The sequence below is a fragment of the Streptomyces sp. NPDC017529 genome, from assembly GCF_044329785.1.
GTDB lineage: Bacteria > Actinomycetota > Actinomycetes > Streptomycetales > Streptomycetaceae > Streptomyces.
In genome coordinates this window covers 1-57,671 of record NZ_JBIRJY010000005.1, presented here as the reverse complement: position 1 = coordinate 57,671, position 57,671 = coordinate 1, and the positions used below count along the sequence as shown (strand labels likewise).

The window sequence follows — 57,671 nt, the reverse complement described above, 5'->3', positions numbered from 1 at the left end:
CCAGTCCGTCGGTGTGCAGCACCAGCAGGTCGCCCGGTGCCAACTGCTCTGTGCGCTGGGTGTAATGGGCGCCGGTGGTGGCGCCGAGCAGTACGCCCTCCGGGGGGCGCAACGGGCTTCCCGTGCCGTCGCGGAACAGCAGCGGTGCGGGATGCCCGGCCTGGGCCCAGACCAGCCGACGGGTGGCGGGGTCGAAGCGGCAGCACACCGCGCTGCCGAGCGCGGGCTGCGCGGAGACGTCGAGCAGCTGGTTGAGGTGGCCCATCAGCGGGCCCGGATCCTGCCCGGACACCGCCATGCCGCGCAGCGCGCCGAGCACCATGGCCATGGCCGAGGTGGCGGTGGCGCCGTGGCCGGTGAGGTCGCCGACGCTCAGCAGCGTTCTGCCGTCCGGAAGTTGCAGGGCGTCGTACCAGTCGCCGCCGATCAGGGCGCTGGTGCCGGAAGGGAGATAACGCGCGGCGAGGTCGAGTGCGACGGGCCCGCCTTGCGGGAACCGCAGGGAGCCGCGCCACGGCGGCAGCACGGCTTCCTGCAGTTCGACCGCAAGCCGGTGCTCGGTCCGCGCCTGATGCCGTTGGCGCTGCAGCGAGTCACGGGTCTCGCGCACCGCCCGCTGGCTGCGGCGCAGCTCGCTGACGTCCCGCAGCACGGCCCACATGCATGCGGTGCTTCCGTCGGCTTCGAGCACCGGCTCGCCCACCATGTGCACCGTGCGCACGCTCTGGTCGGTGCGCACGATGCGGAATTCGCCGTCGATCGGACGGCCGTCGACCAGGCAGTCGGTGACCATCGTGGTCAGCAGCTGCTGGTCCTCGCTGAAGACCAGGGAGGGCAGCTCGTCCAGGGTCAGCGGCCCGTCCGCCGGCTCCCGGCCGAAGATCCCGAACAGCTCCTCCGACCAGCTCACCTCGTCGGTGAGCAGGTTCCACTCGGCGCTGCCGACCCGGCTGAGCAGCGAGCCGGCCGGGGGCCCGTCCTCGGGCGGCGCCACGGGCAGCTCGTCACGCGGGTAGCCGTCGTCCGGCGCGTCCGCGGCCGCCTCCGGGTCGGCGGGCAGGCCCTCCCGGAGCTGGTCCAGGTGTCCGCCGAGGTCGTCGAGGTGGTGGACGGCGAGGTCGCACAGCGCGCGCTGCCAGCGCAGCCGGGCGTCGGCGGGTTCGTCGTCGGCGGCCGAGGTCTCCCGGCGTACGGCGTCGAGGCCGCCCCGCAGCCGGCGGGCCTGCGTGATCAGCGCCTCGACCACATCGCGCTCGGGGGGCTGGGCGGCTGGTCGGTCCGCGAAGAGAGGGGACGACATGACGTACTCCGTTATCAGGCGGCGCCAAGGCCAGGTCTGATGGAAGGGCCGGTAACGACTGTTGCACAGGCTGCGACCGCCCGTAAGGGATTTGGCATTACCCGATACGGTGGTGCATTCGGCATATGCCCCTGGCCTCCCTGGCGCAACCCTCGGCCGAATCGGCGGAAGGGAGCGTTCCAGGCTAGGCTGCGGCCGCCGTAGCGCGCACGCCCCCACCGATCCATGGTGGGAACGACGCATACGACCCGTGGACACCGGCAAGAATGCCGGTCAGCGGAAATCCCGTTGCCAGCCTGTCCCCCGCACCGGATGCTGACCTCATGTTCGATCCAGACATAGCGCCCAGTGGCACCCTGCTCGGCCTCCTGCAGCGAGGCCGCGGCGACGGGACCCTGCATGCCCTCGCGGCGCCGCGGGCCGAGGCGCTCGCGGCACTCAACGACAGCGTGCTGCGCGACCCCCGCCGCGACTGGCAGGTCGAGAACCGCTCCCTGTACTACGCGCGGCTCTACATGCAGCTCGACGGCGGACTCGAAGAGATCGAACGGCACCTCTTCCACCCCGACGACCTCACCGACCCCGGCGAGGAGCGCACGGGCCTGGCCCTCGCCGTGCTCGGCCACCTCGCCGCGTACGGCAGGGACGCCGCCCTCCTGCTGCTGCGCAGCTACGCCGCCGCCGGCAGCAACTGGCGCTGGGCCCTCGACGAGCTGGCGCTGCGCGACGACGACGCGGGCCTGGCCACCCTCGCCCCCGCCGTCCTGGCCCGCTTCCCCCGTACCCGCGAGGGCGACGCCGAGCTGGCCGCCGCCGTCCGGGACGCCTTCGAGCCCCGCCCGTGGCGGCTGTGGGCCGAGGACCCCCGCTACGGCGAGCGCATCCGCGCCGCCCGGGAACAGGGCTGCTTCGACCGCTGGCAGCGCCAGCTGCGGCCCAGCGGGCCGCGCCCCGGCTGGAGCGTCGCCGAGGTGCTGGCCTGGGCCCAGCAGGGCCTGGAACTTCACCCGGAAGAGTGGCGGCAGGTTCCGGCCGCGCGCTGCCTGGCGGCCGTCGCGGGCCCGGAGGACCGCCCCGAGCTGCTGCGCGCCGCGCGCACCGGACCGGACGCGGCCCGCGCCGCCGCACTGCGCCACCTCGCCGAGCGCGGCGACCCGGACGCCCTCGACCTCATCGAGGCCGCGGCCGCCGACCCCTTCTCCAGCCGGCCGCTCGCCGAGGCCGCGCTCGCCGCCTTCGAACGCATGCGCAATGTGGCCGCGATCGAGCGGGCCCGGCAGTGGGCCCTGCGCCCGGACGGCCTGGGCGCGGCCGGCGCCACGATGCTGGCCCGCCGCGGCAGCCGCGCCGACGCCGACCTGGTGCTGGCCGCGCTGCGCCGCACGGTACGGACCGAGGGCCCGGACGCGGGCGGGCTGTGGGAGCTGGTCGACGGGGCCGGCCGCCTCGGCGTGGCCTGCGCGGCGCCCGTTCTGCGCCACATCTACCGGGAGACCTCCTCGTCCCACCTCAGAGGCCGCGCCGCGGGAGCGCTGGCCGTCACCGACCCCGGCTTCCCGGCGGGCTTCGCCGTCGAGTGCCTGTGGGACTGCGAGGAGACCACCAGGGAACTGGCCGCCCGGCACGCGGCCACGGGCGACGCGCGCGTCGTGGAGCAGCTGCGCCGGCTGGCCGCCGACCCGGCCGAGGAGGCCGAGGTGCAGACGGCGGTACGCAGCCGCTTCGGGCCGGACGCCTCGGCCGTCTGATCCGTGGCGGGCGGCGCCGGGCCGGGTTCCCGGCGCCGCCAACGCTCACGGGACGTTTCCCGGCCGGAAAGATCCACGTGGCCGGGGCCACGTCCGGCGGGCCGACAACAGCCGTATGCGTGTTGTCATCGTCACCGAGTCCTTCCCGCCCGACGTCAACGGCGTCGCCCACTGCGCCCTCGAAACCGCCCGGCACCTGGTACGCCGCGGTCACGACGCGCTCGTCGTCGCTCCGCTCGGTGCCGACGGGGGGCCGGACGGCGGGCGCGCCGGGCCCTGCCCCGTCGTCCGCGTGCCCTCCGTGCCGCTGCCGGGCTACCCGCAGGTCCGGCTGGCCCTGCCGGGCCGCAGGCTGGCCGCGGCACTGGACGGCCACCGCCCCGACGTCGTACATCTGGCCAGCCCTTTCGTCCTCGGCGCGCGCGGCATGACGGCCGCCGCGCGGCGCCGCGTACCCGTCGTCGCGGTCTACCAGACCGACCTGGGCCGCTATGCCCGCGCCTACCTGGGAGCCGGCGGCGGCACGGCCTGGCGGCGCATCCGGGCGGTGCACGCCGCGGCCGACCGCACCCTCGCGCCGTCCCGTTCCGCCCTGCGGGACCTGGCCGCGCACGGCGTGCCCCGGCTGCGCCTGTGGCCGCGCGGCGTCGACTCCGTACGGTTCCACCCCGCCCGGCGTGACGAGGTGCTGCGCAGCTCGCTCGCGGCGGGCCGGGAGCTGCTGGTGGGGTACGTCGGGCGGCTCGCGCCCGACAAGGACGTGCGGCTGCTCGCCGCGGCCTCGCGGCTGCCCGGCGTACGGACCGTGGTGATCGGGGACGGCCCGAGCGCCCCCGGCCTGCGCGCGGCGCTTCCCGGAGTGCGCTTCCTGGGACGGCGTACGGGCGACGAACTGGCGCGCCTGGTGGCGTCCTTGGACGTGTTCGTGCACACGGGCCGCTACGACACCTTCTGCCAGGCCGTCCAGGAGGCGATGGCGGGCGGCGTGCCGGTCGTGGCTCCGGCGGCGGGCGGCCCGCCGGACCTCGTGGCACACGGCCGTACGGGGCTGCTGGTGCCGCCGGGGGACGGGGCGGCGCTGCGCGACGCGGTAGGGCTGCTGGCCGGGGACCGGGCCCTGCGGGCCCGGCTGGGCGCGGCAGGCCGTACGGCGGTCGAACACCGGACCTGGGAGGTCGTCGGCGACGAACTGCTGGGCCATTACGAGGACGTGCTCACGGACCGGACGGCGGTGGCGGCATGACGACGGAAACCTACGCTTCGGGGCGGTACGTCCTCGACGAGGCCCGGTACGAGGGCGCCGGACTGCGCATCGTACGGCTCGCGAACTTCGTCACCCCTCAGTCGGGCGGACTGCGCACCGCGCTGCGCGCGCTCGGCGCCGGCTACCGGGCCGCGGGTCACGAGCCGGTCCTGATCGTGCCCGGACCCGCCCCGCGGGACGAGGCCACCGACCAGGGGCGGGTGATCACCCTGCCGGGACCTGTCCTGCCGGGCACGGGCGGCTACCGGGTGCTGGCCGACCGGCGCCGCGTCCGCCGCCTCCTGGAGGCGCTGGCCCCCGACCGGCTGGAGGTCTCGGACCGTACGACGCTGCGGTGGACGGGCGAGTGGGCGCGGCGGGCCCGCGTCCCGGCGGTGATGGTGTCGCACGAGAGCGTGGACGGAGTGCTGCGGACCTGGGGCGTACCGCGCGGCCTGGCACGCGGCGCGGCCGACCGGGCCAACGCGCGGACCGCGCACGCGTACAGCAGGGTGGTCTGCACGACGGAATGGGCGGCGGCCGAGTTCCTGCGGACCGGAGCGCGCAATGTCGTGCGCGCTCCGCTGGGCGTCGACCTCACGGCGCGGCACCCGGCCGTGCGCAGTGCGGAGCTGCGGCGGCGGTGCGCGGGCGGTGCCGACGTGCTTCTGCTCCTCTGCTCGCGGCTGTCGCCGGAGAAGCGGCCGGGACGCGCGCTGGACGCGCTGGCGGAGCTGCGGTGGCGGGGGACGGGCCGCTGCGGGCCCGTCTGACGGTCCGCGCGCGGGCCGAACGGCTGCCCGTGGCCTTCCTGGGGCACGTCGCCGACCAGGTCGAACTGGCCGCCATCCAGGCCGCCGCGGACGTGGCCGTGGCCCCCGGACCCGCGGAAACGTTCGGTCTGGCGGCCGTCGAAGCCCTCGCCTGCGGTACCCCGGTCGTCGCCGCCGCAGCCTCGGCCCTCGCCGGCCTGGTCGGCACCGGGGGCGACACCGCCCTGGACGACGGCGCCTCCTACGCCGACGCGGTCCTGCGCGTCCTCGCCCGCCCCGAAGCCCACCGCCGCTCCGCTGCCCGGCGCCGCGCGGAACGCTACGGATGGCAGCCGGCCATCGCCGCGTTCCTGGCAGCCCACGACGCCGTCGCCACGCCTCTGCCCACCACCCGGACCACGGGCCGGCCGTACGGGGTGGCGCAGGCCGGGAGTTGAAGGGGACGGCCGGGCTCTCGCGTCACGCGCCGCTCGGCTCCGGCTCCCGTTCGTGCCGTGGCGTGTGGGCGTGCCGGGGGAGCAGGAGCGGGGTGGCCAGCAGGAGGACACCGGCCACCGCGATCGCGGTGCGCAACCCCGTGAGGCCGGCCAGCAGACCCCACAGGGCGGTCACGGCGGCGGTGGTGACCTTGCCGGTGACCGACCACGCGGCCAGGGTACGGGCGACCAGGCCCGTGTCGGCCAGGTCGAGCCGGCAGGTGGCGAGCACCGGGGTGAACACGCCCGTACACGTGATCAGCCCGAATTCGACGACCATGACGAGCACCAGCCCGGCGGTGCCGGAAGGGACGAAGGCCAGCCCCACCGACCAGCACGCGCGCAGCGTCCCCGCGGTGCGCAGGACCGTGTGCCGGCCGAACCGCGCCACGAGCGGGCGGGCCAGCCGCGACCCGACGAGGCCGCCGAGGCAGGGCACCGCGAAGGCGAGGCCGTACTGCCAGGGCGCGAACCCGAGCCGGCCGACCATCAAGACGACGAGCAGCGGCGAGGCCGCCATGATCAGGCCGTTGACCAGGACGCTGTTCAGCAACAGCCGGCGCAGCGCCGGGTGGGCCAGGACGTACCGCCAGCCGGCGAGCAGGTCACGGGCCCGCAGCCGCGGTGCGCCGGTGCCTGCCGGGCGCGGCTCACCGCCGCCGATCGCGCGGATCACCGCCGCCGAGAGCAGATAGCTGACCGCGTCGGCCGCCACGGTCAGCACCGGGCCGAACAGCCCGACCGCGGCCCCGCCGAGCGGTGGCCCGAGGATGGTGGCGGTCCATGTGGTCGACTCGAAGCGCCCGTTGGCGGCGAGCAGGTCCTCCGGTGGTACGAGCGCCTTGAGATGCGCGCCGCTGGCCGCGGTGAAGGCGATGTCGGCCGCGGCCACGACGACGGACACCACCAGGAGCTGGGCGAAGCCGAGCCGGCCGAGCGCGAACGCGGCGGGAACGGTCAGCAGGGCGGCGCACCGGACCAGGTCCGTGGCAATCATCACCGGCCGCTTGCGGCGGAACTCCACCCACGGGCCGAGCGGCACCGCCACCACCGCGCCGACCGCCGTCCCCGCCGCCGCCAGCAGCGCCACCTCGGTCGTCCCGGTGTGCAGCACGAGGACCGCGATCAAGGGAAACGCGTCGAACGCGAGCCGGGTACCGAACGCGCTGACCGCGTACGCCGCCCACAGCCACCCGAACCGCCGCCCCAGCGACCGCCCCGCCACCATGCGCAGCGCACCCCCGCTTCCCTGCCGGACATTCCCTGGTCGACCGGCGAGATCAAAGCGGGCAGCTCCCCGGCAGGTCAAACAACCGCCGGGCGTGCAGACACAACGACTCGTTGTGCGGGGAAGGCTAGAGTCGGCCGACGTGAATCTCGATGCCGTGCGTACCTTCGTCACCGCCGCCGACGCGGGCCGGTTCCAAGACGCCGCCGCCGAGCTGTCGGTCACCCAGCAGGCGGTCTCCAAGCGCATCGCCGGGCTGGAGCAGGACCTCGGCGTGCGGCTGTTCGCCCGTACGGCGCGTGGCGCCCGGCTCACCGTGGACGGGCAGGCGTTCCTGCCGCACGCCCGCGCCCTCCTCCAGGCCGAGGAGCGGGCCGCCGCCTCCGTGCGGCCCGGCAGCCGCGCCCTGCGCGTCGACGTGATCGGCCGGCAGCTCGCACCGGCGGGCCTGCTGCGCGACTTCCACCGCGCGCACCCGCACACCGAGCTGGACGTCGTGACGCTCTTCGACGCCGACGAGGCCATCGCCGCAGTACGGTCCGGCGCGGTCGACGCGTCCTTCCGCGCCCTCACCCAGCCCGCCCGGCAGCTCCCCGACGGCGTCGAGGCCGCCCGGGTGTTCGACGAGCCCCTCCAGCTCCTCACCGGGCCGGGCCACGCGTTCGCCAACGCCCGCGCGGTCACCCTCGGCCGGCTCGCCGGGCACCGCATCTGGATGCCCGGTGTCGTCACCGGAACCGAGTGGGGCGCGTACTACGACGACCTCGCCGAGGCGTTCGGGCTCACCATCGACACGATCGGCCCCGACTTCGGCATCGAACCCCTGCTGGACGCGATCGCCGACTCGGCGGAGCCGGCGACGCTGGTCGGCGAGCAGACCCGGCTCGTCTGGCCCGCAGGGCACGACCTGCGGCGCATCCCCCTGCACGGACCGACCCCGGTCTACCCGCACTCGCTGGTCTGGCACGCCGGCAACCCGCACCCGGCGCTCACCGCACTCCGCGCCCATCTCGGCACCGCGCGGGCCGGCGGTCCGGATTCCGGGGCGTGGGTACCGCGGTGGGCGGCCGGCGAGACCAGCGGGCCGCGATGACCGCGCAGACCATGAGCTGGAGTTGGTGGTAGAGCATCAGCGGCAGGATGACCAGGCCGGCCGAGCCGCCGAAGAGGACCGACGCCATGGGCAGGCCCGTGGCGAGGCTCTTGTTGGAGCCGCAGAAGACGATGGTGATGCGGTCCTCCTCGCCGAACCCGAGCCGCCGCGCGGCCAGTGAGGTCGTGACGAGGGCCAGGGCCAGCAGGGCCGCGGTCAGGGACAGCAGGGCGAGCAGCCGGGCCGGGGTGGCCTGGTGCCAGATCCCTTCGGTCATGCCCTTGCTGAAGGCGGTGTAGACGACGAGGAGGATGGAGGCGCGGTCCAGGAGACCGAGCGGTTTCTTGTGGCGGGTGAGGAAGGCGCCGATCCAGCGGCGCAGGAGCTGGCCGGCGGCGAAGGGCAGCAGCAGGTGGGTGGCGATGGACAGCAGACCGGCCGCCGAGAAGCCGGGCGCGGAGCCGATCAGCCAGGCCGCGAGCAGCGGGGTGGCCGCCATGCCGACCAGGCTGGAGTACGTGCCGGCACAGATCGCTGCCGGTACGTTGCCGCGGGCCGTGGAGGTCAGGGCGATGGACGACTGGACGGTCGAGGGGACGACGCACAGGAACAGGAGGCCGGTGTAGAGCCGGTCGATGAGCAGGAGCGGGGCGAGGCAGCCGGCGGCCAGGCCCAGGAGCGGGAAGAGGACGAACGTGCTCGCGCCGGTCAGCAGGTGCAGCTTCCACTGCCGTAGCCCGTGCACCGCCTCGCGGGTGGACAGCCGGGCGCCGTACAGGAGGAACAGCAGGCCGATGGCGAGGTCGGCGGCGTGGCCGGCGGCCGCGGCTCCCCGTCCGGTGGCGGGCAGCAGGGTGGCGAGCAGGACCGTGCCGAGGAGGGCGGCGACGTAGGGGTCGGCCGCCCGCCTCAGCCGGTACGGCCGGCTCGCCGGCCGGGAGCCCGGCGCCGTGTCACTCATCGTCGCCGGTCTGCCAGGGCGGGTGTCCGACCCGGGACGGATCGGCCCCGGGACCGTTGGCGTCCCGCGTGTGGACGTCGATGGCGCCGCCGCCCCCGTCGTGGTCGCTGCCCGCCGTACCCTTGCCGCCGAGCAGGGTGTTGAGCGTGCGGTCGACCTCCAGCCAGGAGTCCGCCCCGGAGTTGTCGACCACGAGCAGGCCGACGGACGTGCCCGCGCGGGGCGGTGGTGGCGGCTCCGGCTCGTCGTCGGGGGTCTCGCACGGCGGGGTCGGAGGCGGCGGTACGGGTGGCGCGGCCTGCGCGGCGCCGCCGCCCCACAGGACGCCCACGAAGGCCGCGAGGGCCACGGAGACGGCGGAGGCGCGCGCGGACCGGGACCGCTTGCGGTCCCGGAACCGCCCGGCGCCGCCCCGGAAGGGGTTCGGTGCCATCAAGACAGCCTCACCTCACACCGAGGCCGGTTCGCGCGGTGTGCGGTGCCTGCTGATGTTCCTCTCCAGCAGTTCGGTGGCTGCTTTCAGCTCGATGCTCCCGGTCTGGCCGGTGTCCGGCAGGCGGCCGTCGGCCGTTTTGAGGTCGACCAGCGCGCCTTCGATCGCGCCGTGCGCGGCGAACAGGCACGGGGTGCTGTAGATCGCCACGTCCACGCCGAGCTCGGTGAGTTCGGTCAGGGACAGGCGGGGGGATTTGCCGCCCGCGATCTGGTTGAACAGCAGGGGCTTGCCGCCCACCACGGTGCGGATCCGCTCGATCCACTCCACGCTGCGCACCCCGTCGACGAGGACGACGTCCGCGTCCGTCTCGGCGAGCGCCGCCGCCCGCCGTACGATCTCGGCCTCCTCCGTGGCGTCCGTACGCGCCACCACGACCAGGTCCTTCCTGCTGCTGAGGACCAGGTTCAGCTTGTCGAGGTACTCCTCCAGGGGGAGGATCAGCTTGCCGTCCGCGTGTCCGCACCGGCGTGGTCTTTTCTGGTCCTCCAGGATCACGCCGGAGGCCCCGGCCCGCTCCAGGCGCTGGACGACGTGGCAGGCGACCTCCGGGTCCACGTAGCCGTCGTCGATGTCGACGAGCAGATGCTGTTCGGGGAAGGCCAGGCGCAGTCGTTCCACGAATTGCACCATGTCGGGCCAGGCGATGAATCCGATGTCGGGAAGGCCGTAATGGGACGCGGCGAACCCGTAGCCGGAGACGAACATTCCGTTGTAGTGCTGTGCCGCGATGGAAGCCGAATACATGTCGTAGATACCGATGAGCGGAGTGGTACGAGGCGACCGGACCGCCTCGCGCAGGGCGCTGCCGTACTGCATGCTTCTCCCGCCTCCCGGGCCCGCCGGTCGCGGGCCCCCTTGGGATGTCGTGGATCCGACGGTCCCAGGAAACCAAGAGCTAGTAAAAGGGTTCCGGGAATCAACACTCGTTTGATGAAGAGCCGCAGGTCGGAGGGGTAATTCGGAAAGAAGGAACAAATGATGGGCAGATCGGGAAGTTACGTTTCTTCGATGAGTAAAGGGCGCGCCAAGGGGGCGTAAAGTCGATGAGCTGACATGCGCCCGCCGACGAGCGGCCGGGTCCGCTGCCACAATGGCGGCATGACGGGACGGTGGGAGTTCTGGATCGACCGGGGCGGCACGTTCACGGACGTGGTCGGCCGGCGGCCCGACGGGCGGCTGGTCACCGGCAAGCTGCTGTCGCACCGCCCCGGGTGCCGCGAGGACGCCGCCGTAGCCGGGATCCGGGCGATGCTCGGGCTCGCGCCCGGCGAACCGGTGCCCGCCGAACGGATCGCCGTCGTCAAGATGGGCACGACCGTGGCGACCAACGCCCTGCTGGAGCGCAAGGGCGAACCGACCGTGCTGGTCACCACCGAGGGGTTCCGGGACGCGCTGCGCATCGCGTACCAGAACCGGCCGCGGATCTTCGACCGGCGGATCGTGCTGCCCGAGGCGCTGTACGAGCGCGTGATCGAGGTGCCCGAGCGGGTGGACGCGCGGGGCGCGGTCGTGCGGCCCCTTCAGGCGGACGCGGTGCGGGCGGAGCTGGCGCGGGCGTACGAGGACGGGCTGCGCAGCGCGGCGGTCGTGCTGCTGCACGGCTACCGCCACGCCGCGCACGAGAAGGCGGTGGCCGCCCTGGCGAAGGAGGCGGGCTTCGCGCAGGTCAGCTGTTCGCACGAGGTCAGTCCGCTGATGAAGCTGGTGCCGCGCGGCGACACCACGGTCGTGGACGCGTACCTCTCGCCGATCCTCGGCCGGTACGTCGACGAGGTGGCGGCCCGACTGCCGGGCGTACGGCTGATGTTCATGCAGTCCAACGGCGGGCTGCGGGAGGCCGCGCACTTCCGCGGCAAGGACGCGGTGCTCTCGGGACCGGCGGGCGGCGTCGTCGGGATGGCCCGCTCCTCGGCCGAGGCGGGCGACGGCTACGACCGGGTGATCGGCTTCGACATGGGCGGCACCTCCACGGACGTGTCGCACTACGCGGGCTCCTTCGAGCGGAACTTCGGCAGCGAGGTCGCGGGCGTGCGGATGCGGGCGCCCATGATGAACATCCACACCGTCGCGGCAGGCGGCGGATCGATTCTGCACTTCGATGGGCGGCGCTACCGCGTCGGCCCCGACTCGGCCGGCGCCGTCCCGGGCCCCGCCTGCTACCGGCGCGGCGGCCCGCTGACCGTCACGGACGCCAACGTGATGCTGGGCCGCGTCCAGCCGGCGCACTTCCCCGCGGTGTTCGGGCCCGACGGCGACCAGCCGCTGGACGACGCGACGGTACGGGAGCGTTTCGTCCGGCTGGCCGAGGAGGCGGCCGAGGCCACCGGCGACCGGCGCGGTCCCGAGGAGGTGGCGGCCGGGTTCCTGGACATCGCCGTGCTCAACATGGCCAACGCCGTCAAGAAGATCTCCGTCCAGCGCGGTTACGACGTCACGCGCTACGCGCTCACCAGCTTCGGCGGCGCGGGCGGTCAGCACGCCTGCGCGGTCGCCGACGCGCTGGGCATCGGCACGGTCGTCGTACCGCCGCTGGCCGGTGTGCTGTCCGCGTACGGCATCGGGGTCGCCGACGCGACGGCCATGCGCGAACAGGCCGTCGAGGTGGAGATCGACCCGGAGTCGGACGCGACCGACCTCGCCGAGGTGCACGGCGTCTGTGACCGGCTGGCCGGCCGAACCCGCCGTGAACTGCTCGACGACGGCGTTCCCGAAGGGAGCGTCAGCACCCGGGCGCGCGTGATGCTGCGCTACGCCGGAACGGACTCCGCCATCGCCGTGGCGCTGGACACGCCGCGCGCGATGGCCGCGGAATTCGTCGAGGCGCACCGCGCGCGCTACGCCTTCACGATGGACAAGCCGCTGATCGCCGAGGCGGTCTCGGTCGAGGCGGTCGGCGCCGCGGGCGGCACGGCCGGGCACGAGGTGCCCGCGGGGGAGCGGGCGGGCGAGCTGAAGCCGGTCGCGGCGGTGCGGATGTTCGCGCAGGGGCGCTGGCAGGACACCGACCTGTACGCACGGGGCGACCTGCGCCCCGGCGATCTCCTCACCGGGCCGGCGATCATCGCCGAGGACGACGCGACGACGGTCCTGGACCCGGGCTGGCAGGCGCGCGCGGGGGAGCGCGGCCATCTGCTGCTGACCCGGGCGCGGCCCAGGGCGGGCGGGGCCGCGGTCGGCACGGACGCCGACCCGGTCATGCTGGAGGTCTTCAACAGCCTCTTCATGGCCATCGCCGAGCAGATGGGCGTCCGCCTGGAGAACACCGCCCACTCGGTCAACATCAAGGAGCGGCTGGACTTTTCCTGTGCCCTCTTCGATCACGAGGGCAACCTCATCGCCAACGCCCCGCACATTCCCGTGCACCTGGGGTCGATGGGGGAGTCCATCAAGGAAGTCCTGAAGCGGCGGCGCGGCGCGGGCGACATGCGCCCCGGCGACGTGTACGCGATCAACGACCCGTACCACGGCGGTACGCACCTGCCCGACGTCACCGTCGTCACCCCCGTCTTCGACGACACCGGCGAGGCACTGCTGTTCCTGGTGGCCTCGCGCGGCCACCACGCCGAGATCGGCGGCATCACCCCGGGCTCGATGCCCGCCTTCAGCCGCACCATCCAGGAAGAGGGCATCCTCTTCGACAACTGGCTGCTGGTGCGGGACGGCAGGCTGCGCGAGGACGAGACGCGCAGGCTGCTCGCCGCCGGGCCGTACCCCTCGCGGGCCCCGGACGCCAACATCGCGGACCTGCGGGCCCAGATCGCCGCCAACGAGAAGGGCATCCGCGAACTGCGCAAGATGATCGGGCAGTTCGGCCTGGACGTGGTGCGCGCCTACATGGGACACGTCCAGGACAACGCGGAAGAATCGGTACGCCGGATCATCGCGCACCTGGAGGACGGCTCGTACCGCTACGAGACCGACAGCGGCGCGGTGATCCAGGTCGCGCTGACCGTGGACCGCGCCGCACGCGGCGCGGTGCTGGACTTCGCCGGGACCTCGCCACAGCTGCCGGGCAACGCCAACGCGCCGACCTCGGTGGTGATGGCGGCGGTGCTCTACGTCTTCCGCACGCTCGTCGCCGAGGACATCCCGCTCAACAGCGGCTGCCTGAAGCCGGTCGAGGTGCGTGTCCCGCCGGGCTCGATGCTCGCGCCCGAGTTCCCCGCGGCCACGGTCGCGGGCAACGTGGAGACCTCGCAGGCCGTCACCGGCGCGCTCTACGCCGCGCTCGGCGTGCAGGCCGAGGGCTCGGGCACGATGAACAACCTCACCTTCGGCAACGATCGCGTGCAGTACTACGAGACGGTCGCCAGCGGCTCGGGCGCGGGCGACGGCTTCGACGGCGCGGACGCCGTGCAGACCCACATGACCAACTCGCGGCTGACCGACCCCGAGGTGCTGGAATGGCGCTATCCCGTACGGGTGGAGAGCTTCGCCGTACGGGAGGGCAGCGGCGGCGACGGCCGCTGGCGGGGCGGCCGGGGCGCCGAACGCCGGTTGCGCTTCCTGGAACCGGTGACCGTGGCCCTGCTCACCGGGCACCGCCGGGTGCCGCCGTACGGCATGGCGGGCGGCGAGCCGGGGGCGACCGGCGCCAACCTGATCCGGCGCGCCGACGGTACGGAAGAGGCGCTCGAAGGGTGCGACGCGGCGGAGATCGGCGCGGGCGACGTGCTGGTGATCCGGACGCCGGGGGGCGGGGGGTACGGGACGCCCGGCTCAGCCGGCGGAGCGTGACCGCCGGGGAGCGAAGCGGACCGGAGTCCCCGGGGCCGCCTGGGCCGCAGCGGCGAGGAACCGTTCCGGGACGACGCCGACGACCGGGTAGCCGCCCGTCGTCGGATGGTCGTTGAGGAACAGCACCGGCAGGCCGTCCGGCGGTACCTGGAGCGCGCCCAGCGGCATGCCCTCGCTGGGCAGTTCCCCGTCCTGGCGCCGCTCCAGGGCCGGGCCCTCCGTGCGCAGGCCGATGCGGTTGCTCGCCGAGGACACCCGGAAGCGGCCGGTGGCCAGGGTGCGCAGGCCCGCCTCGGTGAACCAGTCGTCGCGCGGCCCGAGAACGCACGGCAGCACCAGCTCGGCGGCCGGCAGCCCCGCGCGCGGCACGGCGTCCACGGCGGCGGGCGGGCCGTGCGGGGTGCCGAGCGGCAGGACGGTGCCGTCGGACAGCGGCGCGGGCCCGAGACCGGACAGCAGGTCGGCGGCGCGGCTGCCGAGCACCGGCTCCGCGTCGACGCCGCCGGCGAAGGCGAGGTAGGAGCGGAGCCCGGCGGTGGCGGGCCCGGCGTCCAGTACGGAGCCCGCCGGTACGCGCACCGGCGCGCCCCAGGGGGCGGGGCGGCCGTCGACCGTGACCGGGCAGGGCGCGCCGGTCACCGCGGCCACGGTGGCGGTCCGGACCCGTACGGCACAGCCGGTCAGGGTCGTCTCCAGGGCCGCGGCGCCCTCCGGGTTGCCCACGAGCCGGTTGGCGAGGCGGTGGGCCGGTTCGTCCAGGGCGCCCGCGCGCGGCACACCCAGGTGGGCGTGGCCGGCGCGGCCCAGGTCCTGGACGGTGGTCAGGGCCCCGGCTCGTACGGTGCAGAAGGCGCGGTCGGTCATCGGGCTTCCTGGGTGTCGGTCGAAACCGGTATGAAGCGGACGCGTGTGCCGGGGGAGAACAGTGCCGCCGGTTCGCGGTCCGGGTCCCACAGGGTGACGTCGCTGGTGCCGATGAGCTGCCAGCCGCCCGGCGACGAACGCGGGTAGACGCCGGTGTACGGCCCCGCCAGGGCGACCGAGCCGACCGGGACCTTGGTGCGCGGCGTGGCCCGGCGCGGTACGTGGTGCCGCTCCGGGAGCCCCGTCAGGTAGCCGAAGCCGGGCGCGAACCCGCAGAAGGCCACGTGGAATTCGGTACCGGAGTGGATGCGGACGACGTCTTCGGGCGTGGTGTCCCACAGGGCCGCCACGTCCGCGAGGTCCGGGCCGTCGTAGCGCACCGGGATCTCGACGGCGGGCCGGTCGTCCGCGGCGACCGGCGGGACGTCCCAGCCGGGCAGTTCGGCGGCCAGCCGCCCCGGGTCGGCCAGGCCGTCGAGCAGGACCGTACGGGCGGCCGGCACGATCTCGCGGACCGCGGGGAGGGTGCCGGCGGCGGCGCGGCGCAGCAGTTCGGCGTGGAACGCCCCGACGGCCGCGGCGTCTTCCAGTTCGACGAGCAGTCCGTGGTCGCCGACCGGAAGGGGGCGCAGGGGCAGCCGGGACCGGCCGGCCGGGGGGCGGCCGCCGCGGGGCGCCGTGCTCACGCGAAGCTGCCGATGCGTACGCCGGCCGCGGTCAGCTCGTCGCGCACCCGCCGGGCGAGGTCCGCGGCGCCGGGGGTGTCGCCGTGCAGGCACAGCGAGCGCGCTTCGATCCGTACGGTGCTGCCGTCGACGGCGGTGACGATGCCTTCGGTGGCCATGCCCAGGGCGCGCTTGACGACCTGGTCAGGGTCGTGGATGACGGCGCCCGGCTCGCGGCGGGAGACCAGCGTGCCCTCGGGGGTGTAGGCGCGGTCGGCGAACGCCTCGCCGACGACGGGCAGGCCGACCCGGCGGGCCGCCTCGTGCAGCCGGGAGCCGGGCAGGCCGAGGATGGGCAGCGGGGTGCCGGCGGTCCGTACGCCCTCCAGGACGGCGGCGGACTGTGCCTCGTCGTGGACGCAGCGGTTGTAGAGCGCGCCGTGCGGTTTGACGTAGCCGACCCGGGTCCCGGCGGCGCGGGCGAAGACCTCCAGCGCGCCGATCTGGTACGCGATCTCGTCGGCCAGTTCGCGTGGCGGTACGTCCATGGCCCGGCGCCCGAAGCCCGCGAGGTCGCGGTAGGAGACCTGGGCGCCGATGACGACCCCGCGTTCGGCGGCCAGCTCGCAGACCCGGCGCATGGTGCTCGGGTCGCCGGCGTGGAAGCCGCAGGCCACGTTGGCGCTGGTGACGACGGACAGCAGGGCCTCGTCGTCGGTGAGCTGCCAGCGTCCGAAGCCTTCCCCGAGGTCGGCGTTGAGGTCGACGAGGGGGGCGGTCACCGGGTCGCTCATGTAAGTCGTACGTCCGTTCCGGGAGTGGCCGCGCGGCTGGCGCACGGGCGGCGGGTCACTGGCTGCGGGACCGGTCGGCCCGTATCCGTAGTGGCTCTCCCCCTGAGGGCACTCGGGCCGACCGGTGATGGGGCCAACGTAGGCGATCGTTCAACGATCCGACAAGAGGTGTGTTGTCTCGTTCTGCCATCTGGGATTGACTGCCGTCCACGGCACACGGGATGCACGCACGGGGCGGAAGCGGGGACGGCGATGGCGGGCGGAGTGACACGAGGCGATCGGCACCGGCTGGCCGAGGTCTCGGAGCTGGCGGGCGACCGGGTGCTGCTGGGGCGCTCCAGCACCGCTGAGCGGGTCGCCGACATTCTGCGGGACCGCATCACCGAGGGCTACTTCCCGCCCGGCGCGCGGCTGTCCGAGGAGAGCATCGGCGGGGCCCTGGGGGTCTCGCGCAACACCCTCCGGGAGGCGTTCCGCCTGCTCACGCACGAACGCCTGCTGGTGCACCAGCTCAACCGCGGGGTTTTCGTGCGCATCGTGACGGTGGCGGACCTGGACGACATCTACCGGGTCCGTACGCTCGTGGAGTGCGCCGCCGTCCGGAGCCTGGGCGAGCCGCCGCACCCGGTGGGGGCGATGGAGGCCGCCGTGGTGGCCGGCGAGACGGCTTTCGCCGAGCGCGCCTGGCGCGACATGGGCACCGCCAACCTCCGCTTCCACCAGGCGGTGGCCGGCATGGCGGGCAGCCCGCGCACCGACGAACTGATGCGCGGGGTGCTCGCGGAACTGCGCCTGGTCTTCCACGTGATGGACGATCCGCGGCGCTTCCACGCGCCGTACCTGACCCGCAACCGGCAGATACTCGAAGCGCTGCAGGCCGGGGAAGCGGCCGAGGCGGAGCGGCTGCTGGAGGCCTACCTGGAGGACTCGCGGGCGCAGCTTTCGGGGGCGTACGCCCAGCGCATTTCGGCGCAATAGGGCACGCGCGGCGGATTGCGGTTCGCTCCCGCCGACCCCTTGTCTGATCGTTGAACAATCGCCTAGCCTCCTCGCATCCTCCTCACGGTCCGCGTGGGGTCCCGTATGCGGAAGGCGGACCCATGATCGTGCTTCTCGGCGTGCTCGTGGTCGTGGTCGGCTTCGCCACCAAACGCAATGCCCTGCTGGTCGTGGGCGTTGCGGGCATCGTCACCGGCCTGCTCGGCGGCCTGTCGCCGCAGGAGGTCCTGGCGGCCTTCGGCTCCGGCTTCGCGAGCAGCCGGGCGGTGACGATCTTCGCGATCACTCTCCCGGTGATCGGCCTCCTGGAGCGCTACGGCCTCCAGGAGCAGGCCCGGCGCCTGATCGCCCGCTTCGCCAAGCTGACCACCGGCCGCTTCCTCGCCCTGTACCTGGGCATGCGGCAGATCGGCGCGGCCGTCGGCCTGACGCACGTCTTCGGGCACGCGCAGACCGTCCGCCCGCTGGCCGTGCCGATGGCCGAGGGCGCCGCCGAGCGCAAGCACGGGCGGCTGACCGGGAAGTCGCGGGAGAAGGTCCGCTCGTTCTCCGCCAGCGCCGACAACGTGGGGCTGTTCTTCGGCGAGGACGTCTTCCTCGCCGTCGGCTCGATCCTGCTGATCACCAGCTTCGTCAACACCACGTACAACACCCACCTGGAGCCGCTCCACCTGGCGCTGTGGGCCATCCCGTCCGCGCTGTGCGCCTTCGCCGTGCACGGCTGGCGGCTGCTGCGCCTGGACCGGTACCTGGAACGCGAGCTGGTCGCCGCCAACATCGAGCCCGTCGCCCAGGGAGCAGCCAAGTGATCAAGGCAGAGTGGTTCTACTGGCTCGTCGGCCTGAGCTTCCTGGTGATGGCCTCCCAGATGCTCACCGACCGCAGCAACCCCAAGCGGCTGGGCACCACCGCCTTCTGGGGCCTGCTCGGCGCCGGGTTCGTCTACAGCAGCTGGGTGGTCGAGAAGAAGGCGCCGGCCGAACCGCTGGGCGCGGCCGTCCTGGCCATGGTCGTCCTGGCCGGCTTCGGGTTCACCGGGCGCGGTACGCCGCGCACCACCACCCCCGAACAGCGCGAGGCCAGCGCCCTGAAGCTGGGCAACAAGCTGTTCGTGCCCGCGCTGGCCATCCCGGCCGTCGCCCTGGTGTGCGCCGTCGGCGTCAAGAAGCTCTCCATCGGTGGCGAACCGGTCCTCCAGGAGGGCAGCGAAACCATCCTGGGGCTCGGCATCGGCGCCGTCGTCGCCCTCGTCGTCGGCATGGTCATGCTGCGCGAGAAGCGGATATCGGTCCCCGTGCAGGCCGGGCGCTCCATGCTGGAGGCGATGGGCTGGGCGATGCTGCTGCCGCAGCTGCTCGCCACCCTGGGCACCATCTTCCAGCTCTCCGGCGTCGGCACCCAGGTCGGCAAGCTGGCCACCTCGGTCCTGCCGGAGGACTCCCTGTACGTCGCGGTGGTCGTCTACTGCGCCGGCATGGCCCTGTTCACCGTGATCATGGGCAACGCGTTCGCCGCCTTCCCCGTGATGACCGCGGCCGTCGGCTGGCCGGTGCTCATCGAGCACTTCCACGGCGACGCGCCCGCCGTCCTGGCCATCGGCATGCTCGCCGGGTTCTGCGGCACGCTGGTGACCCCGATGGCGGCCAACTTCAACATCGTCCCGGCGGCGCTGCTGGAGCTGAAGGACCAGTACGGCCCGATCAAGGCCCAACTGCCCACCGCCGGCGTGCTGCTCGGCTGCAACATCGTGGTCATGGCCCTGTTCGCCTTCTGACCACCCCACCACCGCACGACACGAACCGCACACGGACCGGGGGGCACCGCGCGGCTCACGAACCACAGGGAACGCCATGACGCGGACGACACGCATCCTGCTCACCGGATTCGAGCCCTTCGACGGCGAGAGCTCCAACCCCTCCTGGGAGGCGGTGCGGGAGGCCGCCGCCGCGCCGCCCGCCGGGCTGGAGATGACCGCCGTCGAACTGCCCTGCGTCTACGGGCGCTCGCGCACCGTGCTGCGCGAGGCCGTCGCCGCACACGACCCCGACGTCGTCCTGTGCGTCGGACAGGCGGGCGGCCGCCCGGACCTGACCGTGGAACGCGTCGCCGTCAACATCGACGACGCCCGCATCCCCGACGTCGCGGGCGCCCAGCCCATCGACGAGACCATCGTGCCCGGCGGCCCCGCCGCTTACTTCGCCGCGCTGCCCGTCAAGGCGTGCGTGGCCGCCGTACGCGAGGCCGGGGTGCCCGCCTCCGTCTCCAACACCGCGGGCACCTTCGTCTGCAACCACGTCTTCTACGACCTGATGCACCTGATCGCCACCGAGCGGCCCGCGCTGCGCGGCGGCTTCGTGCACGTGCCGTACGCTCCGCATCAGGTCGCCGGCCGGTCGCTGCCCTCACTCGCGGTGAGCGCCGTCGCCGAGGGACTGCGTGTGATCGCCGCCACCGCCGCACGTACAAATACGGACATCAAGGCCGTGGGAGGCGCCACTCACTGACCTCGGCCCCGTGCCGTTTCGTCCGTTGTCAGTGCGAGCGCCTACGCTGTGCGACGTGACTTTTCCTGCCCCGGGGACCGCTGCGTCCCAGCTCAACGGGCCGGCCCGCCCCGAAGGGCCGGCCAGGCCCGCGCCGGGCCCGGCCGCCGACGAGGGCCTGGCCCGCCGGCTGCGCGCCCTCGCGTGCACCGCGCCGCTGCACGACCTCGACGTGCGCAAGGCCAACCTCGCCGGCGAGTACGGGGTGTACGCGATGGCGGAGGTGGCGCTCGCCGCCATCGACCTCGTCACCCTCAACATGGACTTCGACACCGGCGCCGACCACGAGCAGATAGTGGCCAGGCTGCTGCCGCGGATCGCCGCGCAGACGCCCCGGCGCCCCGCCGCCGAGCACGAGCGCGTCGCCCGCTGGGTGCTGGAGAACCTGATCAACGTCGGCAGCGTCGACCGCGGCTTCCGCGCCGTGTACGGCACGTTCGGCCCCGAGGGCGAGTACGTCCGCCGCGACTACGACTTCAAGCTCATCGAGGAGGTCCCGGGCCCCGGCGGCGGTGTCTACCTCCGTACGACCGACGAAGCCGTCAACGTCCTGGTCGGCGCGCTGGACACGGACGTGACGAGCGCCCAGATCGCCGCCGAGGTCAAGCTGGAGGTGCTCATCAGCCGCGGCCGGCTGGCGGACGCCCAGCTCGCCGCCGAGCAGGCCCGCTACCGCACCGTGCAGTACGCCGAGACGCTGCGCCGCACCCTCGACGCCACCCGCCGCAACGTCCGCGCGGTGGACTGGCTGCGCGCCGTCCCCGACATGATCGCCGAAGCCCTCGACCACGTCGCCGAGCGCTACCGCCACGAGAACGCGATCCTCACCAACATCCGCAAGGCCCGCGACGAGACCGAGGACCAGGAGCACAAGCGGCGCGCCGCCGAGCTGGTCGACATCGTCAAGGACTGCATCCGCCGGCACACCCAGCTCCAGTCCCGGCTGCTGGAGGCCGGCCCGCTCTTCCGCGCGGAGCAGGACCGCCAGGCGTTCGCGCCGCCCGCCGCCCGCTCCGGCCTCGACCTGTACGGCCAGCTGGTCGCCCCGGTCCTGCCGCTCCCCGTGGAGCAGGCCACCCGGGTCACCGACGCCTTCTTCGCGCGCGGCACCGGATTCCGTACGCAGACCTCCGTACGGATCGGCGACCTCGTCGGCCTGCTGCTCACGCCGCCCGTGGAGCGCGAGCACCTCGGCGCCGAGATGCCCGAGCCGGACCTGATCGCCACCCCGGACGACAGCCGCTTCTCCGAGGAGCAGCTCGAAGCCGCCCAGGCCCTGCTCGACCTGCCCGCCGACGCGCCCCGCCGGCTGTCCGGCCTGCTCGCCGAGGCGCGCCGCACCGACCCGGAACTGCCGTACCTGGTCGCCCTGCTGGCGGTGCACGCCGCCAGCCCGCCGGTCGGCACCGCCTACCGCCAGGGCGAGCAGCAGCTGCTCTTCGCCGTCGACGACGGCACCGTGCTCGACGACCCGGAGTTCGGTGGCGCCGACCTCATCGTCGGCAAGGCCCTGCTGGACGCGGCGGGCATGGCGGCGGACCGCTCGGAGGTGGCGTGATGCCGGCCGGGCCCGGCGCGCGCAGGACGCCGTCAGCGGGACGGCACAAGGAAGTTCGCATGGAGGTACGGGCGTGAGTGAGTACGGAACCGGCGCCGAAGGCGGCGCCGAAGACCCGGCGCAGGGAGACCTGACCGCCGCGGCGGAGCAGCCGGCCTGGTCCGCGCCTGGCCCCGGCCCCGGCACGGCCGCGCCCGCGGGCCCCGCGCCCGTGACGCCCGCCGACGCGGCGGACGCCGCGCGGCTCGTCTCCTTCGGGCTCCAGCCCAAGCTGCTGCCCGCCCGCGACGCCGAGTACGGCGAACTGCTGCGCCGCTACCGTGACGAGCCCGCGTTCGCGCGGCTGGCCGACGCCGTCGCCACCGGGCTCGGCCTGGTCGTCCTGGAGGTGTCGCCGCGCGCCGGCATGGCGGTCACCGCCGACGAGGACTCCGTCTTCGCCGTACGGATGGGCGACTACGCCCGCCGCGCCGCCGCCGACTCCGCCGACCGCTTCCTGCACGGCCTGGCCCACCTCGCCGTCGCCGCCATGGCCTTCCCCCGCCCCGAGGACCTCGCCGACGACGGCTACATCGGCCGCATCACCGTCAACGGCGTGGACGCCTTCGTCCGGCAGGCGTGCCGCCGCCTGGAGGAGCGCGCCGAGGAGCAGGGCGAGAACACCGACCCGGCCACCGACGCGCCCGGCCTCGAAGCCGCCTGGCGGACCTACGCGCGGCGCAGCGCGACCGGCGCCACCAAGGACGCGCGGCGGCTGGCCGGTTCGACCACCGGCATCATCGCCAAGGCCGTCGCCTTCCTCGTCGACTCCGGCTTCCTCCAGCGCACCGGCGACGACGCGGGAGGCGCGTACCGCACCACCGCCCGCTACCAGCTCCAGGTGCGCGACATGGCGGGCAGCGCCGCCATGGCCGAGCTGCTGGAGCTGGGCGTCGTCCCCGTCGGCGACGGCAGCGCCACCCTGCTGCCCGCCGAGGACACCGACGACCTGGAGCTGGTCTCCGACGCCGGCCTGCCCTTCCACTCGCCCTGACCCACCGGGCCCGGCCGCCGCCCGGCCCCCGCCCCGCCGTCCGCCGGTCCACCGACCACCGTCCGCTCACACAACGAGAGTCCGCCGCCATGTACGAGCTGTCCCGGGTCCGCCTCTACTCCATCGGGCCCGCCGGTGCGCGCTACGCCGACACCGTGCTGGACCTGCGGGGAGTCGGCGCGCCGGTGCCCGACCCGGCGCCGGCGCAGGCGGACTTCTTCGAGGAGGAGCCGGTCGGCCCGCCGCGCCGGCCCGCCCCCGCAGGCGTCCTCTTCCTGGAGAACGGCGGCGGCAAGTCCGTCCTGCTCAAGCTGATCTTCTCGGTGATGCTGCCGGGCCACCGCAACACCCTCGGCGGCGCCAGCTCCGGCGTGCTGCGCAAGTTCCTGCTCGCCGACGACTGCGGCCACGTCGCCCTGGAGTGGCAGCACACCCTCACCGGCGAGTCCATCGTGGTCGGCAAGGTCAGCGAGTGGCGCGGCCGGCAGGTCTCCAACGACCCGCGCAAGTTCGCCGAGGCGTGGTACAGCTTCCGGCCGGGGCCCGGCATGAGCCTGGACTCGCTGCCGGTGGCCGAGGCCACGGTCGTACGGCCGCGCGGCGAGGGCGGCGAGGGTGCCTCGGGTGCGCAGGGCCGCCGCCGGACGATGAAGGGCTTCCGCGACGTCCTCGTCGAGGCCGGGAAGAACTACCCGAACCTGGACGTCTCCTGGGTGGAGATCCACGAGCGGTGGAACGAGCACCTCGGCGAACTGGGCCTGGACCCCGAACTGTTCCGCTACCAGCGGGAGATGAACGCCGACGAGGGCGAGGCCGCCGGCCTCTTCGCGGTCAAGAACGACTCCGACTTCACCGACCTGCTGCTGCGCGCGGTCACCGACACCCGCGACACCGACGGGCTCGCCGACCTCGTGCACGGCTTCGCGCACAAGCTGGGCCGCCGCGCCGAGCTGACCGCCGAGCGCGACTTCACCGCCGGTTCGCTGGACCTCCTGTCGCGCATCGCGGAGGCGGCCGAGCAGCGCGAGACCGCCCGTGACGTGCACGCCGGCGCCGAACGCCGGACCCGTACGCTCGCCCGGCGGCTGCACGCCCGCGGCACCGAGGAGCGCGGCCGCGCCGCCGAGTTCGCCGAGCAGGTCGCCACCGCCGCGCACGCGGTCACCGACGCCGAGCGGGTGCGCGAGCGCCGCGCGCTGGTCTCCGCCGAGATCGCCTACCGGCACGCGTCGCTGGCGCTCGCCGCCGCCGAGAAGGGCGCCGCCGCCCAGCGCCGCGAGCTGAACGACGCCCGTACGCTGCACTCCGCCTGGCAGGCCGCCGAGACCGTGCTGCGCCACCGCGCCGCCACCGACCGCGCCACCCGCGTCGCCGCCGCCATCCGCGAGGCCGAGCGGGACGCCGCGCCCGCGCTCGCCGCCCGTACCAAGGCCGCCACCGAGCTGGTGCGCGCCCTTGAGGCCGCCGCCGACGTCAGCGAGGGCATCGCCAACGAGCAGGAGGAGCGCTCCGCCGCCCTCCAGGACACCAGCGACACCGCGCACCGCGACGCCACCGCCGCCGCGACCCACGCCCAGCGCGCCCGCAGCGAGGCCGAACACCTCAAGCAGCGGCTGGCCGAGGTCGAGCAGGAGACCGCCGAGGCGGTACGGGCCGGCTGGCTCGACGACTCCGCGCCGGACGCCGACCCGGCCCGCGCCGCGCTCGCCGCCTCCGACGCCGAGAAGTCCACGGTCGAGGGCTGGGATGCCGCCCGCGAGGCCGCCACCCGCTCCGCCGACCGGGCCCGGGAGGCCGCCACCCGGCTCGCCGCCGCCGAACTGGCCGCGGCCCGCGCCGAGGACGCCGCCCAGGCCGCGGAACGCGCGTACGACGCGGAGCGGCAGGCCGCCGAGTCGATCGGCGCCGAACAGCGCCTCGCCGACCTGCTCGGGCTGCCGCAGACAGCGCCCAAGGCGGGCGTGCCCGGACCGCGTACGGGGCAGCCCGACGCGGACGCGCCGGAGAGCGACGGCCCGCGCCGCGCCCGCCGCCCCGCCTCCGAAGGCCCCCTGAGCGCCGAGGAACTGGACCGCAACGCCGACGACCTGCAAGAACTCCTCGACGAGAGCGTCGCCTCCGCCGAGCGCCAGCTCTTCGACCTGCGCACCGCCGCCGCCGACGACGCCCGCATCCTCGGCGCGCTGGGCGACGGCGGCCTGCTGCCGCCAGGCCCCGACGTGCTCGCCGCCGTCGAATACCTGGGCGAACACGGCGTGCCCGCGCTGCCCGGCTGGCGCTATCTCGCCCAGTCCGTCGACCCGGCCGACCACACCCGCGTGCTGGCCGCCCGCCCCGAGCTGGTCGACGGCGTCATCATCACCGACCCGGAGACCCACGCCCGCGCCCGCGAGGTGCTCGCGCAGGCCGCGCTGCTGCCGCGCTCCACCGTCGCCGTGGGCACCGCGGCGGCCCTGCTCGCGCCCACCCCCGCGCCGGACGCCCAGGACAGCGGCGTCTTCCTCGTCCCGCCGAACCCGGCCATGCACGACGAGTCCGCCGCCGACGAGGAGCGCCAGGCGCTGCGGGCCCGCGCCATAGAGCGCGACGAGGAGATCCGCGAGCTGGCGGCCCGGCTCGCCGGCGACCGGGCGCTGGCCGCCCGCCTGTCCTCCTGGCGTACCGGCTGCCCGCCCGGCCGCCTCGCCGAACTGGCCACCACCGCCGAAGCGGCCCGTACGGCCGCCGACGCCGCCGCCGGAGAGCTGGCCGAGCTCCGCACGGTACGGGCCGAGGCCGACGAGGAGGCCGCCGAGACCGCGCGGGTGCGCGACCAGCGGCAGGAGGCCGCGCAGCGCGCCCGCCGGGTCGCCGACGCCCTCGCCGGGCTCGCCCACCGGCTGCGCGAACGCGCCTCCTGGCAGGCCAGGCTGCGTGAACTGGCCGACGAATCGGCCGAGTTGGAGGCGCGCGCCGAGGAGTGCGTGGACCGGGCGCGGGCCGCCGACGAGGACCGCCGCACCGCCCAGCGCGCCGCCGACGACGCCCGCCGCACCGCGCACGCGCTGCGCGCCGAACGCGCCGAGATCGCCGGCGTGCCGGACGACGTCGGCGAGGACGGCACCGAGCCCGCCACCGCCTCGCTGCCCTCCCTGCGCGAGGCCTACCGCGCCGCCTCCCAGCTGTACGAGAAGGTGGGCGTCGGCGCCGACCTGCGCGCCGAACAGGCCCGCGCCGAGGGCGACGAGAGCGCCGCGCTCGCCGAGCTGAACCGGCTCACCAACAAGGTCCGCACCCGCGCCGAACAACTGCTGGACAGCCCGGACGCCGCCGACGGCCCGTCCCGGCAGGCCGCGGCGGCCCGCGCCGAGGCCCTGGTCTCCCGCCTGGAGGCACGCGCCTCGGCCGCCAGCGAGCAGCTCGGCCGGCTGCGCGGCGAGGCCGAACGGCTCGCGCCGGCCGACGGCGAGGCACACACCGAGCTGCCCGAGGACATGATCCCCGCCGACGCGGAGCGCGCGAAGGACCTGCTGCGCACCGCGAACGCCGAACTGACCACCGCCGACGACGCGCTGGAATCCGCCCGCGCCACCCACACCGAGCTGCTGCGCGCCCACCGTGCCGCCGAGGACGCCGCCGCCGGCTTCGACGAGACCGCCGCCATGCTGCGCGACCTGCTGCGCGACACCCAGGAGGACGAGGGCGAGCGCCCCGAGCCGTACGCGGGCCGCGTGGAGGACGCACGGCAGGCGGCGGCCGAGTCCCGCCGCTCGCTGCGCGGTTGCGCGAGCGACCTGTCGGCGGCCGAGGCGGCGGTGCGCGAGGCGAGCGACGTGCTGGTACGGCACGCCAACTCCACCAAGTACGAGCAGGTCCGCACGCCCGCCCGGCAGCAGATCCGCGAACTGCCCGCCGCCGCGCTGCCCGAGCACGCCGCCAAGTGGGCCGACGCCTTCGCGCCCCGGCTGCGGGTGCTCACCGACGAACTGGCGCAGCTGGAGCGCAACCGCGACAGCATCGTGGACCGGCTGCGCGGCCTGGTCGAGTCGTCGCTGACCACGCTGCGCTCGGCCCAGCGGCTGTCCCGGCTCCCCGAGGGGCTGGGGGAATGGTCGGGCCAGGAGTTCCTGCGCATCCGCTTCGACGACCCGGACCAGGCCACGCTGACCGAGCGGCTGGGCGAGGTCATCGACGAGGCGACGCGTTCGGCGGTCAAGAAGAACAGCGACCTGCGGCGGGACGGCATGTCCCTGCTGCTGCGCGGGGTCGGCGCGGCGCTCCAGCCGCGCGGCGTGGCCGTGGAGATCCTCAAGCCGGACGCGGTGCTGCGCGCCGAGCGCGTCCCGGTCGGGCAGATGGGCGACGTGTTCTCCGGCGGCCAGCTGCTGACCGCGGCCATCGCCCTGTACTGCACGATGGCCGCGCTGCGCAGCAACGACCGCGGCCGCGACAAGCAGCGGCACGCCGGCACGCTGTTCCTGGACAACCCCATCGGGCGCGCCAACGCGACGTACCTGCTGGAGCTCCAGCGCGCCGTCGCCGATGCGCTCGGCGTCCAGCTCCTCTACACCACCGGCCTCTTCGACACCACGGCGCTCGCCGAGTTCCCGCTCGTCATCCGCCTGCGCAACGACGCGGACCTGCGGGCAGGACTGAAGTACATCAGCGTGGAGGAGCATCTGCGGCCCGGCCTGCCGCAGCAGGACTCCGGTCCCGAGGCGGTGCACGGACAGATCACGGCGACGCGGATGTACCGGCGTCCCGAGGACGAGCAGCCGCAGGCCCGGCCTGAGCCTGAGCCTGAAAGGTCTCAGCTGCCCCAGGCGCCTCAGGAGCACCCGGAGCCCCCGGCAGCAGCCGGGTGACCCACCGGTGGAAGTCGCCGATGTGGTGCTCGCTGGGGACGAGCACCCCGCCGGCCCGGTAGGCCCGCGAGTCCATCGCGGGCTGGGTCCGCTCGCAGGCCGCGAAGTCCTGCGCGTTGACCCGGTGGAAGAGCTCCACCGACCGGGTCAGGTCGGCCCCCGAGGCGACGACCTCCGGCGCGTACAGCCAGTCGCACTCCACGACCGTGCGGTCCGCGGCCGCCGGGAACATCCGGTGCACGATGACGTGGTCGGGCACGAGGTTGAGGAAGACCTGCGGGCGGACGGTGATGGCGTAGTAGCGGCGGTCCTGGCCCTCGTCGATGCCCGCGATGCGGGCGAAGCCGCCGCTGCCGTCGACCGTGAACCCCTCGGCCTCGTCCGCGAACGCCGCGCCGTGCCCCACGTAGTACTGCGCGGCGAAGCCGTCCGCGAACTCCGGTAGCACGTCGGTGAGTTCGGGGTGGATGGTGGCGCAGTGGTAGCACTCCATGAAGTTCTCGACGATCAGCTTCCAGTTGGCGCGCACGTCGTAGCCGATGCGCCGCCCGAGGGCCAGTCCATCCACCGCGTACCGTTCGATCGCGTCCGCGCCGCCCAGCCGTTCGCTGACCGCGCCGATCACCGTCTCCTCGAAGGAGGGCGGTGCGTCGGCCAGGCACACCCACACGTACCCCAGCCACTCGCGCAGCCCGACCGGCAGCAGCCCGCGCTCGGCCCGGTCCACGTCCGGCATCCGCCGCAGGTTGGGCGCGGCCACCAGCCGCCCGTCCAGGTCGTACGTCCAGGCGTGGTAGGGGCACTGGAGGTTGCGGCGGATCTCGCCCGACTCCTCGGTGCACAGCCGGGCGCCCCGGTGGCGGCAGACGTTGAGGTAGGCGCCGAAGCCGCCGCGCCGGTCGCGGACGACCAGCACGTTCTCCCGGCCGACCTGGACCGTACGGAACGCGCCCGGCCGCGGCAGGTCGGCGGCGCGTACCGCGCAGAACCAGAGCGACTCGAAGACGTACTGCTGTTCCTGGCGGAAGACGGCGGGGTCGGTATAGAGGGAGCCGGGGAGGGTGCTGGTGAGGCTGGTACCCGTGGTGGTTCCGGGGCTCTCGGGGGCGAGGGTCATCGGACGCCTCCTGAGGCGGACGGGGCAGGTGAGGTGGCGGTGGCCGTGCGCAGGCGCTCGGGTGCGAACAGCCCGACGGGGTGCGCGGTCCGCCCGGTCAGCGCCAGGTCGGCGAGAATCTCGCCGACCACCGGCACGAACTTGAAGCCGTGGCCGGAGAAGCCGCAGGCCACCGTGACGGCGTCGGTGTGCGCAGGGTGCCGCGCGATGACGAAGTGCTCGTCGGGGGTGTTGGTGTACATGCAGGTGACGGACTTCAGGTGACGGCCGGGCAGGGACGGCAGCAGCCGGGCCGTCTGCCCGGCCATGTCCCGTACCTCGTCCTCGCGCACGCTCCGGTCAACGGTCTCCGGCGTGCAGCCGGTGCCCCGGCGGAAGAACGCCACCTTCGCGCCGTGCCCCGGGCCGTCGATGGCGGGGAAGCCGTAGATCTGTACGCCGTCCGCGTCCTCCCAGATGTAGACGGGATGCCGCTCCGGGACGTACGGGCCGGTGCCTCCCTCGGGCTCGAACCAGTGCATGACCTGGCGCTCGACGCCGAACGCCACCCCGAGGCCCGGCAGCAGCCCCGGAGCCCAGGCGCCGGGGCAGACGACCAACTGCCCGGCGGTGTAAGCAGCTTCATGAGTGCGCACCCGCACGCCGCGACCGCCCGGCAGCGCTTCCCACCGGGTGACCGGCTCCTGGAAGCGGAGGTCCGCGCCGCCCCGCGCGGCCAGCTGGAGCTGTGCGGCGACGGTGTTCTCCGGGCGTACGAATCCGGCGCGTGCCTCGTAGAGCGCGACCTCGTCGGCCGCGGGGGCGAGCGTCGGGAAGCGGCGCCGGATCTCCCGCGCGCCGAGCATCTCGTGCGGCAGGTCCCAGGTACGGGCGGAGAGCAGCGACCCGGCGACGGTACGGCTCTCCGGCCGCCCCAGCATCACCCCGCCGCACAGCGTGGCGATCCGCCGCCCGGTGGAACGTTCCAGCTCCTCGTACAGCTCGTAGGCGCGCAGCAGCAGGGGCACATACGCCGGGTCCTCGAAGTACGACTGGCGGGTGATGCGCGAACCGCCGTGACTGGAGCCGTGGCTGTGCACCGCGCCGAACTTCTCCAGCCCCAGCACGCGCGCCCCGCGCGCGGCCAGGTGGTGGGCCGCGGCGCTGCCCATGCCGCCGAGGCCGATCACGATCACGTCATGGGTGGGGGACAAGCGGACCTCCCGGGTCGGCGGCGGACACTCGGCGGGCTGCTGCGGCTATCTGCGCAGGTGTTCCCTGGCGGGGTCGAACAGCGGCTCGGCGGCGACCGTCGCCGCGGCCTTCTCCCCGAAGTACTCGATGTGCACGGCCGTCCCGGGCACGGCGGCCCGCGCCGGCAGCCACGCGTACGCGACCGTCCGCCCGACGGTGTATCCGTACGCCGCGCTGGTCACGTAGCCCGCGGGCGCGCCGTCCACGTACACCGGTTCCCTGCCCATCACGATCGCCGCCGGGTCGTCGAGCGTCAGGCACGCCAGCCTGCGCCGCGCGCCGTCCGGCGACCGCCCCGACAGGGCCGCGCGTCCCACGAAGTCGCCCTTGTCCATCCGGACGGCCCAGCCCAGACCCGCTTCGTACGGGTCGTGCTCGGTGGTCATGTCCTGCCCCCAGGCGCGGTAGCCCTTCTCCAGACGGAGGCTGTCGAAGGCGCCGCGCCCGGCCGCGACCACGCCGAGGCGCTGCCCGGCCGCCCACAGCGTGTCCCACAGGCGCAGGCCCAGGTCCGCGCTCGTGTACAGCTCCCAGCCCAGCTCGCCGACGTACGACAGCCGCAGCGCGGTCACCGGCACCTCGCCGACGAACGCCCGCTTCGCCGTGAAGTAGCCGAACGCGCGGTGCCCGAAGTCGTCGTGGGTCAGCGGCTGGACGAGGTCGCGGGCGCGCGGGCCCCAGACGCCGACGCAGCAGGTGCCGGGCGTGAGGTCGCGGACTCGCACGTCCGCGGGCGCGTGCCGGGTCAGCCAGTCCAGGTCCGGGCCGCTGTTGACGCCGACCTGGAAGCGGTCGGCCGCCAGCCGGGCCACGGTCAGGTCGCTGCGGATGCCGCCCGCGTGGTCCAGCAGCAGCGTGTACGTCACGGAGCCGGGCCTCTTCGCGAGCTGGTTGGTGGTCATGTACTGGAGGAAGGCCGGCGCGCCGGGGCCGCTGATCTCCAGGCGCCTGAGCGGCGACATGTCGTAGAGCGCGACCCGCTCCCGGGTGGCGCGGGCCTCCGCGGCGGCCACCGGCGACCAGTGCCGGGCCGACCAGGCGTCCCGCTCCGGCAGCGCGATGCCGTCCGCCAGCGGGGCGTTGGCCTCGTACCACTGCGGGCGCTCCCAGCCGGCGCCTTCGAGGAAGTACGCGCCCAGCTCGCGCTGCCGCTCGTACCAGGGGCTGACCCGCAGCGGGCGCGGGCGGCGCGGCGGCTGGAGCGGGTGGACGACGTCGTACACCTCGGCGAACTGCCGGCGGGCGTGCTCGGCGACGTAGGCGGGGGAGCGCTGGGCGCCCTCGAACCGGCTGATCTCGCACTCGTGCACGTCGGTGGTGGGGCGGCCTTCGACGAGCCATTCGGCCAGCGCCTTGGCGACGCCCGCGGAGTGGGTCACCCACACCGCCTCGGCCAGCCAGAACCCGCGCAGTTCGGGCGCCTCGCCGAGCAGCGGCATGCCGTCGGGGGTGAAGGAGAAGACGCCGTTGAAGCCGTCCTCGACCGTCGAGCCGGCCAGGGCGGGCAGCAGCCGGCGGCTGTCGTCCCAGCTCGGGGCGAAGTCGTCGGGCGTGAAGGGCAGGGAGGAGGGCATCACGGGCGCGTCGTCGAAGGCGGGCACGGCGTACGGGTCCACGGGCAGCGGGCGGTGCGCGTACGAGCCGATGCCGATCCGCCCCGTGCCGGACGCTTCGGCGCCCTCTTCGACGTGCTCACGGAAGTACAGGTCGCGCTCCTGGAAGCGCAGGACGGGCCGCCGGCCGTCCGGCCCCGCGAGCACGGACGTCTTCACGTACTGGTGGGCCAGCGGCAGCAGCGGTACGCACACGCCCGCCATCGCGCCGATCACCGGGCCCCAGAAGCCCGCCGCCGAGACCACCACGTCCGCGGGGAAGGTGCCCCGGTCGGTGACGACGGCCGTCACCCGGCCCGCGTCCTGCTCGATCCCGGTGACGGTGTGCCGCTCCAGGAAGCGGGCGCCCCGGCTCCGCGCGCGCCGAGTCTGGGCGCGGGCGGCGGGCAGCGCCCTCGCCAGCCCGTCGCCGGGCGTGTGGAAGCCGCCCAGCACCCTGGTGGCGTCCAGCATCGGCCACAGCCCGGCGCACCGCCGGGCGTCGGCCAACTCGCCGGCGATGCCCCAGGAGGCGGCGAGCCCGGCCTTGCGGTGCAGTTCGGCCCACTGCTCCTCGGTGGTGGCGATCTCCAGCCCGCCGACGGCGTCGAAGCACGGCCGTCCGTCCTCGGTGAGCGCGGTGAACTTCTCGACCGTGTACGCGGCGAAGTCGCTCATGGTCTTGGAGGTGTTGGTGCGGAAGACCAGTCCGGGCGCGTGCGAGGTGGAGCCGCCGGGGGCGTGCAGCGGGCCCTGCTCCAGGACGGTGACGTCGCGCGCGCCGCGTGCGGTCAGCTCGTCGGCGAGGCTGCAGCCGACGATGCCCGCGCCGATGATCACGATGCGGGGCGGCACCGGGCCGCCCGTACCGGCCCGCGCGTTCACAGGACCACCACCGAACGCAGCACCTCACCGCGCCGCATCCGCGCGAAGGCCGCCTCCACGTCCGCCAGGCCCACGGTCTCCGAGACGAACGCACCCAGGTCCAGCTTGCCGCTCAGGTGCAGGTCGATCAGGACCGGGAAGTCCCGGCTGGGCAGGCAGTCCCCGTACCAGGAGGACTTCAGGGACCCGCCGCGCGCGAACACGTCGAGCAGCGGCAGCTCGATCCGCATGTCCGGTCCGGGCACGCCGACCAGGACCAGGGTGCCCGCCAGGTCCCGCATGGAGAAGCCCTGCCGGTACGTCTCCGGGCGGCCCACCGCGTCGATCACGACGTCGGCGCCGCGCCCGCCGGTCAGGGCGCGCACCGCCTCGACCGGGTCGGTGCCCCGGGAGTCGACGGTGTCGGTGGCGCCGAAGCGCTCGGCGGCGTCCAGCTTGCCGCCGTCGATGTCGACGGCGATGACGCGGCGCGCCCCGGCCCTCGACGCCCCGGCGATGGCGGCGTTGCCGACGGCGCCGCAGCCGATGACCGCCACGGTGTCGCCGCTGCCCACGCCCCCCGTGTGCACGGCGGCCCCGTACCCGGCCATCACCCCGCAGCCGATCAGCCCCGCCGCCTCGGGCCGGGCCGCCGGGTCGGCCTGCACCGCCTGCCCGGCCGCGATCAAGGTCTTCTCGGCGAAGGCGCCGATGCCGAGCGCCGGGGTCAGGGCCGTGCCGTCCAGCAGCGTCATCGGCTGGTCGGCGGTGCGGGAGTCGAAGCAGTACCAGGGGCGGCCGCGGCGGCAGGAACGGCACCGGCCGCACGGCGCCCGCCAGGCGAGCACCACGTAGTCGCCCGGCGCGAGGCCGGTGACGCCGGGGCCGGCGGCCTCGACGACGCCCGCCGCCTCGTGGCCGAGCAGGTAGGGGAAGCCGTCGCCGACCGCGCCCTCGCGGTAGTGCAGATCGGTGTGGCACACCCCGCACGCCTGCACGCCGACGAGGACTTCTCCCGGCCCGGGGTCGGGGACGAGGATCGGCAGCACCTCGACGGGCGCGCCCTTCTTGGCGGCGACGACGGCGCGGGCTTCGTGCGGCATGACTCACTCCTAAACAGCGCCTGCGGGGGCAGGGGCGGGTGCGTGGAGCTGGCACGGATGCCGTTATGGGGGATGGCGGGGCACCGGGGCCCGCGAGGACGCGGGCGGCCGCGTGGACCGGTCGGGGAACCGGGGGAGGAGCAGGGAACCGCGGGCGGCGGACGAACACCCCTGTGAGCCCCTGGTGTTGCCCATGGCGCGCTGTGTTGCGCCATGAGAGACATGCTGGAAGTCCGTCAGCGATCCGTCAAGAGGTGCCGGGTCACCGCCCGTCAGCCCGCGAAACCCATCCGCCGCGAGAGGTCCGCCGCCGCCTTCACCGCCTGCCCGGCCAGCTCCGGCAGCAGCGCCCGCGCCATCCGGTACGCCGGGCCCGAGACGCCGATCGCGCCGATCACCGCACCGTCGTGCGCCCGCACCGGCGCCGCCACCGCGTTCAGCCCGATCTCCAACTCCTCGCGGGAACAGGCGAAACCCTCCGCGGCGGCGGCGGTCAGCTGCCGGCGCAGCTCGCCCGGCGTGGTCAGCGTGTCGGGGGTGAAGCGGGCGTGTTTGCGTTCCACCAGGCGCTCGCGGCGCTCCTTCGGCAGGTGCGCGAGCAGCACCTTGCCGCTCGCGGTGGCGTGCAGGGGCGTGCGCCGGCCCAGCCAGTTGTACGCGGTGACCGCGGCAGCGCCCCGCGCCTGCATGATGTTGACCACCGCGTCCCCGTCCAGGACGGCGATGTTGGCGGTCTCGCCGGTCTCGTCGGCGAGCGCCCGGCACACCGGCTGCCCCTCCTGCGAGATGTCCAGCCGGATGGCGGCGGCCCCGGCCAGCCGGAGCACCCCCGCGCCCAGGTAGTACTTGCCGCGCTCGTGCTCCTGCTCCACGAGCCCCCGGTTCTCCAGGACGCCCAGGATGCGGAAGGCGGTGGACTTGTGCACCCCCAACTCCTCGGCGATCTCGGTGACTCCGGCCTCGCCGAGCCGGGCCAGGATCTCCAGTACGCTCACCGCGCGGTCCACGGACTGGACGGATCCGGCCGCTCCCCGCCTCTCCTCGGACCGGTCGCCGGCCGCCTCGGTCGTCTTCGACATGGGTCTTTGCTTCACCACCCGTTGGCCCCGCGGGGCACCTCGCGAGGAGCGGGGGCCGACAAGCGCCGGTGGGCCCTTGACGGCGCGCTTCCCGGTCTGGATTCTGTTGCGCATCGCGCTCTGCGATGCGTTATTCAAAACGCCATGATACCGATCAGCGCTGGGGGAGCCAGATGATTCCCGTCTGCCGCACCGAGGACCTGCCCGAGGGCGGGGCCGTACGGATCGAGATCGACGCCGCCACACCCGCCATCGCCGTCTTCCGCAGCGAAGGCGCCCTCTACGCCCTCGACGACACCTGCAGCCACCAGGACGCCTCACTCTCGGAAGGCTGGGTCGAGGACTGCCACGTCGAATGCCCCCTGCACGCCGCCCTGTTCGACCTGCGCACCGGCCGGCCCAGCTGCCCGCCTGCCCGCCGTCCCGTCCGCACCCACGAGGTCACCGAGGCCGACGGCATGATCCACGTCCGGCCCGGCACGCGGGAGGCCACCGTACGGGAAGACGCCTACGCATGAGGACCGTCACCGTCGTCGGCGCCTCACTGGCCGGACTGTACGCGGCGCGGGCCCTGCGCTCCGAAGGGTTCGACGGCCGGCTGGTCGTCGTCGGCGCGGAGCGCCACCGCCCGTACGACCGGCCGCCGCTGTCCAAGACCTTCCTCACCCAACGGCCGCCCGCGGGACCGGAGCCGGCCCGGCTGGAGCTGTGCGACCGCGACGAGGAAGCCGGACTGGCCGCCGAGTGGCACCTCGGCACCCGGGCCACCGCACTGGACACCGTGGGACGCACGGTGACCCTCGACGACGGCCGCACGGTCCGCCCCCTGCGCACCGACGGCGTCGTCATCGCCACCGGAGGCGCCCCGCGCACCCTGCCGGGACCGCCGCCGGCCGGCGTGCACACCCTGCGGACCGTCGACGACGCCGTCGCCCTGCGCGCCGCACTGCACGACGGGACACCCCGCGTGGTCGTCATCGGCGGCGGATTCATCGGCGCCGAGGTCGCCTCCTCGTGCGCCGCGCTCGGACTGCCCGTGACGGTCGTCGAGGCCGCCCCCCTGCCGCTGGTGCCGCAACTCGGCATCGACATGGCCAGGGTGTGCGCCGGCCTCCACGCCGACCACGGGGTACGGCTGCTGTGCGGCACCCGCGTCAAAGGGCTGCTGGACGACGGCGCGGGCCGCGTACGGGCCGTCGAACTCGCCGACGGGCGGCTGCTGGACGCCGACACGGTCGTCACCGGGATCGGGGTGCGCCCCGCCACCGGCTGGCTGACCGGGTCGGGACTGCGCCTGGACGACGGTGTGGTGTGCGACGCGGGCGGTGTGACGGCGGCCCCGCGGGTGGTCGCCGTGGGCGACGTGGCGCGCTACGCGGGCGTCCGCTCCGAGCACTGGACCAGCGCCACCGAACAGCCCGCGACGGCCGTGCGCAACCTGCTCGCCGGCGCCACCGTCGCGCGGCACACCGCCCTGCCGTACTTCTGGTCGGACCAGTACGGCGCGCGGCTCCAGCTGGCCGGGCGGCGCGGACCGCACGACACCGTGCGGATCGTCGAGGGCGACCCCGGCGACCGGAGCTTCCTGGCCGTCTACGAAAGCGACGGGCGCACCACCGCGGCGTTCGCCGTCAACCGGCCGCGGCCCTTCATGCGGCTGCGCCGCCGACTCGCGACGGAGGCTCCGGAGCCTTGCGGGCCGCCCGGCCCTCCCGCCGCGCCTGCCGGCGCTCCCGGCGCAGCGCCCTGGCCGTACTGCTCGGCTGCGAACGCACCCCGTTGCGCTGCACCCACACCTGGCGCGTGACCCAGACGTCCAGTACCGCCCACGTCGCGACCACCGTGCTCGCGACCGTGCTGAGCACGGCGGGGAAGGCCAGCCAGGCGCCCGCCATCGTGCACAGGAACGCCACCATGGCCTGAATGAGCGTCACCGCCGCGATGATGACCGCGCGCACCGCGGCCGTGCGCACCGGGTCCGGCATCCGGTACCGGGTGGCCGGCTCCTCCTGCCACAAGGGACGCCTGCCGCCGACCAGGTGGGCGTCACCGTCTTCGAGGTCCATGATGGCGTCACTCTCCCCGTACCCGCACGTACCCGCCTGCCTCGTTCTCCAGGTGACTGCCCGGCTTTCACCCATTACATGTCTGTGTTGACGGCGCACCACCACCCACCATGGTCACGAACGGGAACGCCGCCCGGTTCCCGGTCGATGTGATTTTCGGCCAACCGCTCCGGCGTACGCCTGTGTGCGAGGGTGGTGTTCGAGGCCACATGTGTGGGCGGGTTGTCCTGGAATCAGCCGACAACTGGGGACGATCCGCCCCTGACCTGCGGATCCATCGTCCGAACGGGGCTTCGGCCAGAGCTGTCGAGAGTAGTAGGCTCGCGCCGTTTGTTGACGGAACACCACCCCCCGTGCGCCGGGGTTGACGTAGGGGAGGCCATGCGCTTTCGAGGGAAGACGATCACTCGGAAGATCGCAGCGCTGCTGCTGGTGCCGCTGGTGTCCCTCACCGCCATGTGGGCCTTCGCGACGTACCTGACCGGGCGCGAGGCCAACCAGCTGCTGGACGTCGGCAGCGTCGTCGCCAAACTCGGCTACCCGGCCGAGGACGCCGTACAGGCCCTCCAGCAGGAGCGCCGCCAGAGCCTGCTGTACCTGGCCGACCGGCGCGGCGCCAACGCGCTGGGCGAGCTGCGCAAGCGCACCCGCGAGACCGACAAGGTCGTCACCAAGCTGCGCGACAACGCCGCCGAACCCGCCGTCCGCGACGACCTCAACGGCGTCGCGGGCGAGCGGATGGACGACGTCGTCAAGGCCCTCGGCCGGCTGTCCTCGCTGCGCACCCGGATCGAGGACAACACCATCTCCCGCGACGCGGCGTTCGAGGCGTACAACGCCCTCGTCGACCCCAACTACGAGTTCCTCGCGGCGCTGCACGCGCTGGAGAACGTGGAGATGGACAAGCAAGGCCGCGCCCTGGTCAACGTCACCCGCGCCCGGGAGGCCGTCTCCCGCGAGGACGCGCTGATGTCCGCGGCGATCGCCTCCGGCACCATGGGCAAGCGCGACCTGCGCGGCTTCGCCGACCGCGTCGCCGAGCGCCGCGTCCTGTACGCGACCAGCCTGCCCGTGCTGCCCGGCGACGACCGGGCCGTCTTCACCGACTACTGGCAGTCCGCACCCGCCCGCGAACTGACCTCCTACGAGGACCGCATCATCGACGGCGGCCCGTCCGGAGCGCCCCGCGCCGTCAACGCCGAACGCTGGAACACCGCCGCCGGGAAGGTCCTCGGCGACCTCCAGCGGATGGGCCGGGAGGCCGGTGACCGCTACAAGGAGCGGGTCGAGCCCGTCGCCGTGGCCGTCCTGGTCAAGGCCGCCGTCGCGGGCGTCCTCGGCTTCGTCGCCCTGCTGGTCTCCGTCGTCGTCTCGGTCCGCATCGGCAGCCGGCACGTCAAGGACCTGATCCGGCTGCGCAAGGAGGCCCACGAGGTCTCCGGCGTCCGGCTGCCCAGCGTGATGCGGCGCCTCGCCGCGGGCGAACAGGTCGACGTCGAGGCCGAGGCGCCGCGCAGGGAGTTCGGCCAGAGCGAGACCGAACAGGTCGGCCAGGCGCTGAACACCCTCCAGCGGGCCGCCGTCGAGGCCGCCGTCAAACAGGCCGACATGCGCCGCGGCGTCTCCGAGGTCTTCGTCAACCTCGCCCGCCGCAGCCAGGTGCTGCTGCACCGCCAGCTGACCCTGCTGGACACCATGGAACGCCGTACCGAGAACGCCGACGAACTCGCCGACCTCTTCCGCCTGGACCACCTCACCACCCGCATGCGCCGGCACGCCGAGGGCCTGGTCATCCTCTCCGGCGCGGCCCCCTCACGGCAGTGGCGCAAGCCCATCCAGCTGATGGACGTGGTGCGGGCTGCGGTCGCCGAGGTCGAGGACTACGAGCGCATCGAGGTGCGCCGGCTGCCGCGGCTGCTGGCCGTGCAGGGCCCCGCGGTCTCCGACCTCACCCACCTGATCGCCGAACTCCTGGAGAACGCCACCGTCTTCTCGCCCCCGCACACCGCGGTGCAGGTGGTCGGCGAGCGGGTCTCCAACGGCTTCACCCTGGAGATCCACGACCGCGGCCTGGGCATGAAGCCCGACGTCCTGCTCGACGCCAACCTGCGGCTCGCCGAGACCCCCGAGTTCGAGCTGTCCGACACCGACCGGCTCGGCCTGTTCGTGGTCAGCCGCCTCGCCCAGCGCCAGGGCGTGCGCGTCTCGCTCCAGCCCTCCCCGTACGGCGGCACCACCGCCGTCGTCTTCATCCCCGCCGCGCTCCTGACCGAGGACACCGGCCGCGAGGACGGCTCGGAGACCGGCAGCCGGCGGATCGACGGGCGCCGGACCGGGGAGCTGGAGGCGCCCGGCGGCAAGCTGGCCGCGCTGGCCCAGGTGCCCGTACCGCTGCCCGAACCGGCCGGCCGGATGCCGGCGGCCGTCGAGGGACCGGCCGGGCCGGCCCGGCGGACGGAGACGGACGACGAGGACAGCCTCTTCGGCTCCCGCGCGCCCCGCGGACCCCGCGACACCGGCCGCGGCACCCGGGACCGGGACGCCGAGCGCGGCCGCCTCCGCCCCCGCCGCGACGGTACGCACGGCGTCGCCCCGGTGCCGTCCGCGGCGTCACCGGAACAGCACCAGCAGACCCGCGACCAGGCCCCGGCCGGCGACGGGCCCGCGCCGCTGCCGCGCCGGCACCGCGCGCCCGTGCTGGTCCGCGACCACGGCAGGCCGGTCGACGGCGCGGCACGCGGCGACGTACGCTCCGACGCGGACACGAACGGCGACACGGATGCGGACATGGACACCGGTACGACAACGGGTACGGGCCTGGCCCCGTCCGAGCGGCCCGCCACCACGGCAGGAGGGCTGCCCCGCCGCGTACGGCAGGCCAGTCTCGCCCCCCAGCTCAAGGCCGAGCCCGCGGCGCAGGACGAGTCCGGCACCGGGCCCGCCGGCGCGGCGGACGACCGCGACGCGGAGGACGTCCGCGCCCGCATGACCTCGCTCCAGCGCGGCTGGCAGCGTGGCCGCCGGGACAACGGCGAGGACGACGGCCGGCGGGACGGCAGCGACAGCACAGCACCAGGAAACACACCGGGAGGGGACGGTCGATGACCGCACCGAAGGCAGCAGCGGCCAGTGCCGAGTCGAAGGGCCCGCAGGGGTCGGGCGAGCTGAGCTGGCTCCTCGACGAGCTGGTCGAGCGGGTGGGCAGCATCCGCAAGGCGCTCATCCTCTCCAGCGACGGCCTGGCCACCGGCGCGTCGGCCGACCTGACCCGGGAGGACAGCGAGCACCTCGCGGCGGTCGCCTCCGGCTTCCACAGCCTGGCCAAGGGCGTCGGCCGGCACTTCGAGGCCGGCCGGGTACGGCAGACGCTGGTCGAACTCGACGAAGCGTTTCTCTTCGTCAGCGCGGCGGGCGACGGGAGCTGCCTCGCCGTCCTCGCCGACGCCGACTCCGACGTCGGGCTGGTCGCGTACGAGATGACGCTGCTCGTCAAGCGGGTCGGCGCCCACCTGGGCACCGCGCCCCGGGCCGGGCAGCCCGCCGACGGCTGACCGGAGGATGACGGCACGGTGACGCCATGACCACAGACGGCCCGGACAACGCCGGGTACCGGGACGCCAGTTGGTACGACGACGACGCGGGCCCCGTGGTGCGCCCGTACGCGATGACCCGCGGACGCACCAGCACCGAGGCCGAACCCCACCTTGACCTGATCGCCCTGGTGATCGCCGAGGACCGGCAGGGCGAACCGCTCGACGACCAGACCCTGTCGCCGGAGCACGTGGACATCGTCGGCCTGTGCCGCGACGCCCCGCTGTCCGTCGCGGAGCTGGCGGCCGAACTCGACCTGCCGCTCGGCGTGGTACGGGTGCTCATCGGCGACCTGCTGGACGCGGAGCTGGTCCACGTGAGCCGGCCCGTGCCCCCGGCGGAGCTGCCCGACGAGCAGATCCTCCGCGAGGTGATCGACGGGCTCAGGGCGCTGTGACAGCGGCCCGCCCGCCCCACGAACTGCAAGGACCAAGGATGCGAACGAGCACCACCAGCGGCGAACCGAGAGAGGACTGCCATGGTCTTCGGGCGCTCTGAACGACGCCGCAAGCAGGCCGCCGACCCCGTCACCCTCAAGATCCTGGTGGCGGGCGGCTTCGGCGTGGGCAAGACGACCCTGGTGGGCGCGGTCAGCGAGATCAAGCCGCTGCGCACCGAGGAACGGCTGACCGAGGCGGGCCGGCCGGTCGACGACCTCGTCGGGGTGGAGGGCAAGCGGACCACCACCGTCGCCATGGACTTCGGGCGCATCACGCTCCGCGAGGACCTGGTGCTCTACCTCTTCGGCACGCCGGGCCAGGACCGCTTCTGGTTCCTGTGGGACGAACTGGCCCGCGGCGCGCTCGGCTCGGTCGTGCTGGCCGACACCCGGCGCCTGGAGGAGTCCTTCGCCGCCATCGACTACTTCGAGCGCCGCGGCATCCCCTTCATGGTGGCCGTCAACTGCTTCGACGGCGCCGAACGCTACCCGGCAGAAACGGTTCGCGACGCGCTGGACCTGGACCCCGAGGTGCCGGTGATGCTGTGCGACGCGCGCGAGAAGGACTCCGCCAGGGACGTGCTCATCGCGGTCGTGGAACACGCGATGCACGTGAGTGCCCGGCGGCGCGAGCCCGCGCTTCCCTGAGGCGTGGAAAGTACGGCCCGTACTCCGCCGTCCGGAGTACGGGCCGTACGCCTGCCGCCCGCCCGTACACGGCGGACGGGCTCCCGGGAGGCGGTCAGGCGCCCCCGTCACCCCCCTCGTGCCAGCCGAAGCTCCGCTCCACGGCCCGGCGCCAGTTGCCGTACTCGCGCTCCCGCGTCGGCCCGTCCATCCGCGGTGTCCACTCCGTGTCCCGCTTCCAGTGCGCCCTCAGCTCGTCCAGGTCCTGCCACACGCCGGTCGCCAGCCCCGCCGCGTACGCCGCGCCCAGGCACGTCGTCTCCGCGACCACCGGCCGGATCACCGGCACGCCCAGCACGTCCGCCTGGTGCTGCATCAGCAGGTTGTTGACGGTCATGCCGCCGTCGACCTTCAGCGCGGTGATCTGCACGCCGGAGTCCTGGTACATGGCGTCCACCACCTCGCGCGTCTGCCAGCTGGTGGCCTCCAGCACCGCGCGCGCCAGGTGGGCCTTGGTGACGTAACCGGTCAGCCCGGTGATCACGCCGCGCGCGTCCGACCTCCAGTACGGCGCGAACAGCCCCGAGAACGCCGGGACGATGTACGCCCCGCCGTTGTCGGCGACACTCGCCGCCAGCCCCTCGATCTCGCCGGCCGAGTCGATGAGGCCCAGCTGGTCCCGGAACCACTGCACCAGCGCACCGGTGATGGCGATCGAACCCTCCAGGCAGTAGACCGGGGCCTCGCCGCCCAGCTGGTAGCCCAGCGTCGTCAGCAGCCCGCTCTTGGAGGGCACCGGCCGGCCGCCGGTGTTCAGCAGCAGGAACGAACCGGTGCCGTAGGTGTTCTTCGCCTCGCCGACGCCGTAACAGGTCTGCCCGAACACCGCGGCCTGCTGGTCGCCCAGCGCCGAGGCCACCGGCACCCCGCGCAGCTGCCCGACGGCCGTCCCGTACACCTCGGCCGAGGAGCGGATCTCCGGCAGCATCACCTCGGGCACCCGCATCGCGGACAGGATCGCCGGGTCCCACTGGAGCGTGTGCAGGTTCATCAGCATCGTGCGCCCGGCGTTGGTCACGTCCGTGACGTGCACGCCGCCGTCCGTACCGCCCGTCAGGTTCCAGATGAGCCACGAGTCGACGGTCCCGAAGGCGATCTCGCCGCCCTCGGCCCGCGCCCGCAGGCCCGGCACGTTGTCCAGCAGCCAGGCCGCCTTCGGCCCGGAGAAGTAGCTGGCCAGCGGCAGGCCCGTGGCGTCGCGGAAGCGGTCCTGGCCGTCCGCGCCGCCCAGGTCGGCACAGAGCTGGGAGGTACGGGTGTCCTGCCAGACGACCGCGTTGTGCACCGGCTTGCCGGTGGACCGGTCCCACAGCACGGTGGTCTCGCGCTGGTTGGTGATGCCCAGCGCGCTGAGCTGGTCGGCGCGCAGCCCCGCCTTGGCCAGCGCGCCCGCCACCACGGCCTGCACCTTGGCCCAGATCTCGGTGGCGTCGTGCTCCACCCAGCCGGGCTTGGGAAAGATCTGCCGGTGCTCGCGCTGGTCGACGGCGACGATCGCGCCGTCGTGGTTGAAGATGATGCAGCGGCTGGAGGTCGTGCCCTGGTCGATCGCGGCGACGTACTTGTCCGTCGTGCCGTCCGTCATGACGTCTCCTGACTCCTCGTTGCCGGTCCCCACTGCCTGCCCGGGTGCCGCGCCCGGTCAGTAGACCGCGGTGAACACGAGCCCGGAGAGCACCGCCCCGATGAGCGGGCCGGCCACCGGAATCCAGGCGTAGGACCAGTCGGAGGTGCCCTTGTTGGGAATGGGGAGCAGTGCGTGGGCGATGCGCGGCCCCAGGTCGCGGGCCGGGTTGATGGCGTACCCGGTGGGCCCGCCGAGCGAGAGGCCGATGCCGGCCACCAGCAGCGCGACGAGCAGGACGTTGATGCCGGAGCCGTAGACACCGGCGTCGGCGCCGGGCACCTGCCCGATCCCGATGCCCTCGTTCTTGCCGAAGAACAGCAGCGGCAGCACCAGACCGACGGTCGCGATGATCTCGGTGACGAGGTTGGCGGCCGGGCTGCGCACTTCCGGGGCGGTGGCGAAGACCCCCAGGGTCGGCTGCGCCTTGTCCGCCTCCGCGTTGGCGGCGAACTGCGCGTAGTACAGGGCCCACGCCAGTACGGCACCGAGCACCGCGCCCACCAACTGCGCCGCCATGTACAGCGGCACCTTCGACCACTCCGTGCCGTCCGCGACCGCCGAGCCCAGCGTCACCGCCGGGTTGAGGTGGCCGCCGGACAGCGGCGCCGCGGTGTAGGCCCCGGCGAGCACGCCGAAGCCCCACCCGAACGCGACGACCACCCAGCCGGCGGCCTTCGCCTTGGAGTGGTGCAGGGTGACGGCGGCGCACACGCCGGCGCCGAAGAGGATCAGGACGGCGGTGCCGATGACCTCGCCGACGAAAATGTCCCCGTTGGAATACATGGCGGCTCCTTGTCCCTGGCCCGGGGAGTGGCCCCCGGTCCTCCGTGCAGGGTGCGTACTTCCCGTGCCACGGGAGGGCGGCGGGCGCACGGCCACCGCGCCCCGCGCGGCGTGCGCGTCGAGCGTGCCGGTACGTCGGTACCGCCCATGGGGAGCCGGGCAGCGCGGAACGCCGCCACGCGGCCTGGATGCCTGGCTGCGGCGGTGCCGACGGACACCCGGAAGTGTTCACCGCAGGTGACGGGGCGTCAAGGTGCCGGGTAGGGACGGGACTCAGTCCCCGCGCCGCCGCCCCCGGCGCACCTCGTGCCCCGGAGCTCCCGGCCGCCCCGCCACCCAACTGCTCGCCCCTTTCAGGGCTTTGGCCGCTTTCTTCAGCGGCGCCAGCGCCGCCGCTGCCTGCTCGTGCCCGCGCACGCTGCCCGGCGCGCACTCCACCGTCGCGAGCGACAGCGTCACCGGCAGCCCGCCCGCCGACCAGGGCGCGTCCAGCACGGCGGCCGCGAACACCTCCACCTCGCCGGGACCGGCCAGCACCAGGAAGTCGTCCCCGCCGATGTGCCCCACCCGCGCCGCGGGCAGCTCCGCCGCCGCCCGTGCCAGCGCGTGCCCCACGGCGCGGATCAGCGTGTCGCCCGCCGCGAACCCGGCCCCGTCGTTGACCTGCTTGAACCCGTCCACGTCCAGCCAGCTCAGCGCGAACGCCCGGCCGTCGGCGATCCGCCGGTCCACCTCCGCGTTCACCGCGTCGGAGCCGGGCAGCCGGGTCAGCGGGTTGAGCCGCGCCGCCTCCTCCACCCGGCTCTCGGCCAGCGCCCGCAGGATGTCGGCCAGGTGCACCACGCCCACGCAGCGGCCCTGCTCGTCCACCACCGCCACATCGTCGCCGGTACGGTCGCGGTGGCCGTCCGTGACCACGTCCAGCACCTCCCAGGCGGTGGCGTCGGCGCCCACCGTCCGCGGCCGGTCGGCCAGCCGCAGCGCCGGGCGGCCGGCGTACAGCGCGTGCCCGTACCGGCCGGAGAGCGACAGCAGGAACCGGTCGCGGTCGATGGCCCGTACCGGTACGCCGTCGGGGTCCACCAGCAGGACGCCGGAGACCCCGGGGAAACCGGTCAAGTGGCTGCGCACCGCGCCCGCCGAGGCGGACATCGGCAGCAGCGCGGCGGGCTGGAGGAACTGCGTCACGGGCGGCCCCGCCGGGGGCAGGTGCCGCCCGCCGCCCACGTACGCGCTCGCCACGGGACCGTACTCCGGCGGCTCGGGAACGTAGACGCCGGCCGCCGGGCGCCGCGCGGGCGGCGCGAACAGGAAACCCTGCGCGAGCTGGGCGCCCGCCCCGCGCGCCGCCGCGTACTGCCGCTCGGTCTCCACCCCCTCCACCGCCAGCAGGCCGCCCAGGACCTCGCACAGCTGCCGCATCGCGGCCACGGCGGCCCGCCGCCCCCGGTCGTCGTCCAGCCCCTCGCACAGGGAGGCGTCCAGCTTCACCAGGTCGGGGGCGAGGTCACCGAGCAGCCGCAGCGGCAGGTCCCCGTCGCCGACCCCGTCCGCGCAGATGCGGTACCCGTCCTGCCGCAGCCCCGCCACGGCCTCCAGCAGCGCCTGCCGCGGCACGTGCGTGAACGGTCCGCCGAGATCGACCGTGATCTCCCACGGCCGCCGGCCCACGTCGTGCACGGCCTTGCGCAGCGCGGTCAGGCCCGGCAGTTCGGCGAGCGTCGTGGCGAACACGTTGACGTGCAGCGGGAGCAGCGTCTCCTGCTGCGCGGCCGACCGTACGGCGAGACCGGCCAGCTCGGCGTCCAGGCCGGCGGAGCGGCGCGCCGCCGTCAGCACGTCGCCGCGTTCGGGGCGGGCGAGTATCTCCAGGGCGGCGACCGAGCCGGTCGCCAGGTTCACGACGGGCTGGAAGGCGAATCGGAGCTGGTCCGTCCAGGCAGGCACGGCAGCAGAATGCCCGCTCAGGGCAGTGCTGACGGGTGGTTCACGTACTGTTCACGCATCCTTCCGGCGCACTCGAACGGGTGTCGCCGCACGTGCCGGGGGCCGCGCGGCCACCCGCCGCCTCACCGCACCGCGCCCCCGCCTCACCGCACCGCGATCACCGCGGAACCGTGCCCGAACAGCCCCTGGTTCGCCGTGATCCCCGCCCGCGCGCCCGGCACCTGCCGCGCCCCCGCCCGCCCGCGCAACTGCCACGTCAGCTCGCAGACCTGCGCGATCGCCTGCGCCGGCACCGCCTCCCCGAACGAGGCCAGGCCGCCGCTGGGGTTCACCGGCAGCCGTCCGCCGAGCGCCGTCACCCCTTCGCGCAGCAGCTTCGCGCCCTCGCCGGCGGGGCACAGGCCGAGGTCCTCGTACCACTGGAGTTCCAGCGCGGTGGACAGGTCGTAGACCTCCGCGAGCGACAGGTCGCCGGGTCCGAGGCCCGCCTCCTCGTAGGCGCGGCGGGCGATGGAGGGCCGGAAGGCGGCCGGCGGCTCCGGCACGGCGGCGGAGTCGGTCGCGATGTCCGGCAGGTCCAGGTCCGCCCGCGGGTACTCCGGCGTCGCCGTGGAGACGGCCCGGATACGGACGGGGTCCCGCACCCCTCGCCGGCGCGCGAGGTCCGGCGCGGCCAGGACCAGCGCCGCGGCCCCGTCCGACGTGGCGCAGATGTCCAGCAGCCGCAGCGGGTCGGCGACCACGGGCGACGCGGCGACCTCCGCCGCCGTCACCGCCGTGCGGTAGCGCGCGTACGGATTGGCCGCCCCCGCCGCCGCGTTCTTGACCTTCACCTGCGCGAAGTCGTCGGTCGTGTCCCCGTACAGGGCCATCCGGCGCCGCGCGTACAGCCCGAAGTAGGCGGGGTTGGTGGCCCCCAGCAGCCGGAAGCGCAGCCAGTCGGGATCGTCGGGCCGGTCGCCGCCCGCCGGCGCGAAGAAGCCCTTCGGCGCCGCCTCGGCGCCGACCACCAGCACCACGTCCGCCAGGCCCGCCAGGATCTGCGCCCGCGCCGTGGCGATGGCCTGCGCCCCGGACGCGCACGCCGCGTAGACGCTCGTCACCCGCGCGCCCTGCCAGCCCAGCGCCCGCGCGAACGCGGCCCCCGCCACGTAACCGGGATAGCCGCCGCGCACGGTGCCCGCGCCGACGACCGACTGGACGTCGGTCCACGCCAGCCCCGCGTCGGCCAGCGCGGCCCGCGCCGCCACCGTCCCGTACTCGACGAAACCGCGGCCCCCTTTGCCCCAGGCGTGCATGCCCGCCCCGAGCACGGCGATGTCACCGGTCACGGCCGCCTCCCGCCGCTTCCCCTCGCGGGGCCTCCGCCGGCCCGACCGGCCGCCACCACCACGTCGTCCACACGGTGTCCGCGTCCTCGCCCAGCACGCCGGGGACCACCTCGGCCTCCATGCCGACCCGCAGGTCCGCGACGGTGACCCCCGGCGCGGTCTGCCCGAGCACCACCATCCGCTCCGCCGCCAGCTCCACCGCGACCAGGGTGCGCGGCTCCCACGGCACGCCGGGATCGCAGACGTAGGGCGGCGGCGGCCGGTAGCGCCCGTCCGTGTACGACCACACCGTGCCGCGCCGCGACAGCGGCACCTCCGCCAGCTCGGTGCCGTCACAGCGGGGGTTGCGGCAGAAGAAGTCGGCGCGGGGGAAGAAAACCGCACCGCAGGCCCCGCACCGGGTGCCCAGAAGGCGGAAGCCCGCCGCGTCCCGCTCGTCCTCTCCGCCGGTGAACCACCCCGGCACCACCGGCCTGCGCGTACGTGTCACGACGCCTCCCGGAACCAGCTCGGCGGAACCGCCGCCTCGCAACTGACGAACCGTCAGGAGTTTGGCACGCCGTTCCGCCGAGTGGAACGGGCCCGGCTGAACCTGATACCGCCGCACCGCGTCCACCAAGGCGCGGGCCGGGCCGCGGGATCCACGGGGGTGGTTCCGCGCCCCGGCCCACCGCGTTCAGTGAGCGTCGTCCAGCGACCGCCGTGACACCGGGAAGTCGAAATACGTGTCGGGGAAGGTCTCCGGAGTGAAGGTGTAGTGCCACCACTCCTTCTCGTAGTTGCGGAACCCCACGCGCTCCAGCCCGTTCTTCAGCAGCAGGCGGTTCGCCCGCTGCTTGCCCTGCACCCGAGGGTCGAGAGTGTGCGCGAGGGTGTCGAAACAGTCGAACCCGGTCCCCATGTCGATCGAGTTGTCGGGAAAGCGCCGTTCCTTCGGCGCGTAGCACTCCGTCAGCGGCTCCCCGGGAACGTACGGCCGGGTGGGCAGGCCCGGCAGCCGTACCAGCGTCAGGTCGAGGGTGCTGCCCCGGCTGTGACCCGACTTCTCCGCGATGTACCCGTCCCTGAACAGTGCCGACTTGTCCACCCGCGGATAGAACTCGCCCTTCATCCGCTGGTCGCCGAGGTCCTTCGCCCACGCCACGAAGTGGTCGACGGCCCGCTGCGGCCGGTAGCAGTCGTACACCTTGAGCGTGTAGCCGCGCCGCAGGAACGACAGCTGGGCCCGGTGCAGCGCCCGCGCCGCGTCACGGGTCAGGATGCACACCGGCTGCCGGTACCCGGTGACCGGTACGCCCATGAAGTCGTGCGGCGTGAAGTACCGCATCTCCTGGCGGATCGTCGGGTCCACGTCGCGCAGCGCGACGAACTCCTTCGGCGCCGTCGGACCGGCGGCGGCACTCCGCGCGTCCGGTACGGCGGCGGCGGTCAGGACGGTGGCGACGGCGGCCACGGCGAAGCCGCGCAACGCGGCAGCGAGTCTCGGCATGGCACCCGTCTACCACCGGCACCACACACCGCGTAAGAGCCCGTGTCACCACCCCGCCCGGCCGCGGCTTCAGCCGGCCACCATCTCCACCACCGCCAGGTCCCCGGCCCGGTGCACCCCGGCCACCCGCAGCCCGGCGCCGCCCGCCAGCTCCGGCACGCCACGCTCCCGCGCCCCGAAATAGACGAGCACCCGCAGGTCCATGTCCGTTTTCACCGACTCGCCGACCGCGCCGACCTTCTCCACGACCAGGACCCGGCCACGCGCCCCCGCCGCTTGTGCGCGCCGCCGCCAGGAACGTGCCGTTGCCGCCGCCGACGTCCACCACCCGCCCCAGCGCACCCCAGTCGAAGGCGGGCAGGACGGCCTCGGCCCACGCCGTGACGTCGACGCCCATCCGCGCGTCGTAGTCGGCGGTCCGCGCCGGGTCCGTACTCAGGTCCTCCCAGAAGGAACGCCCGTACAGCTGCGGGAAGGCCGCCTCTCCGGTCCGTACGGAATGCGGCAGCGCCACGAACGCGAGGTCGGCCCGGCCGAGCGCGCCCTCCGCGTCCAGCACCCGCCGCACACCGGACGGATGGCCGTCGCGCAGCTCCTCGCCACGCGGCGTCAGCCCGTACCGCCCCGTCCCGTCACGGCTGAACACCCGCGCCGTCACCAGGTCCGCGAGCGCCCACAGTTCCCGTCCGTCACCGTCACTCATCGCGCAGCCCTTCCCACGCCGGAACGAACGGGCCGATCTACGCAACCGGCGCCCCCGGGCCTACCCGTTTTCGCCCGCCAACCCGCGCACCCGCACCCGGTACCCGGCGTCGCCGCCGCCCTGCCGCTCGACCACCACCCGCCCGTCCTCCAGGCGCGTCTCGAAGCGCTCGACCTCCGGCTGCCGCCAGCCGTCGCCGGCGTCCGGCACCACCACGCCACCGCCCGACCGGCCGGCCACCGGCGCCCACACCTCCAGCTCCGTCGCACCGTCGCCGCCGGCCACCGGCAGCACCGCTCCGGCCCGCGCCAGCACCGGGATCCGCGACGGCGGCGCGTCCACCAGCACCTGCCCGGGCCCGTCGTACGCCTGCCCGGTCGCCGTGTCGTACCAGCGCCCGCGCGGCAGCCGGACCGCCCGCCGCGTCACCCCGGGACCCAGCACGGGCGCCACCAGCAACGCGTCGCCCAGCAGAAACGCGTCCTCGCAGTCCCGCAGCTTCCGGTCCCGCGGCGTGCTCCACCACACCGGACGGACGTACGGCGCCCCGGACAGCCGCGCCAGCTGCCCCAGCGAGACGAAGTACGGCACCAGCCGCGCCCGCTCCAGCAGCGCGGCGCGCGCGTGCTCCAGCACCTCGGGCCCGAACTCCCACGGCTCCCGCCGCCCCGCGAAGACGGCCGAATGCGTACGGAACAACGGGAGGTACGCGGCCATCTGGAACCACCGCAGATACAGCTCGGGCGACGGCACCCCGGAGAACCCGCCCACATCGGGACCGCTGTACGGCACCCCGCACAACCCCATCCCCAGCACCAGCGACAGCGAGGCCCGCAGCCCCGGCCAGCCGGTCGCCACGTCCCCCGACCACGTGCCCCCGTAGCGCTGCATCCCCACCCACCCCGAGCGCGAGAACAGGAAAGGACGCTCCTCGGGGCGCAGCTCCAGCAGCCCTTCGTAGCCGGCGCGCGCCATCGCCAGCCCGTACACGTTGTGCGCCTCCCGGTGGTCGCCGCCCCGGCCCTCCAGCGCGTGCCGCGCCGAACGCGGCAGCGACGGATCGCCGAACGCCGCGAACGACACCGGCTCGTTCATGTCGTGCCACACCCCGGAGAACCCCTGCGCCAGCCGCTCCGCATACAGGCCGCCCCACCACTTGCGCACCCGCGCGTCCGTGAAGTCGGGAAACACCGCCTCGCCCGGCCACACCACCCCGCGCACCTCCCGGCCCCGCGCGTCCCGCACGTACGCGTCCGCCGCCGCCCCGCCCTCGTACACCGCGTTGCCCGGCTCCGCCTTCACCCCCGGATCGACGATGGACACCAGCCGCACCCCCTCGGCCCGCAACTCGCGCGCGAGCCCCGGCAGGTCGGGGAAGGCCGAGCGGTCGACCGTGAAGACCCGGTGGCCGTCGTAGTGGTCGATGTCCAGGTGCACGGCCGACAGCGGCAGCCCGCGCTCCCGGTACCCGGAGACGACCCGCCGCACCTCCGCCTGGCTGCCGAACCCCCACCGGGCGTGCTGCGGCCCCAGCGCCCAGCGGGGCGGCGGCGCCGGCGCCCCGGTCAGCGCCGTCCAGCCGAGCAGCACCCGGGCGGGCGTACCGACCAGGATCCAGTACCGCAGCGGACCGCCGTCCATCCGCAGCTCGGAGCAGCCCGGCCGGTCGTGCCCCGAACCCGCGCCCTCCACGCCCTCCCGCAGTGTCACGGCGCCGTCCCACGAGTTGTCGTGGAAGACCAGGTGCGTCCCGGCGTCCGCCACCACGAACTGGACCGGCATCGTGACGGAGAGCGGGTCGTCACCCGGCACGAACGCGCCGCCCGGATCGGTGTTCCACAACCGGTACCTGCGCGCGCGGAGCCGCGGCCCGCAGGACCGGCCGCCCAGCCCGAAGAACCGGGCGTCCGCCGCCACCTCCGAACGCTGCACCCACCGCGACTCCCCGGACCGCTCGGCGGGCACCCCGCCCCCGTCGCCCGGTACCCGGTCCCACCACCGCGGCGGCAGCTCCCGCCGCAGCACCACACCGCCCGGCGTCCGCACCGCCACCGCCCCGTGCCGCGACACCGTCACCGTCACCCGCTCCGAGACGACCCGCCAGCCGCCCTCCGTGTCGGGCTCCAGCACCGCCCGCACGTCCGGCTCGGGGCACGTACCGGCCAGCGCGTACGACGGCTCCGGCTCCGCGCCGTCCCAGCCGCAGAACACCGCGCCGCCCGCCGCGACCCGCACCCGCAGCGACGAGCGCGCGAAGAACACCACGCCACCGCCCGGCCGCGGCTCCGCGCGTACCGCGGCGCCCGGCACCCGGGCCCGCTCGGGGCCGCGCCGCGCCGCCCCCCGCCGGTCGGCGCGGCGCCGCCGCCACGCCGACCGCCACGACAGCAGCCCCCGCACCGATCCGAGCGCCCTGACGGCCCGTACCGCGCCGACCGCCCTGCCCCGCCACACCGACCGCACTTGATCACGCCCGTCCATGCTGCTCAGCCTGCCATTGACGGCACCCGGCGGGGGGACCGTTCAGCTGCCGTTCACCTGGGAAGAACCGCGACCCCACCCGCGGCACACCACCGGCCCCGCCGCCGGCGGGTGACGGCCGTCCCCCTGCCTCATTCCCCGCGGCGCGGCCGCGCCCCACCCCGCCGCGTACATGCCCGAATGTGCGGCCCACCCTGGCGCACAAGTCGATCACGTGGCATCGTCTCGCCCAGCCGTGTCACACGCACGCGCCCCCGCGCTGCGCCGGGGTGACCCCCCAGCCGTACGGGGACACCGCGTACCGCACGCCCACACCGCGTCCACGCAACGCCGCGTACAGCCGGGAGCCGATCATGACCACCGCACCGCAGTCCGTCCCGCAGCCCGAACCCCTGTGGCAGCCCGGCCAGGACCGCGTCGACGGCGCCCAGATCACCCGCTTCCACGACTGGGCCGCCACCCACCACGGCGCCCCCGCCCGCACACCCGGCGACCCGGCGGCGGACTACGCCGCACTGCACCGCTGGTCGGTGACCGAACTGACCCGCTTCTGGCAAGCCGTCGCCGAGTGGTTCGACGTCCGCTTCACCACCCCGTACGACACCGTCCTCGCCGACCCCGCGATGCCCGGCGCCCGCTGGTTCCCCGGCGCCACCCTCAACTACGCGGAACACGCCCTGCGCGCCGCCGAGGACCCGGCCCGCGCCGGCACGCCCGCGCTGCTGCACGTCGACGAGACCCACGACCCCGCCCCCGTCACCTGGGCCGAGCTGCGCGCCCAGGTCGGCTCCCTCGCCGCCGGACTGCGCCGCCTCGGCGTACGCCCCGGCGACCGTGTCAGCGGCTACCTCCCCAACGTCCCGCAGGCCGTCGTCGCCCTCCTGGCCACCGCCGCCGTCGGCGCCGTGTGGACCTCCTGCGCCCCCGACTTCGGCGCCCGCAGCGTCCTGGACCGCTTCCAGCAGGTCGAGCCGGTCGTGCTGTTCACGGTCGACGGCTACCGCTACGGCGGCAAGGAACACGACCGCCGCGACACCGTCGCCGAACTCCGCCGCGAACTGCCCACCCTCCGCGCCGTCGTCCACATCCCCCTCCTGGGCACACCCGCGCCCGAAGGCGCCCTGGAGTGGTCGGACCTGACCTCCGCCGCCACCGAACCGGTCTTCGAACAGGTCCCCTTCGACCACCCGCTGTGGGTCCTGTACTCCTCCGGTACGACCGGCCTGCCCAAGGCCATCGTCCAGTCCCAGGGCGGCATCCTCCTCGAACACCTCAAGCAGACCGGCCTGCACTGCGACCTCGGACCCGACGACCGCTTCTTCTGGTACACCTCCACCGGCTGGATGATGTGGAACTTCCTCGTCGCCGGCCTCCTCGCGGGCTCCACGATCGTGCTCTACGACGGCAGCCCCGGATACCCGGACACCGCCGCCCAGTGGAAGATCGCCGAACGCACCGGCACCACCCTCTTCGGCACCTCCGCCGCGTACGTCATGGCCTGCCGCAAGGCCGGCGTCCAGCCGGGACGCGACCTCGACCTCTCCACCGTCAAGTGCGTCGCCACCACCGGGTCGCCGCTTCCGCCCGACGGCTTCCGCTGGCTGCACGACGAGGTCGCCGCCGACCTGTGGATCGCCTCCGTCAGCGGCGGCACGGACGTGTGCAGCTGCTTCGCCGGCGCGTCACCCACCCTGCCCGTCCACATCGGCGAGCTCCAGGCCCCCTGCCTCGGCACCGACCTCCAGGCCTGGGACCCGCACGGCAAGCCGCTGACCGACGAGGTCGGCGAACTCGTCGTCACCAACCCCATGCCGTCCATGCCGATCCGCTTCTGGAACGACCCCGACGGCCGCCGCTACCACGACAGCTACTTCGACACCTACCCCGGCGTCTGGCGGCACGGCGACTGGATCACCCTCACCTCGCGCGGCACCGTCGTCATCCACGGCCGCTCCGACTCCACCCTCAACCGCCAGGGCGTACGGATGGGCTCCGCCGACATCTACGAGGCCGTCGAACGCCTCCCCGAGATCCGCGAATCCCTCGTCATCGGCCTCGAACTGCCCGACGGCGGCTACTGGATGCCGCTCTTCGTCCACCTCGCGCCCGGCGCCGCGCTCGACGACGCGCTGCGCGACCGCATCAAGCGCACCATCAGGGAACAGTGCTCCCCGCGCCACGTCCCCGACGAGATCATCGAGGCACCCGGAGTGCCCCACACCCTCACCGGCAAGCGCATCGAGGTCCCGGTCAAACGGCTCCTCCAGGGCACCCCGCTGGAGAAGGCCGTCAACCCGGGCTCGGTCGACAACCTCGAACTCCTGCGGTTCTACGAGCGCATCGCCGCCGACCGGGCCGCCGGCCGGGCCGCCGCCGACCGCGCGCAGTAGCGGCGAAGGCCGCCGCGCACGGCCGTTGTCAGACCCCTCGGTTACTCTCCGTGACAAGTGAGGCTCGCGCAGCGGGCAGCACGCACCGACCGAGGGGGAGTCATGGCACCACCGTTCCGACGCACCACGCCCACCGACCCGAGCGGGCTCGCCGCCGCGCGCCGCAAGCTGCGCCGCGAAGTCCCCAGCACCGCCGCCGTCCTGGCGGACGCGCAGGACTTCGCGGCCATGCGCCGCTACCGCACCTTCCCGTTCGACGACCACGCCACCTACCTCCAGCAGATGGAACTCCTGCTGCGCTCGCTGACCGCCCAGGGCATCCACGCCACCGTCACCCTCTTCGACCCCGTCGCGTACGAGACGTTCTGCCTGGACGCCGGCCTGGACCCGGACCGGCCCGGCAGCCGCTCCCGCTACACCGCCGAACTGGCCTGCACGGGCGCCACCCTGCCGTATACGGGCGAGCCGCTGGTCCGGCTGCTGCCCGCCCTCGTAGACGAGGCGGAACGCCAGGCGACCTGGGACCGCGCCACGGCCCTGCTCGCCCGCACCGGCTCCTGCCCGGACTGCGGCCAGGACCTCGCCAGAGCCGCGTTCGCCCGCGCCTCCCGCGCGGTCACCGGCCTGCTGGACGCTCTCGGCGACGGCACCCACCACCTGGTGTGCAGCGTCCCCGCGAGCGGCGCCCCGCTCCTGGCCGTGCTGCACGCCGAGTCCCGCGACCGCGGGCGGCTGGAGCTGTCCGAGGCCGCGACCCTCGTCTTCTGCACGGTCCTGGCCGCCGGCTTCGCCCTGCGCAGCCCCGGCGGCATCGTGTCGCGGACGACCGAGCCCGCGGGGCGCGACACGGTACGCGGCTGGACCCTGCGCAACGCCTGGCTGCACCCGCTGAGCGCCGCCGAGGTCTTCACGGCGTACTGCACGGACTCCGACACGGGCGAGCCCGTCCCGCCCGAGCCCGGCGTCGACTACCACTCGGGCCTGCCCGTTCCCGACCCGCCCACCGAGGACCACGACCACACCCACGACTGACGAAGGGCCCCCACGGCAATCCGCAAGGGCCCGAACGCCGGACGGCCGCCCCGCCGCAAAGGGCGGGACGGCCGTCCGTACCTACAATCCGGCAGCGCCCGGCAGGTCGTTCACCGACCGGGCCCCGCCGGGGATCACTCCCCGGAGAGCACCGCCTGCGCGGCGGCGCGCGCGTCCTCGGCGGTGTCCGCGGCCCGCGCCGCGGAGGCGGCACGCTCGCACTGCGCCAGCGTGTGCTTCGCCAGCGTCGCGCGCACGTACGGAATCGACGCCGCACCCATGGAAAGGCTCGTCACGCCGAGCCCCGTCAGCACACAGGCCAGCAGCGGATCGGAGGCCGCCTCGCCACAGACACCACAGCTCTTGCCCTCGGCCTTCGCCGACTCGGCCGACAGCGCCACAAGGTCGAGCAGCGCCGGCTGCCACGGGTCCTGGAGGCGCGAGACGGCACCGACCTGGCGGTCGGCGGCGAAGGTGTACTGCGCCAGGTCGTTGGTCCCCAGCGAAAGGAACTCGACCTCCTGGAGGATCGACCGGGCGCGCAGCGCCGCGGACGGGATCTCCACCATCGCACCGAACTTGGCCTGCAGACCGGCCGCACGGCACGCGTCGGCGAACGCCTTGGCGTCGGTACGGTCGGCCACCATCGGCGCCATGACCTCAAGGTAGACCGGCAGCCCCTCGGCGGCCTTGGCCAGCGCGGTCAGCTGGGTACGGAGCACCTCGGGGTGGTCCAGCAGCGTCCGCAGGCCCCGCACACCCAGCGCCGGGTTCGGCTCGTCGCCCGGCGTCAGGAAGTCCAGCGGCTTGTCCGCGCCCGCGTCCAGCACGCGCACCACGACCCGGCCCTCGGGAAAGGCCTCCAGCACCTTGCGGTACGCCTCGGTCTGCTTCTCCTCCGACGGCGCCTTCTCGCTGTCGTCGAGGAAGAGGAACTCCGTACGGAACAGGCCGACGCCCTCGGCGCCCGCCTCCACGGCCGCCGGCACGTCCGACGGACCGCCCACGTTCGCCAGCAGCGGCACCTTGTGCCCGTCCGACGTGGCGCCGGGACCGGTCGAAGCGGCGAGCGCCGCCTTGCGGGCCTGCGCGGCCTGCTCCAGCTCCGCGCGCTTGTCCGCACTCGGGTTCACGAAGATCTCGCCCGTGCTGCCGTCGACGGCGACGACGGTGCCCTCGACCAGCTCGCCCGCGCCCGGCAGCGCCACCACGGCCGGCACCCCCAGCGCTCGCGCGAGAATCGCGCTGTGGCTGGTCGGCCCGCCTTCCTCGGTCACGAACCCGAGCACCAGCGCCGGGTCCAGCAGCGCCGTGTCGGCCGGCGCCAGGTCCCGCGCGATGAGCACGTACGGCTCGTCGCTGTCCGGCACACCCGGCATCGGCACGCCCAGCAGCCGCGCGACGATACGGTTCCGCACGTCGTCGAGGTCCGCCACCCGCCCGGCCAGGTACTCGCCGGCACCCGCCAGCAGCGCCCGGTAGGAGGCGAAGGCGTCGTACACACCGCGCTCGGCGGTGCTGCCCACGGCGATGCGCCGCTCGACGTCGGCCATCAGCTCGGGGTCCTGGGCCATCATGGCCTGGGCCTCCAGCACCGCCTGGGCCTCGCCGCCCGCCAGGTTGCCCCGCGCGATCAGGTCGGCGGCCACAGCTTCCACGGCCTTGCGGGCACGCCCCTGTTCGCGCTCCGCGTCCTCCGTCGGAATCTGCTTGGCCGGCGGTTCCAGGACCGCCGTGCCCATGTGCCGCACCTCGCCGATCGCCACACCGTGGCTCACGCCGACGCCTCGCAGCGTTGTCTCCATTTCACCCGTCTCCGGTTGGTGCGGCGGTCACTGCCGCCGCGGTGGATGTCGTACGTGCCGTCAGGGACGGCGGCGGGCTACTGCCAGCTGAAGAGCTGCTCGCCGGCCTTCACTTCGCCGTCCTCGACGACGTCGCCGAGGGAGTCGGCGGTCGCCTCCAGCGCGACGATCGGGCAGACCGGCGACTTGCCGGCCTCCTCCACGGCGGCGGGGTTCCAGCGCACGACGGCCTGGCCGCGGGTGACGGTGTCGCCCTTGTTGACGAGCAGGTCGAAGCCCGCGCCGTTGAGCTGCACGGTGTCGATACCCAGGTGCGTGAGCACGCCGTGGCCCTCGGCGTCGACGACGACGAACGCGTGCGGGTGCAGCGAGACGACGACACCGTCAACGGGCGAGACGGCCTCGGAAGGCTCGCGGATCGGGTCGATGGCGGTACCGGGACCCACCATCGCGCCGGAGAACACCGGGTCGGGCACTGCCGCGAGTCCGATGGCGCGTCCGGCAAGCGGGGACGTCACGGTGGTCATGGGAGTCCTCCCAGGGGTGGAGATGTATCAGGCCGCCGTCACTACCTGTCCTGGACGGCGCACCGATCAGAGCGTAAGTCATAAGAAGTGAGGGTTCCGCACGCGCGACACCGCCTCCGGAGCACCCGTCACCGGGCATTCGATTTGCCCCGCCCACCGCAGCCCTGTACTGTCTGACACCTGCCCCGGTTCGACAGAAAGCGATCACATCGCGAAGATCGGACGGCGGGTGGCACTCCTTCAGAACTGATCGAGATTTTCGACCGCTGTTTCTGCATGCCTGCGGAAAACACGGTGGTCCGGAAGCCCGAAACGGCCTGATAGAGTGGTGGAACACCGAAGGGAAGCGCCCGGAGAGCCTGGTGAAACAGGCACAAAGGAAGCGTCCGTTCCTTGAGAACTCAACAGCGTGCCAAAAGTCAACGCCAGA

General features: G+C 74.3%; 42 protein-coding genes and 3 pseudogenes (1 of these 45 running past the window's edge). 20 read left to right on the top strand and 25 right to left on the bottom strand.

Annotated features, from left to right (window positions below; all coding sequences use genetic code 11):
- Nucleotides 1–1,300: the 5' portion of a PP2C family protein-serine/threonine phosphatase gene (locus tag ACH4K4_RS14000; RefSeq protein ID WP_398167274.1), read on the bottom strand. Its footprint begins 182 nt before the window's first position; only the first 1,300 of its 1,482 coding nucleotides appear in the window; its start codon is at nt 1,298–1,300; its stop codon lies off the left edge, out of view.
- A gap of 323 nt (nt 1,301–1,623) precedes the next feature.
- Here ACH4K4_RS14000 and ACH4K4_RS13995 point away from each other — a divergent pair, with 323 nt between their 5' ends.
- The 3 genes and pseudogenes from ACH4K4_RS13995 to ACH4K4_RS13985 all read left to right on the top strand — a co-directional run bounded on the left by ACH4K4_RS13995 (nt 1,624) and on the right by ACH4K4_RS13985 (nt 5,501).
- Nucleotides 1,624–3,048, top strand: a complete 1,425-nt coding sequence (locus tag ACH4K4_RS13995; protein ID WP_398167273.1) for a HEAT repeat domain-containing protein — start codon at nt 1,624–1,626, stop codon at nt 3,046–3,048.
- Nucleotides 3,049–3,163: 115 nt separating this feature from the next.
- Entirely contained in the window at nt 3,164–4,291 is a 1,128-nt protein-coding gene (locus tag ACH4K4_RS13990) for a glycosyltransferase family 4 protein (protein ID WP_398167272.1), read from the top strand.
- Nucleotides 4,288–5,501, top strand: a pseudogene (locus ACH4K4_RS13985) (glycosyltransferase). The gene ACH4K4_RS13990 and the pseudogene ACH4K4_RS13985 overlap by 4 nt, the downstream one beginning before the upstream one ends.
- 22 nt (nt 5,502–5,523) lie before the next feature.
- Here the strand turns inward: ACH4K4_RS13985 and ACH4K4_RS13980 are convergent.
- Nucleotides 5,524–6,768: an MFS transporter gene (locus ACH4K4_RS13980; RefSeq protein ID WP_398167270.1), complete on the bottom strand. Its 1,245-nt coding sequence runs from the start codon at nt 6,766–6,768 to the stop codon at nt 5,524–5,526.
- A 142-nt stretch (nt 6,769–6,910) separates the two neighbouring features.
- Between ACH4K4_RS13980 and ACH4K4_RS13975 the strand changes: the two genes are divergently transcribed.
- A complete protein-coding gene (locus ACH4K4_RS13975) occupies nt 6,911–7,861 on the top strand; it encodes a LysR family transcriptional regulator (RefSeq protein WP_398167269.1) in 951 nt (316 codons plus the stop codon).
- Here the strand turns inward: ACH4K4_RS13975 and ACH4K4_RS13970 are convergent.
- Genes ACH4K4_RS13970 through ACH4K4_RS13960 form a run of 3 tightly spaced genes read right to left on the bottom strand, consistent with a single transcriptional unit; the run spans nt 7,758 to nt 10,134 of the window.
- Nucleotides 7,758–8,822 (bottom strand): bile acid:sodium symporter family protein, encoded by a 1,065-nt coding sequence (locus ACH4K4_RS13970; RefSeq protein WP_398167267.1) that lies wholly within the window; start codon nt 8,820–8,822, stop codon nt 7,758–7,760. The two genes, ACH4K4_RS13975 and ACH4K4_RS13970, sit on opposite strands and share 104 nt — an antisense overlap.
- The gene (locus ACH4K4_RS13965; RefSeq protein WP_398167266.1) at nt 8,815–9,255 is read right to left on the bottom strand and encodes a hypothetical protein; all 441 of its coding nucleotides are present in this window, start codon (nt 9,253–9,255) and stop codon (nt 8,815–8,817) included. The genes ACH4K4_RS13970 and ACH4K4_RS13965 overlap by 8 nt, the downstream gene beginning before the upstream one ends.
- A gap of 15 nt (nt 9,256–9,270) precedes the next feature.
- Nucleotides 9,271–10,134, bottom strand: a complete 864-nt coding sequence (locus ACH4K4_RS13960; RefSeq protein WP_398167264.1) for an oxaloacetate decarboxylase — start codon at nt 10,132–10,134, stop codon at nt 9,271–9,273.
- Nucleotides 10,135–10,416: 282 nt separating this feature from the next.
- Here ACH4K4_RS13960 and ACH4K4_RS13955 point away from each other — a divergent pair, with 282 nt between their 5' ends.
- Entirely contained in the window at nt 10,417–14,055 is a 3,639-nt protein-coding gene (locus ACH4K4_RS13955; protein WP_398167263.1) for a hydantoinase B/oxoprolinase family protein, read from the top strand.
- Here ACH4K4_RS13955 and ACH4K4_RS13950 read toward each other — a convergent pair.
- Genes ACH4K4_RS13950 through ACH4K4_RS13940 form a run of 3 tightly spaced genes read right to left on the bottom strand, consistent with a single transcriptional unit; the run spans nt 14,038 to nt 16,378 of the window.
- Nucleotides 14,038–14,919 carry a biotin-dependent carboxyltransferase family protein gene (locus ACH4K4_RS13950; protein ID WP_398167261.1) on the bottom strand — a complete coding sequence of 294 codons (882 nt, stop codon included), beginning with the start codon at nt 14,917–14,919 and terminating at the stop codon, nt 14,038–14,040. The genes ACH4K4_RS13955 and ACH4K4_RS13950 overlap by 18 nt on opposite strands.
- On the bottom strand, nt 14,916–15,557 hold the full coding sequence (gene pxpB / locus ACH4K4_RS13945; protein WP_398167996.1) for a 5-oxoprolinase subunit PxpB: 642 nt from the start codon (nt 15,555–15,557) through the stop codon (nt 14,916–14,918). Before pxpB ends, ACH4K4_RS13950 begins: the two co-directional genes overlap by 4 nt.
- 44 nt (nt 15,558–15,601) lie before the next feature.
- Nucleotides 15,602–16,378 (bottom strand): LamB/YcsF family protein, encoded by a 777-nt coding sequence (locus ACH4K4_RS13940; protein ID WP_398167260.1) that lies wholly within the window; start codon nt 16,376–16,378, stop codon nt 15,602–15,604.
- 252 nt (nt 16,379–16,630) lie between these two features.
- Here ACH4K4_RS13940 and ACH4K4_RS13935 point away from each other — a divergent pair, with 252 nt between their 5' ends.
- From ACH4K4_RS13935 to ACH4K4_RS13905, 7 genes are all read left to right on the top strand, one after another.
- Nucleotides 16,631–17,356 carry a GntR family transcriptional regulator gene (locus tag ACH4K4_RS13935; protein ID WP_398167258.1) on the top strand — a complete coding sequence of 242 codons (726 nt, stop codon included), beginning with the start codon at nt 16,631–16,633 and terminating at the stop codon, nt 17,354–17,356.
- 122 nt (nt 17,357–17,478) lie between these two features.
- A complete protein-coding gene (locus tag ACH4K4_RS13930) occupies nt 17,479–18,186 on the top strand; it encodes a DUF969 domain-containing protein (protein WP_398167256.1) in 708 nt (235 codons plus the stop codon).
- Nucleotides 18,183–19,151, top strand: coding sequence for a DUF979 domain-containing protein (locus tag ACH4K4_RS13925; RefSeq protein ID WP_398167255.1), 969 nt, complete (start codon nt 18,183–18,185; stop codon nt 19,149–19,151). Before ACH4K4_RS13930 ends, ACH4K4_RS13925 begins: the two co-directional genes overlap by 4 nt.
- 76 nt (nt 19,152–19,227) lie before the next feature.
- A complete protein-coding gene (gene pcp / locus ACH4K4_RS13920) occupies nt 19,228–19,881 on the top strand; it encodes a pyroglutamyl-peptidase I (RefSeq protein WP_398167253.1) in 654 nt (217 codons plus the stop codon).
- 55 nt (nt 19,882–19,936) lie between these two features.
- Nucleotides 19,937–21,478 carry a hypothetical protein gene (locus ACH4K4_RS13915; protein ID WP_398167251.1) on the top strand — a complete coding sequence of 514 codons (1,542 nt, stop codon included), beginning with the start codon at nt 19,937–19,939 and terminating at the stop codon, nt 21,476–21,478.
- Between the two features lie 130 nt (nt 21,479–21,608).
- A complete protein-coding gene (locus tag ACH4K4_RS13910) occupies nt 21,609–22,511 on the top strand; it encodes a hypothetical protein (RefSeq protein WP_398167995.1) in 903 nt (300 codons plus the stop codon).
- 89 nt (nt 22,512–22,600) lie between these two features.
- Nucleotides 22,601–27,355 (top strand): hypothetical protein, encoded by a 4,755-nt coding sequence (locus ACH4K4_RS13905; RefSeq protein WP_398167249.1) that lies wholly within the window; start codon nt 22,601–22,603, stop codon nt 27,353–27,355.
- Here ACH4K4_RS13905 and ACH4K4_RS13900 read toward each other — a convergent pair.
- From ACH4K4_RS13900 to ACH4K4_RS13880, 5 genes and pseudogenes are all read right to left on the bottom strand, one after another.
- Nucleotides 27,336–28,472 (bottom strand): annotated as a pseudogene (locus ACH4K4_RS13900) (aromatic ring-hydroxylating dioxygenase subunit alpha); the annotation flags it as partial. The gene ACH4K4_RS13905 and the pseudogene ACH4K4_RS13900 overlap by 20 nt on opposite strands.
- Complete coding sequence (solA, locus tag ACH4K4_RS13895) at nt 28,469–29,665, bottom strand: N-methyl-L-tryptophan oxidase (RefSeq protein WP_398167247.1); 1,197 nt, start codon at nt 29,663–29,665, stop codon at nt 28,469–28,471. The pseudogene ACH4K4_RS13900 and the gene solA, both read right to left, overlap by 4 nt.
- Nucleotides 29,666–29,710: 45 nt before the next feature.
- Nucleotides 29,711–32,182 (bottom strand): FAD-dependent oxidoreductase, encoded by a 2,472-nt coding sequence (locus ACH4K4_RS13890; protein WP_398167245.1) that lies wholly within the window; start codon nt 32,180–32,182, stop codon nt 29,711–29,713.
- Nucleotides 32,179–33,264: an S-(hydroxymethyl)mycothiol dehydrogenase gene (locus ACH4K4_RS13885; RefSeq protein ID WP_398167244.1), complete on the bottom strand. Its 1,086-nt coding sequence runs from the start codon at nt 33,262–33,264 to the stop codon at nt 32,179–32,181. Before ACH4K4_RS13885 ends, ACH4K4_RS13890 begins: the two co-directional genes overlap by 4 nt.
- A gap of 272 nt (nt 33,265–33,536) precedes the next feature.
- Nucleotides 33,537–34,343 carry an IclR family transcriptional regulator gene (locus ACH4K4_RS13880; RefSeq protein WP_398167242.1) on the bottom strand — a complete coding sequence of 269 codons (807 nt, stop codon included), beginning with the start codon at nt 34,341–34,343 and terminating at the stop codon, nt 33,537–33,539.
- Between the two features lie 173 nt (nt 34,344–34,516).
- On the opposite strand from ACH4K4_RS13880, the gene ACH4K4_RS13875 reads away from it, so the two are divergent.
- The 6 genes from ACH4K4_RS13875 (at nt 34,517) to ACH4K4_RS13850 (ending at nt 41,087) form a co-directional block, all read left to right on the top strand.
- Nucleotides 34,517–34,861, top strand: a complete 345-nt coding sequence (locus ACH4K4_RS13875) for a bifunctional 3-phenylpropionate/cinnamic acid dioxygenase ferredoxin subunit (protein ID WP_398167240.1) — start codon at nt 34,517–34,519, stop codon at nt 34,859–34,861.
- Complete coding sequence (locus ACH4K4_RS13870) at nt 34,858–36,150, top strand: NAD(P)/FAD-dependent oxidoreductase (protein ID WP_398167238.1); 1,293 nt, start codon at nt 34,858–34,860, stop codon at nt 36,148–36,150. Before ACH4K4_RS13875 ends, ACH4K4_RS13870 begins: the two co-directional genes overlap by 4 nt.
- Before the next feature lie 640 nt (nt 36,151–36,790).
- Nucleotides 36,791–39,514 carry a nitrate- and nitrite sensing domain-containing protein gene (locus tag ACH4K4_RS13865; RefSeq protein ID WP_398167236.1) on the top strand — a complete coding sequence of 908 codons (2,724 nt, stop codon included), beginning with the start codon at nt 36,791–36,793 and terminating at the stop codon, nt 39,512–39,514.
- Nucleotides 39,511–39,960, top strand: a complete 450-nt coding sequence (locus ACH4K4_RS13860; RefSeq protein WP_360138316.1) for a roadblock/LC7 domain-containing protein — start codon at nt 39,511–39,513, stop codon at nt 39,958–39,960. Before ACH4K4_RS13865 ends, ACH4K4_RS13860 begins: the two co-directional genes overlap by 4 nt.
- A gap of 26 nt (nt 39,961–39,986) precedes the next feature.
- On the top strand, nt 39,987–40,397 hold the full coding sequence (locus tag ACH4K4_RS13855) for a DUF742 domain-containing protein (RefSeq protein ID WP_360138319.1): 411 nt from the start codon (nt 39,987–39,989) through the stop codon (nt 40,395–40,397).
- 81 nt (nt 40,398–40,478) lie between these two features.
- Nucleotides 40,479–41,087 (top strand): ATP/GTP-binding protein, encoded by a 609-nt coding sequence (locus tag ACH4K4_RS13850; RefSeq protein WP_360138322.1) that lies wholly within the window; start codon nt 40,479–40,481, stop codon nt 41,085–41,087.
- Nucleotides 41,088–41,181: 94 nt separating this feature from the next.
- Here ACH4K4_RS13850 and glpK read toward each other — a convergent pair whose 3' ends face one another.
- The 9 genes and pseudogenes from glpK to ACH4K4_RS13805 form a co-directional block, all read right to left on the bottom strand.
- Nucleotides 41,182–42,711 carry a glycerol kinase GlpK gene (gene glpK, locus ACH4K4_RS13845; RefSeq protein ID WP_398167234.1) on the bottom strand — a complete coding sequence of 510 codons (1,530 nt, stop codon included), beginning with the start codon at nt 42,709–42,711 and terminating at the stop codon, nt 41,182–41,184.
- A gap of 57 nt (nt 42,712–42,768) precedes the next feature.
- Entirely contained in the window at nt 42,769–43,536 is a 768-nt protein-coding gene (locus ACH4K4_RS13840) for an MIP/aquaporin family protein (protein ID WP_398167232.1), read from the bottom strand.
- Between the two features lie 273 nt (nt 43,537–43,809).
- Nucleotides 43,810–45,483 carry an EAL domain-containing protein gene (locus tag ACH4K4_RS13835; RefSeq protein ID WP_398167230.1) on the bottom strand — a complete coding sequence of 558 codons (1,674 nt, stop codon included), beginning with the start codon at nt 45,481–45,483 and terminating at the stop codon, nt 43,810–43,812.
- 143 nt (nt 45,484–45,626) lie between these two features.
- Nucleotides 45,627–46,814 carry a lipid-transfer protein gene (locus tag ACH4K4_RS13830; protein WP_398167228.1) on the bottom strand — a complete coding sequence of 396 codons (1,188 nt, stop codon included), beginning with the start codon at nt 46,812–46,814 and terminating at the stop codon, nt 45,627–45,629.
- Nucleotides 46,804–47,304, bottom strand: a complete 501-nt coding sequence (locus ACH4K4_RS13825; RefSeq protein WP_398167226.1) for a Zn-ribbon domain-containing OB-fold protein — start codon at nt 47,302–47,304, stop codon at nt 46,804–46,806. Before ACH4K4_RS13825 ends, ACH4K4_RS13830 begins: the two co-directional genes overlap by 11 nt.
- Nucleotides 47,305–47,490: 186 nt before the next feature.
- Nucleotides 47,491–48,303, bottom strand: a complete 813-nt coding sequence (locus ACH4K4_RS13820; RefSeq protein ID WP_398167225.1) for a M15 family metallopeptidase — start codon at nt 48,301–48,303, stop codon at nt 47,491–47,493.
- A gap of 69 nt (nt 48,304–48,372) precedes the next feature.
- Nucleotides 48,373–48,549: a hypothetical protein gene (locus ACH4K4_RS13815; RefSeq protein WP_398167224.1), complete on the bottom strand. Its 177-nt coding sequence runs from the start codon at nt 48,547–48,549 to the stop codon at nt 48,373–48,375.
- Between the two features lie 97 nt (nt 48,550–48,646).
- Nucleotides 48,647–49,006, bottom strand: a pseudogene (locus ACH4K4_RS13810) (methyltransferase); the annotation flags it as partial.
- A gap of 60 nt (nt 49,007–49,066) precedes the next feature.
- Nucleotides 49,067–51,487 (bottom strand): TIM-barrel domain-containing protein, encoded by a 2,421-nt coding sequence (locus ACH4K4_RS13805; protein ID WP_398167222.1) that lies wholly within the window; start codon nt 51,485–51,487, stop codon nt 49,067–49,069.
- Nucleotides 51,488–51,840: 353 nt separating this feature from the next.
- Between ACH4K4_RS13805 and ACH4K4_RS13800 the strand changes: the two genes are divergently transcribed.
- Both ACH4K4_RS13800 and ACH4K4_RS13795 read left to right on the top strand, forming a co-directional pair.
- A complete protein-coding gene (locus tag ACH4K4_RS13800; protein WP_398167221.1) occupies nt 51,841–53,877 on the top strand; it encodes an acetoacetate--CoA ligase in 2,037 nt (678 codons plus the stop codon).
- A 102-nt stretch (nt 53,878–53,979) separates the two neighbouring features.
- Nucleotides 53,980–54,909, top strand: a complete 930-nt coding sequence (locus tag ACH4K4_RS13795; protein ID WP_398167219.1) for a hypothetical protein — start codon at nt 53,980–53,982, stop codon at nt 54,907–54,909.
- Nucleotides 54,910–55,043: 134 nt separating this feature from the next.
- On the opposite strand, the gene ptsP is transcribed toward ACH4K4_RS13795, so the two are convergent.
- The 3 genes from ptsP to ACH4K4_RS13780 all read right to left on the bottom strand — a co-directional run.
- Entirely contained in the window at nt 55,044–56,714 is a 1,671-nt protein-coding gene (gene ptsP / locus ACH4K4_RS13790) for a phosphoenolpyruvate--protein phosphotransferase (RefSeq protein WP_398167218.1), read from the bottom strand.
- Nucleotides 56,715–56,791: 77 nt separating this feature from the next.
- Complete coding sequence (locus tag ACH4K4_RS13785; RefSeq protein WP_398167216.1) at nt 56,792–57,241, bottom strand: PTS glucose transporter subunit IIA; 450 nt, start codon at nt 57,239–57,241, stop codon at nt 56,792–56,794.
- Between the two features lie 240 nt (nt 57,242–57,481).
- Nucleotides 57,482–57,671 (bottom strand): hypothetical protein (locus tag ACH4K4_RS13780; protein ID WP_360138357.1); only part of this gene is annotated, 190 nt, incomplete at its 5' end.

Excerpts from the sequence above, each read along its gene's own strand:
- ACH4K4_RS13795 (WP_398167219.1), top strand. The coding sequence starts at position 53,980 with ATGGCACCACCGTTCCGACGCACCACGCCCACCGACCCGAGCGGGCTC.
- ACH4K4_RS13980 (WP_398167270.1), bottom strand. The coding sequence starts at position 6,768 with ATGGTGGCGGGGCGGTCGCTGGGGCGGCGGTTCGGGTGGCTGTGGGCG.
- ACH4K4_RS13970 (WP_398167267.1), bottom strand. The coding sequence starts at position 8,822 with ATGAGTGACACGGCGCCGGGCTCCCGGCCGGCGAGCCGGCCGTACCGG.
- ACH4K4_RS13960 (WP_398167264.1), bottom strand. The coding sequence starts at position 10,134 with ATGCAGTACGGCAGCGCCCTGCGCGAGGCGGTCCGGTCGCCTCGTACC.
- ACH4K4_RS13930 (WP_398167256.1), top strand. The coding sequence starts at position 17,479 with ATGATCGTGCTTCTCGGCGTGCTCGTGGTCGTGGTCGGCTTCGCCACC.
- ACH4K4_RS13940 (WP_398167260.1), bottom strand. The coding sequence starts at position 16,378 with ATGAGCGACCCGGTGACCGCCCCCCTCGTCGACCTCAACGCCGACCTC.
- ACH4K4_RS13840 (WP_398167232.1), bottom strand. The coding sequence starts at position 43,536 with ATGTATTCCAACGGGGACATTTTCGTCGGCGAGGTCATCGGCACCGCC.
- ACH4K4_RS13990 (WP_398167272.1), top strand. The coding sequence starts at position 3,164 with ATGCGTGTTGTCATCGTCACCGAGTCCTTCCCGCCCGACGTCAACGGC.
- ACH4K4_RS13955 (WP_398167263.1), top strand. The coding sequence starts at position 10,417 with ATGACGGGACGGTGGGAGTTCTGGATCGACCGGGGCGGCACGTTCACG.
- ACH4K4_RS13805 (WP_398167222.1), bottom strand. The coding sequence starts at position 51,487 with ATGGACGGGCGTGATCAAGTGCGGTCGGTGTGGCGGGGCAGGGCGGTC.
- ACH4K4_RS13995 (WP_398167273.1), top strand. The coding sequence starts at position 1,624 with ATGTTCGATCCAGACATAGCGCCCAGTGGCACCCTGCTCGGCCTCCTG.
- ACH4K4_RS13885 (WP_398167244.1), bottom strand. The coding sequence starts at position 33,264 with ATGCCGCACGAAGCCCGCGCCGTCGTCGCCGCCAAGAAGGGCGCGCCC.
- ACH4K4_RS13785 (WP_398167216.1), bottom strand. The coding sequence starts at position 57,241 with ATGACCACCGTGACGTCCCCGCTTGCCGGACGCGCCATCGGACTCGCG.
- ACH4K4_RS13935 (WP_398167258.1), top strand. The coding sequence starts at position 16,631 with ATGGCGGGCGGAGTGACACGAGGCGATCGGCACCGGCTGGCCGAGGTC.
- glpK (WP_398167234.1), bottom strand. The coding sequence starts at position 42,711 with ATGACGGACGGCACGACGGACAAGTACGTCGCCGCGATCGACCAGGGC.
- ACH4K4_RS13865 (WP_398167236.1), top strand. The coding sequence starts at position 36,791 with ATGCGCTTTCGAGGGAAGACGATCACTCGGAAGATCGCAGCGCTGCTG.
- ACH4K4_RS13800 (WP_398167221.1), top strand. The coding sequence starts at position 51,841 with ATGACCACCGCACCGCAGTCCGTCCCGCAGCCCGAACCCCTGTGGCAG.
- ACH4K4_RS13965 (WP_398167266.1), bottom strand. The coding sequence starts at position 9,255 with ATGGCACCGAACCCCTTCCGGGGCGGCGCCGGGCGGTTCCGGGACCGC.
- ACH4K4_RS13855 (WP_360138319.1), top strand. The coding sequence starts at position 39,987 with ATGACCACAGACGGCCCGGACAACGCCGGGTACCGGGACGCCAGTTGG.
- ACH4K4_RS13850 (WP_360138322.1), top strand. The coding sequence starts at position 40,479 with ATGGTCTTCGGGCGCTCTGAACGACGCCGCAAGCAGGCCGCCGACCCC.
- ACH4K4_RS13820 (WP_398167225.1), bottom strand. The coding sequence starts at position 48,303 with ATGCCGAGACTCGCTGCCGCGTTGCGCGGCTTCGCCGTGGCCGCCGTC.
- ACH4K4_RS13870 (WP_398167238.1), top strand. The coding sequence starts at position 34,858 with ATGAGGACCGTCACCGTCGTCGGCGCCTCACTGGCCGGACTGTACGCG.
- ACH4K4_RS13875 (WP_398167240.1), top strand. The coding sequence starts at position 34,517 with ATGATTCCCGTCTGCCGCACCGAGGACCTGCCCGAGGGCGGGGCCGTA.
- ACH4K4_RS13950 (WP_398167261.1), bottom strand. The coding sequence starts at position 14,919 with ATGACCGACCGCGCCTTCTGCACCGTACGAGCCGGGGCCCTGACCACC.
- ptsP (WP_398167218.1), bottom strand. The coding sequence starts at position 56,714 with ATGGAGACAACGCTGCGAGGCGTCGGCGTGAGCCACGGTGTGGCGATC.
- ACH4K4_RS13905 (WP_398167249.1), top strand. The coding sequence starts at position 22,601 with ATGTACGAGCTGTCCCGGGTCCGCCTCTACTCCATCGGGCCCGCCGGT.
- ACH4K4_RS13860 (WP_360138316.1), top strand. The coding sequence starts at position 39,511 with ATGACCGCACCGAAGGCAGCAGCGGCCAGTGCCGAGTCGAAGGGCCCG.
- pcp (WP_398167253.1), top strand. The coding sequence starts at position 19,228 with ATGACGCGGACGACACGCATCCTGCTCACCGGATTCGAGCCCTTCGAC.
- ACH4K4_RS13880 (WP_398167242.1), bottom strand. The coding sequence starts at position 34,343 with ATGTCGAAGACGACCGAGGCGGCCGGCGACCGGTCCGAGGAGAGGCGG.